The 56,387-nt window shown below is 59.9% G+C and carries 54 protein-coding genes, 2 pseudogenes and 1 riboswitch (2 of these 57 only partly in view); of the genes and pseudogenes, 26 read left to right on the top strand and 30 right to left on the bottom strand.

Annotated elements, in window-relative coordinates; translation table 11 throughout:
* On the top strand, positions 1–119 hold the end of the coding sequence (locus NKH54_RS24130; RefSeq protein WP_353029121.1) for a ubiquitination-like system serine protease family protein. Its footprint begins 217 nt before the window's first position; only the last 119 of its 336 coding nucleotides appear in the window; the start codon falls outside the window, past its left edge; its stop codon occupies positions 117–119.
* On the top strand, positions 116–1,012 hold the full coding sequence (locus tag NKH54_RS24135) for an SDH family Clp fold serine proteinase (protein ID WP_353029122.1): 897 nt from the start codon (positions 116–118) through the stop codon (positions 1,010–1,012). Before NKH54_RS24130 ends, NKH54_RS24135 begins: the two co-directional genes overlap by 4 nt.
* A gap of 204 nt (positions 1,013–1,216) precedes the next feature.
* Here NKH54_RS24135 and NKH54_RS24140 read toward each other — a convergent pair whose 3' ends face one another.
* Both NKH54_RS24140 and NKH54_RS24145 read right to left on the bottom strand, forming a co-directional pair.
* Positions 1,217–3,034 carry a PDDEXK-like family protein gene (locus NKH54_RS24140; RefSeq protein WP_353029123.1) on the bottom strand — a complete coding sequence of 606 codons (1,818 nt, stop codon included), beginning with the start codon at positions 3,032–3,034 and terminating at the stop codon, positions 1,217–1,219.
* Between the two features lie 14 nt (positions 3,035–3,048).
* Positions 3,049–4,284, bottom strand: a complete 1,236-nt coding sequence (locus NKH54_RS24145) for a hypothetical protein (protein ID WP_353029124.1) — start codon at positions 4,282–4,284, stop codon at positions 3,049–3,051.
* Positions 4,285–4,842: 558 nt separating this feature from the next.
* Here NKH54_RS24145 and NKH54_RS24150 point away from each other — a divergent pair.
* The gene (locus tag NKH54_RS24150; protein ID WP_353029125.1) at positions 4,843–7,587 is read left to right on the top strand and encodes an ATP-binding protein; all 2,745 of its coding nucleotides are present in this window, start codon (positions 4,843–4,845) and stop codon (positions 7,585–7,587) included.
* A 48-nt stretch (positions 7,588–7,635) separates the two neighbouring features.
* Here NKH54_RS24150 and NKH54_RS24155 read toward each other — a convergent pair whose 3' ends face one another.
* Positions 7,636–8,091: a hypothetical protein gene (locus NKH54_RS24155; RefSeq protein ID WP_352687395.1), complete on the bottom strand. Its 456-nt coding sequence runs from the start codon at positions 8,089–8,091 to the stop codon at positions 7,636–7,638.
* A 185-nt stretch (positions 8,092–8,276) separates the two neighbouring features.
* Here NKH54_RS24155 and NKH54_RS24160 point away from each other — a divergent pair, with 185 nt between their 5' ends.
* The 5 genes from NKH54_RS24160 (at position 8,277) to NKH54_RS24180 (ending at position 12,083) form a co-directional block, all read left to right on the top strand.
* A complete protein-coding gene (locus tag NKH54_RS24160) occupies positions 8,277–8,849 on the top strand; it encodes a hypothetical protein (RefSeq protein WP_353029126.1) in 573 nt (190 codons plus the stop codon).
* On the top strand, positions 8,849–9,196 hold the full coding sequence (locus NKH54_RS24165; protein ID WP_353029127.1) for a hypothetical protein: 348 nt from the start codon (positions 8,849–8,851) through the stop codon (positions 9,194–9,196). The genes NKH54_RS24160 and NKH54_RS24165 overlap by 1 nt, the downstream gene beginning before the upstream one ends.
* A 218-nt stretch (positions 9,197–9,414) precedes the next feature.
* On the top strand, positions 9,415–10,332 hold the full coding sequence (locus NKH54_RS24170; protein ID WP_353029129.1) for a hypothetical protein: 918 nt from the start codon (positions 9,415–9,417) through the stop codon (positions 10,330–10,332).
* Positions 10,329–11,180, top strand: coding sequence for a hypothetical protein (locus NKH54_RS24175; protein ID WP_353029130.1), 852 nt, complete (start codon positions 10,329–10,331; stop codon positions 11,178–11,180). The genes NKH54_RS24170 and NKH54_RS24175 overlap by 4 nt, the downstream gene beginning before the upstream one ends.
* A 3-nt stretch (positions 11,181–11,183) precedes the next feature.
* Positions 11,184–12,083, top strand: coding sequence for a restriction endonuclease (locus NKH54_RS24180; protein WP_353029131.1), 900 nt, complete (start codon positions 11,184–11,186; stop codon positions 12,081–12,083).
* Positions 12,084–12,453: 370 nt separating this feature from the next.
* On the opposite strand, the gene NKH54_RS24185 is transcribed toward NKH54_RS24180, so the two are convergent.
* Positions 12,454–13,977, bottom strand: coding sequence for an AAA family ATPase (locus NKH54_RS24185; RefSeq protein WP_353029132.1), 1,524 nt, complete (start codon positions 13,975–13,977; stop codon positions 12,454–12,456).
* 409 nt (positions 13,978–14,386) lie between these two features.
* On the opposite strand from NKH54_RS24185, the gene NKH54_RS24190 reads away from it, so the two are divergent.
* Positions 14,387–14,509: a hypothetical protein gene (locus NKH54_RS24190; RefSeq protein ID WP_352603732.1), complete on the top strand. Its 123-nt coding sequence runs from the start codon at positions 14,387–14,389 to the stop codon at positions 14,507–14,509.
* A 431-nt stretch (positions 14,510–14,940) separates the two neighbouring features.
* Here NKH54_RS24190 and NKH54_RS24195 read toward each other — a convergent pair whose 3' ends face one another.
* The 3 genes from NKH54_RS24195 to ald form a co-directional block, all read right to left on the bottom strand.
* Positions 14,941–16,635 carry a hypothetical protein gene (locus tag NKH54_RS24195; protein WP_353029133.1) on the bottom strand — a complete coding sequence of 565 codons (1,695 nt, stop codon included), beginning with the start codon at positions 16,633–16,635 and terminating at the stop codon, positions 14,941–14,943.
* Positions 16,636–16,692: 57 nt separating this feature from the next.
* A complete protein-coding gene (locus NKH54_RS24200; protein WP_353029134.1) occupies positions 16,693–17,760 on the bottom strand; it encodes a dsDNA nuclease domain-containing protein in 1,068 nt (355 codons plus the stop codon).
* Between the two features lie 337 nt (positions 17,761–18,097).
* Complete coding sequence (ald, locus tag NKH54_RS24205; protein ID WP_353029135.1) at positions 18,098–19,213, bottom strand: alanine dehydrogenase; 1,116 nt, start codon at positions 19,211–19,213, stop codon at positions 18,098–18,100.
* Positions 19,214–19,370: 157 nt separating this feature from the next.
* On the opposite strand from ald, the gene NKH54_RS24210 reads away from it, so the two are divergent.
* Positions 19,371–19,502 (top strand): hypothetical protein, encoded by a 132-nt coding sequence (locus tag NKH54_RS24210; RefSeq protein ID WP_352658665.1) that lies wholly within the window; start codon positions 19,371–19,373, stop codon positions 19,500–19,502.
* 157 nt (positions 19,503–19,659) lie between these two features.
* Here NKH54_RS24210 and NKH54_RS24215 read toward each other — a convergent pair whose 3' ends face one another.
* The 7 genes from NKH54_RS24215 to pmtA form a co-directional block, all read right to left on the bottom strand.
* The gene (locus NKH54_RS24215) at positions 19,660–20,418 is read right to left on the bottom strand and encodes a hydroxymethylpyrimidine/phosphomethylpyrimidine kinase (protein ID WP_353029136.1); all 759 of its coding nucleotides are present in this window, start codon (positions 20,416–20,418) and stop codon (positions 19,660–19,662) included.
* On the bottom strand, positions 20,409–21,014 hold the full coding sequence (locus tag NKH54_RS24220; protein WP_353029137.1) for a thiamine phosphate synthase: 606 nt from the start codon (positions 21,012–21,014) through the stop codon (positions 20,409–20,411). Before NKH54_RS24220 ends, NKH54_RS24215 begins: the two co-directional genes overlap by 10 nt.
* Complete coding sequence (locus NKH54_RS24225; protein ID WP_353029138.1) at positions 21,011–21,784, bottom strand: thiazole synthase; 774 nt, start codon at positions 21,782–21,784, stop codon at positions 21,011–21,013. Before NKH54_RS24225 ends, NKH54_RS24220 begins: the two co-directional genes overlap by 4 nt.
* Positions 21,785–21,787: 3 nt before the next feature.
* Positions 21,788–21,985 carry a sulfur carrier protein ThiS gene (thiS, locus tag NKH54_RS24230; protein WP_031253541.1) on the bottom strand — a complete coding sequence of 66 codons (198 nt, stop codon included), beginning with the start codon at positions 21,983–21,985 and terminating at the stop codon, positions 21,788–21,790.
* Entirely contained in the window at positions 21,954–22,955 is a 1,002-nt protein-coding gene (gene thiO, locus NKH54_RS24235) for a glycine oxidase ThiO (RefSeq protein WP_353029139.1), read from the bottom strand. The genes thiS and thiO overlap by 32 nt, the downstream gene beginning before the upstream one ends.
* Positions 22,952–24,787, bottom strand: coding sequence for a phosphomethylpyrimidine synthase ThiC (gene thiC / locus NKH54_RS24240; protein WP_353029140.1), 1,836 nt, complete (start codon positions 24,785–24,787; stop codon positions 22,952–22,954). The genes thiO and thiC overlap by 4 nt, the downstream gene beginning before the upstream one ends.
* Before the next feature lie 103 nt (positions 24,788–24,890).
* Positions 24,891–25,008, bottom strand: a riboswitch (TPP riboswitch).
* A 181-nt stretch (positions 25,009–25,189) separates the two neighbouring features.
* Entirely contained in the window at positions 25,190–25,786 is a 597-nt protein-coding gene (gene pmtA, locus NKH54_RS24245; RefSeq protein WP_353029184.1) for a phospholipid N-methyltransferase PmtA, read from the bottom strand.
* A gap of 159 nt (positions 25,787–25,945) precedes the next feature.
* Between pmtA and NKH54_RS24250 the strand changes: the two genes are divergently transcribed.
* A complete protein-coding gene (locus NKH54_RS24250) occupies positions 25,946–26,482 on the top strand; it encodes a DUF309 domain-containing protein (protein WP_353029141.1) in 537 nt (178 codons plus the stop codon).
* 209 nt (positions 26,483–26,691) lie between these two features.
* Here NKH54_RS24250 and NKH54_RS24255 read toward each other — a convergent pair.
* Positions 26,692–28,348 (bottom strand): annotated as a pseudogene (locus tag NKH54_RS24255) (MFS transporter).
* Between the two features lie 332 nt (positions 28,349–28,680).
* Here NKH54_RS24255 and NKH54_RS24260 point away from each other — a divergent pair.
* Positions 28,681–28,947, top strand: coding sequence for a hypothetical protein (locus tag NKH54_RS24260; RefSeq protein WP_353029142.1), 267 nt, complete (start codon positions 28,681–28,683; stop codon positions 28,945–28,947).
* A gap of 222 nt (positions 28,948–29,169) precedes the next feature.
* On the opposite strand, the gene NKH54_RS24265 is transcribed toward NKH54_RS24260, so the two are convergent.
* Complete coding sequence (locus tag NKH54_RS24265) at positions 29,170–30,627, bottom strand: NAD-dependent succinate-semialdehyde dehydrogenase (RefSeq protein WP_502907571.1); 1,458 nt, start codon at positions 30,625–30,627, stop codon at positions 29,170–29,172.
* A 197-nt stretch (positions 30,628–30,824) separates the two neighbouring features.
* Between NKH54_RS24265 and NKH54_RS24270 the strand changes: the two genes are divergently transcribed.
* A complete protein-coding gene (locus tag NKH54_RS24270) occupies positions 30,825–31,010 on the top strand; it encodes a hypothetical protein (RefSeq protein ID WP_353029143.1) in 186 nt (61 codons plus the stop codon).
* Here the strand turns inward: NKH54_RS24270 and NKH54_RS24275 are convergent.
* From NKH54_RS24275 to NKH54_RS24295, 5 genes are all read right to left on the bottom strand, one after another.
* Entirely contained in the window at positions 31,001–31,201 is a 201-nt protein-coding gene (locus tag NKH54_RS24275; RefSeq protein ID WP_353029144.1) for a hypothetical protein, read from the bottom strand. The genes NKH54_RS24270 and NKH54_RS24275 overlap by 10 nt on opposite strands.
* Positions 31,202–31,249: 48 nt before the next feature.
* Positions 31,250–32,131, bottom strand: a complete 882-nt coding sequence (gene nadC, locus NKH54_RS24280; protein ID WP_353029145.1) for a carboxylating nicotinate-nucleotide diphosphorylase — start codon at positions 32,129–32,131, stop codon at positions 31,250–31,252.
* Complete coding sequence (locus NKH54_RS24285; protein WP_353029146.1) at positions 32,131–33,672, bottom strand: L-aspartate oxidase; 1,542 nt, start codon at positions 33,670–33,672, stop codon at positions 32,131–32,133. The genes nadC and NKH54_RS24285 overlap by 1 nt, the downstream gene beginning before the upstream one ends.
* Positions 33,669–34,643 (bottom strand): quinolinate synthase NadA, encoded by a 975-nt coding sequence (nadA, locus tag NKH54_RS24290; RefSeq protein ID WP_353029147.1) that lies wholly within the window; start codon positions 34,641–34,643, stop codon positions 33,669–33,671. Before nadA ends, NKH54_RS24285 begins: the two co-directional genes overlap by 4 nt.
* A 65-nt stretch (positions 34,644–34,708) precedes the next feature.
* On the bottom strand, positions 34,709–35,674 hold the full coding sequence (locus NKH54_RS24295) for an NUDIX hydrolase (RefSeq protein WP_353029149.1): 966 nt from the start codon (positions 35,672–35,674) through the stop codon (positions 34,709–34,711).
* Positions 35,675–36,029: 355 nt separating this feature from the next.
* Here NKH54_RS24295 and panB point away from each other — a divergent pair, with 355 nt between their 5' ends.
* Together panB and panC are read left to right on the top strand one after the other, a co-directional pair.
* Positions 36,030–36,836, top strand: coding sequence for a 3-methyl-2-oxobutanoate hydroxymethyltransferase (gene panB, locus NKH54_RS24300; protein ID WP_502907572.1), 807 nt, complete (start codon positions 36,030–36,032; stop codon positions 36,834–36,836).
* A gap of 17 nt (positions 36,837–36,853) precedes the next feature.
* The gene (panC, locus tag NKH54_RS24305) at positions 36,854–37,744 is read left to right on the top strand and encodes a pantoate--beta-alanine ligase (RefSeq protein ID WP_353029151.1); all 891 of its coding nucleotides are present in this window, start codon (positions 36,854–36,856) and stop codon (positions 37,742–37,744) included.
* Positions 37,745–37,880: 136 nt separating this feature from the next.
* Here the strand turns inward: panC and bioZ are convergent.
* The 5 genes and pseudogenes from bioZ to bioB form a co-directional block, all read right to left on the bottom strand.
* Positions 37,881–38,863 (bottom strand): annotated as a pseudogene (gene bioZ, locus NKH54_RS24310) (3-oxopimeloyl-[acyl-carrier-protein] synthase BioZ).
* Positions 38,860–40,125 (bottom strand): adenosylmethionine--8-amino-7-oxononanoate transaminase, encoded by a 1,266-nt coding sequence (locus NKH54_RS24315; RefSeq protein ID WP_353029152.1) that lies wholly within the window; start codon positions 40,123–40,125, stop codon positions 38,860–38,862. Before NKH54_RS24315 ends, bioZ begins: the two are co-directional and overlap by 4 nt.
* On the bottom strand, positions 40,122–40,760 hold the full coding sequence (gene bioD / locus NKH54_RS24320) for a dethiobiotin synthase (RefSeq protein WP_353029153.1): 639 nt from the start codon (positions 40,758–40,760) through the stop codon (positions 40,122–40,124). Before bioD ends, NKH54_RS24315 begins: the two co-directional genes overlap by 4 nt.
* Positions 40,757–41,905 (bottom strand): 8-amino-7-oxononanoate synthase, encoded by a 1,149-nt coding sequence (locus tag NKH54_RS24325; RefSeq protein WP_353029154.1) that lies wholly within the window; start codon positions 41,903–41,905, stop codon positions 40,757–40,759. Before NKH54_RS24325 ends, bioD begins: the two co-directional genes overlap by 4 nt.
* Positions 41,902–42,906, bottom strand: a complete 1,005-nt coding sequence (gene bioB, locus NKH54_RS24330) for a biotin synthase BioB (RefSeq protein ID WP_353029155.1) — start codon at positions 42,904–42,906, stop codon at positions 41,902–41,904. Before bioB ends, NKH54_RS24325 begins: the two co-directional genes overlap by 4 nt.
* Before the next feature lie 162 nt (positions 42,907–43,068).
* Here bioB and NKH54_RS24335 point away from each other — a divergent pair, with 162 nt between their 5' ends.
* Together NKH54_RS24335 and NKH54_RS24340 are read left to right on the top strand one after the other, a co-directional pair.
* The gene (locus NKH54_RS24335; RefSeq protein WP_353029156.1) at positions 43,069–43,500 is read left to right on the top strand and encodes a hypothetical protein; all 432 of its coding nucleotides are present in this window, start codon (positions 43,069–43,071) and stop codon (positions 43,498–43,500) included.
* 13 nt (positions 43,501–43,513) lie between these two features.
* A complete protein-coding gene (locus NKH54_RS24340) occupies positions 43,514–43,969 on the top strand; it encodes a GGDEF domain-containing protein (RefSeq protein ID WP_353029157.1) in 456 nt (151 codons plus the stop codon).
* Here the strand turns inward: NKH54_RS24340 and NKH54_RS24345 are convergent.
* Complete coding sequence (locus NKH54_RS24345) at positions 43,933–44,484, bottom strand: hypothetical protein (protein WP_353029158.1); 552 nt, start codon at positions 44,482–44,484, stop codon at positions 43,933–43,935. The genes NKH54_RS24340 and NKH54_RS24345 overlap by 37 nt on opposite strands.
* 244 nt (positions 44,485–44,728) lie before the next feature.
* On the opposite strand from NKH54_RS24345, the gene NKH54_RS24350 reads away from it, so the two are divergent.
* Positions 44,729–44,941, top strand: a complete 213-nt coding sequence (locus tag NKH54_RS24350) for a cold-shock protein (RefSeq protein WP_027038889.1) — start codon at positions 44,729–44,731, stop codon at positions 44,939–44,941.
* A 252-nt stretch (positions 44,942–45,193) separates the two neighbouring features.
* Here NKH54_RS24350 and NKH54_RS24355 read toward each other — a convergent pair whose 3' ends face one another.
* Together NKH54_RS24355 and NKH54_RS24360 are read right to left on the bottom strand one after the other, a co-directional pair.
* Entirely contained in the window at positions 45,194–45,655 is a 462-nt protein-coding gene (locus NKH54_RS24355; protein ID WP_352809921.1) for a Ros/MucR family transcriptional regulator, read from the bottom strand.
* A 583-nt stretch (positions 45,656–46,238) separates the two neighbouring features.
* Complete coding sequence (locus NKH54_RS24360; protein WP_353029159.1) at positions 46,239–46,520, bottom strand: DUF982 domain-containing protein; 282 nt, start codon at positions 46,518–46,520, stop codon at positions 46,239–46,241.
* A gap of 332 nt (positions 46,521–46,852) precedes the next feature.
* Between NKH54_RS24360 and NKH54_RS24365 the strand changes: the two genes are divergently transcribed.
* A complete protein-coding gene (locus tag NKH54_RS24365; RefSeq protein WP_353029160.1) occupies positions 46,853–48,049 on the top strand; it encodes a DUF932 domain-containing protein in 1,197 nt (398 codons plus the stop codon).
* A gap of 323 nt (positions 48,050–48,372) precedes the next feature.
* Complete coding sequence (locus NKH54_RS24370) at positions 48,373–50,526, top strand: ParB/RepB/Spo0J family partition protein (RefSeq protein WP_353029161.1); 2,154 nt, start codon at positions 48,373–48,375, stop codon at positions 50,524–50,526.
* A gap of 314 nt (positions 50,527–50,840) precedes the next feature.
* Here the strand turns inward: NKH54_RS24370 and NKH54_RS24375 are convergent, their stop codons facing one another.
* On the bottom strand, positions 50,841–52,292 hold the full coding sequence (locus NKH54_RS24375; RefSeq protein ID WP_353029162.1) for an aldehyde dehydrogenase family protein: 1,452 nt from the start codon (positions 52,290–52,292) through the stop codon (positions 50,841–50,843).
* Between the two features lie 174 nt (positions 52,293–52,466).
* Between NKH54_RS24375 and NKH54_RS24380 the strand changes: the two genes are divergently transcribed.
* From NKH54_RS24380 to NKH54_RS24405, 6 genes are all read left to right on the top strand, one after another.
* Positions 52,467–53,387, top strand: coding sequence for a LysR family transcriptional regulator (locus NKH54_RS24380; RefSeq protein WP_352442974.1), 921 nt, complete (start codon positions 52,467–52,469; stop codon positions 53,385–53,387).
* Between the two features lie 78 nt (positions 53,388–53,465).
* Positions 53,466–53,603: a hypothetical protein gene (locus NKH54_RS24385; RefSeq protein ID WP_352442973.1), complete on the top strand. Its 138-nt coding sequence runs from the start codon at positions 53,466–53,468 to the stop codon at positions 53,601–53,603.
* Positions 53,604–53,625: 22 nt separating this feature from the next.
* Positions 53,626–54,057, top strand: a complete 432-nt coding sequence (locus tag NKH54_RS24390) for a LysR substrate-binding domain-containing protein (RefSeq protein ID WP_353029165.1) — start codon at positions 53,626–53,628, stop codon at positions 54,055–54,057.
* Positions 53,964–54,248, top strand: a complete 285-nt coding sequence (locus NKH54_RS24395) for a LysR substrate-binding domain-containing protein (protein ID WP_353029187.1) — start codon at positions 53,964–53,966, stop codon at positions 54,246–54,248. Before NKH54_RS24390 ends, NKH54_RS24395 begins: the two co-directional genes overlap by 94 nt.
* A 129-nt stretch (positions 54,249–54,377) precedes the next feature.
* Positions 54,378–55,379, top strand: a complete 1,002-nt coding sequence (locus NKH54_RS24400) for a dipeptidase (RefSeq protein ID WP_353029166.1) — start codon at positions 54,378–54,380, stop codon at positions 55,377–55,379.
* 82 nt (positions 55,380–55,461) lie between these two features.
* Positions 55,462–56,387 carry the 5' portion of an NAD(P)/FAD-dependent oxidoreductase gene (locus NKH54_RS24405; protein ID WP_353029167.1) on the top strand. It continues 373 nt past the right edge of the window, so 926 of the gene's 1,299 nt are visible here — the first part of the coding sequence; it begins with the start codon at positions 55,462–55,464; its stop codon lies beyond the right edge, outside the window.

Here is a 56,387-nt window from a genome sequence, read left to right on the forward strand (position 1 = left end):
TGAACCAAGTCGTTCGACTAACCATTTCTCCAAGTGTGGATTTCAAGGGAAGTCAACGACGGTGTCATTACTTCATTCGTAACGGCAGGATTGCCTGGGCCAAGGATAGCGACCGATGACCGATAGCAGAGAGGCAGCCGAAGAGCCGCAACCAATTACGCCGCAGCCGCCGCGCGCGATTGAAAAGACACCCATGTACACGGCGATGAATGCGGCGCGCTATCAACGGCAAACGCTCATCCGCGATATCGAAAGGGATCAGCCCAAATTGATCTGCTACGTGGCCGGGAACAAGGCGGCTGTCGACCGCATCGATACGCTTGGCTTCGTCGACATGCTTCACAACATCAATCCAGGCGACCCCATCGATCTCCTGCTGCATACGCCCGGCGGCGACATTGATGCAGCCGAAAAGCTAATCACGCTGGTCAGGAGCGCGGCCGGCGAGGAAGGGCAACTAAGGGTGATCGTGCCGGATTTTGCCAAGAGCGCCGGAACATTGATGGCGCTCGGCGCCAACACGATCGTCATGAGCGACTCGTCGGAACTCGGACCGATCGATCCTCAGGTCTCATCCAAGGACGGCAACGGCTCCGACGTGGTTTATTCCGTTTTGACCTATCTGAACGCCTATGACACGGCAAAAAAGGCGCTTCGCGAAGCACCTAGCGATCTTACGGATCGGATCACCTTCGAAAAATTCGACCCCACGATCGTGCGCAAGTTCCAGTCGGTCAGGGACCGGGCGCGGTCCTTCGCCGAGAATCTGCTCAAACGGCGGGGCAAGAATTTCTCGAAAATCACGACCGAATTGATGGACGTCGCCAAATATCAGTCGCATGCTCAGATGATCGGCTGGGAAGCCGCTACCGAGATCGGTTTGACGATCGAATACATGCCAGCAACCGATGTGGTCTGGCGCAAATATTGGGCACTTTACTGCCATTTGCGTCTGGCCATCGAGAGCGAGCAACGGATTTTCGAATCGAATTATGTGTCGCTGCTGCTTTAGGGTCGCAAAGCCACTGATGCGCTGGCCAGTGAGCCTGCGGCACCACGGTTGTATGGCTCATCGCTTGCGATGTCAGTCTATCCGCTGTTTCAGGATAACGCTCCCTGCAACCGGAATTCTTGAGGCCTTTAGATTCCAGTGGCGGGGCAATCAAAATGCAGTTTCAAGAACCCACCGGCTAGGGGCGGTTCAAGAATGCTAGACTTATTTGAGCCGCGACTGCCAGACCGGCAGGTTTTTGAATTGAGCCCTTTCTGGATGCACCATCTCCTTGAAAGCATCTCCGTTCTCGAACAATTGCTGATGGAGCCAGGCATGACCGCTTTGCGCCGCTTTCCGGCCGCCTGAATTGTCGCAGGCACTACCTAGAAGCTGCCATTCAAAATGATCTAGTCGACCCACTGCAAAACGGGTCTTAGAGGTGGGTGGTTGGTCATTCTTCAGGGCAGTCCTACGGCAATGTCCGAGCCGATGATCCTCCAACGTGTGGGGGTATCCATCGGCAGGCTCGTATTCCATTACGGTCTCGGCGGTGACGCTGAACTCTTGAATGCGAGCAAGTGGAAGGATGCGGGGGTTCGTCGTCACGATCGGGAACCGGGTGATCACGAATGGTTCGACCCGGTCTAGGCCTAGATGGTCCCTGAGGAGTTGCTCTCGCGAGCGCTCCTTGGCGATTGCCCTTTCGTAGTAGCGCTCCAGCGTCCGGTTAGTCCGTATAAAACGTACGGGGTCGAGATCGATCCACGACGAATCGACCAGGTTATTCTTGCACTGGACGTTGAAAATGACGCCATCGCGGGTTGCGATGACATCGAACTCTTTGCGGTCGATCCGTTTGATCGGCTGCACCGTGAAGCCCTGCTGGGTGAGCTCGTCCTTGATGCGTTGCTCGAAAATAAAGCCTGAGCGAATCTGGAAACGGCGCTTGCCGTACAGGCAGACGTTCTTGAAGTTGTAGAGGAAGCGGCTTAGCAGCGTGACGTTGCCCCGGAGCTCGCTGCCGACGGGAACGAAAGCTGCATAGCTGTTCAGGGCCGAAACGAATGTCGTGCCCGAGGCCGTGAGCGACTGGCGATGCAGGATCGAGACACCGTGCCTGTCGGCAAGCGTGTTGAGCTCGGCGGGCGAAAGTGTCACCCAGAAATCGTCTTCAACCAGGTACGAGAGCTCACGGACCAATGCTGCCAGGCCGGCGAACGCCGTCTTGTCCAGGGCGAACTCTGAGAACGCCGCCTCGGTCAGCGCGATGTTGTTGCGCAACTCCGAGGCGCTGAACACGCGATCCGGCCGCAGGGGCTCAAGCTCGTTGGGTTGGGCGGCGGAAGCGATTTCGATGATAGGCACCCTCTCGGCCTCGAGGAACATGCCGTCCAACGTGTCGTAGCTATGCGACGCGGTGAACCCGTGCGGGTGAAGAGAAACCGCGAAGTCGTCGTGGAGTTCGCTGACTGCCCGCTGCTGCAGCAGGCCTGTCACTGTGGTCCCGCTCACCTCGGCCTGCGGTAACATCCGGGTCAGGGCGTCCAGTACGGTTATGGGGGCCGTCCCCTTGCAGGTTGCCGGCATAAGATAAAGCAGGCTCACCAGATGACGCCGCCGGGATTGCAGGTAGCCGATGGCATTTGCGACTGTCGAAAGGCCGATCGCGGCCGGCAGCATCCCGTGCATCGCAAAACTGCGCTGCATCGCCGATAGCTGCGGAAGCAGCGTGGTCTGGCGCTGGGCGAAGTCGGTGCCATGGAGATAACCGAGATGGTGCAGGACGAATTTCCGCCGGCGGGGCGAGATCGTTCCGGCACTGAGGCTGAGGGTCAGCAGCGCCCGTTTGAGCACGTCGTCGTCCAGCTCGCCCGGCAGGTTGATCAGCTCCTCGACGGCGCGGAGGGTCTTGAGCCACGCGTCGACGGCCGCGATCGGCTCGAACGGCGCCAAAGCCTTGAGGATCCCGCCGGCGTGCTGGTCAAGCTGGCTCTCGATCAGGTCGCGGGCTTTCTGTCCGGTCAGCGTGGTTGGGCTCATCGCGGCGTCATCGGCTATTCCGAGCGGCGCTGCAACAGAGCGATTTCGGACAGCGATATTCCGGGCCGCAGGATCACAGCCCGGCTGCCGTCGACGATGGTCCTTCCCCCGCCCAGGCGACCGGCGGTCCGCGGATATTGCTGCTGGAACAGTGTTGTCGCGGCGCCGGCCTCGCGGATCTCGGCCAGCAGTTCCTTGCTCACCGCCTTGACCAGCCGGGCATAGCGATAGACCGTGCCGTCAAGCGCCAGCGGCTCGAGCAGCGGGACGGTCACCCGCTCGCCGACCCAGCCGTCGTCGTGGTCGAAAAAAGTCTCTAGCCCGTCCTCGTCTTCGGCGAAGGCCGCTTGGGCACGCTGGCGCTGTTGGGGGCCTTCAAGGGCGGGTGCATCGAAAGGGCGGTCGCTCTGGGCGATTGCGACGGCCGTCCGCTCCGCCCCGGCGGCGCCCAGAGCCCGCGCGATGTCGAGCCGAATGGCTGGTTCCACCAGAGCAGCCAGGGGCAGCCGCGGCGCGAGCACCACGGGCGCCTCGCGGTCCGGTGCTGGATCCTGCACCAGCACCCGCGTCGGCTTGACCGCGTTCTCTAGTGTCAGTTGGGTGCCTACCACCAACCTTTGGCCTATGAGTCGCTGCTCGGCGCCGCGAGAGCTGCAGACCAGCGACAGCTTCTGCGCTCGCCCGTCGGCCATAGCCGTGCCGAGTGCAGTGCTCGAATGCTGCGTGCCTTTGCACTCGATCAGGTGAAACTTGCCCGCCGCGTCGACGGCGGCATAGTCCGCCATCTTCATCGTTCCGACCTTCGGTGGCATCCCGTCCTGGCGGGCCACGAGCCCGTGTTGGGTCAGCAGGTGGAGAAACGCCCGGCCGTCAACGCAAGCGACATAGTCGAACGCCTTGTAGAGGACGGCCATGCCCAGACCCACGCCGAGATCGTCGCTGGCGATGGCCTTCTGATGAGGGTCGGTGTCGCGCCACTTGTCGCGGAAACGGAAACCGGGCGTGTCGGCGACGGCATGCAGGTAGCGCAGCAGCGGCCAGAGCCGCGCTACGCCGGACTGAGGCGAGAGCACCGGTGTTGTCAACTCACCCAGGCGCTGCAACATTAGCAACAGGTGGACCGAGAACGGTCCCGCCTGGCGGGCGAGGGCTCGCGGGAATGGGTGGCGGAAGGCGGCGGGCTGGAGGCGCCAGCTGGCGCGATCGACCTCGACCTCGATGGCACGAGACAGCGGACTGGAGCCGGGCAAAAACTGACCTCGACGGGGCGGACGAGGCTCCCGGCCCCTTGTCGCCAACACCAACCCGCCCCCTGCGGATGGCGCCGGTAAACCTCTAAAGCGCCGGTCCGGACCCGCCGGCACGGCCTAATTATGACCGTAACGACGCCCTGGCAATTCGCGGAGACGCCAGTCTTTCGGGGACGGATGCTACAACGGGCAAATACCAGCTTACACCTGTTTCAGTATCGTCACATTGTCAATCCTAGGCAGGCCTTCCTCGAGTTATTGTAAGCAGCTCCGCCCGAATCCCCTTGTTGCCTCAGTGGCTCGACGGATGCGCGCCGCATCTCGGTCGTCAGGCATGCAGTGGTCAGCCTCCAAAAGCGGCCGTTGCGCAGATGCCAAGCACGACCTGAATATTTTCGGCGAATCCTACTCTCCCGACCACTCAATTATTCCACATGCCCGAAGAGTTGAGGGTGTCTGGTGAAGGAAATATGAGCCAACAGAACACTTCAAACATGAACTTGCAGGATCGCCCGCCGTCTGCTTGATGCACCTTCCATAGTCAGGGGTCCGCAAGACATGTCAATATCGGCCGATATCGGGAACTTTAGTCTGGATAGTCGCCAGCTTGCGCGTATCGAATATGTTCACCGCGGCTTCCTCTACCAGCATCTCTACGCCGTTGCCTGTCTCTTTCGGGCCGCACAGGCTGGCGTAACCCATGTTGTGGTCGAAAACGATGAGGACGTCGAACTCGTCTTTTCCGCCAAGCGCATCTATGCGCAGATCAAGACGCGATCTTCAGGCTTGGTGTTGAGTGACATCGACGGGGCCCTTTCGCGGTTCAAAGCTATCCGGATGGAGCATGTCGAAGGCCGCAGAAGCGGCGACGCCGAATTCGCTATCATATCGAACAGCGCGCCAGGGCCGGAGCTGGCAAAAATGATTGAGGGCAATGATTGGCCTTCAGATGTTGCATTCATTTGGCCTGGAAAGTCGGCTGCGCTCGACCAAGCACTCCCAGCGCCCTGGCCCAACCTTTCAGACGCCTTCGTCGCTTGCAGCGATACGGCCAGCACACTGCCGTTTTTGATCCTGGCGCCCGAAACCCTCGTCTGGAAGCTTGCGGGACGGATCATGGCGGCCTCGGCGGGTGTCGCGCCCAATGCCAACCACACTTTCGTCGTGCAAGATTTGCCGAGGCTGTTCGAGCAACTGGTAATACAGCTGCAGGATTTCCCTGCTCCACCGCTCAATTACCGACCGCAGGACAAGGAGCCTGCGCTGATAAGCGCTGAGCGGGTGCGCCTTATCACTGGCTTTTCAGGGGCCGGAAAGACGTCCTGGGTCTCCCAGACAGCGCTGCATACCAGTGACCATCTCGCCTATTATGACGTGGCCGACATCTCCGGTCCGGCTTTGGCGAGCGCAGTGGCGCGCGAGCTTGCGGCACGTCTTTTCGGCAAAAGCAGCGGCAAGCTTGGCGAGATCCTGTTGCCGGGCGCCGGTGGTATAGAAATTCTCTTTGCGCTTGGGCGCCAACTGGCAGAAGAAAATCGTACGGCGACAATTGTACTGGACAATGCCCATCGAGTGCCTGCGGCTGACCTGTCGTCGTTGATCGGGGCATCGAAGCATCTTCATTTTGTCCTACTGGCACAGCCGAACGCTGCGGTAGCCCGCATTGAAGCGACGTTAGACGTGAAGGCCGAGCCGCTATTTGGGTGGACAAACGAAACCGCGGCCGCCGAGGGATCGTCACTGGGCTGCAAAGGCGACTATTCGGCTTACGCTCGGCTTCTGAAGCTCACCGGTGGACTGCCACTTTACACGCAGAATGCGCTGAAGATCGCGGCCGGAAATTACGAGAAAGATGTTGCCCGGCTTTGCGCCGCTGTGGAAGAACGCACGCATATTGTCGAGACCGCCCAGGAACTGATCCTGGCCGAAATCTTCGATACCTATACCGAGCAAGAGCGACAGGCCGTAGCCGCGCTCAGCCTCAGCGACGTTCCCCTAAATCAGATTGAAGCAAGTTCGGTGCTGAAAACCGCTTTCGCGATCGAGAGCCCCGCCGCTGCCGCGGCATTCAGGCGACTTCGTCTGACTGGTGCTATCCAGGTATTTGGCGTCGATCGGTTCAAGGTTCATGACGCTATGAGGCCTTTAGGTCGAGCCCATCTCGACAGCTGCGGCGCTGAAACCGTCAAAAGCGCGCAGAGTGCTTTGCGCGACGTTTTGATGGCGACGTTGCCCATAGACCACGACCGTCAGCGTGTGTTCCTCCTGCTGCGCATGTTTGTAGCCCTCGGCAACATCAAGCCGCTTGTTGAGATGGCTGGTGACGAGCTCTTTCATGAAATGGGCTACATCGACGAGATTTCCCAGTATCTGACCGAGGTCGCTGCCTCTGAAGATATGTCCGCCGAGGACAGGTTCTGGGCCTTGGACGGGTTGGTCTTTGCCGGCTTCAAGCAAGGCGATGACCAGGACATGAGGCGCAAGCTCAAACAGATGGACGAACTGGTTCGGCGAAATCGTCTCGGACTGACGGAGCGCCTTGCGGTCGGCATGAAGCGCATGCTTTTTGCCGCCCGGGCTGGGGATGTCGCGACTGTCAAGGCGACGATGAAGGAATTGTCCGGCCTGCTGCCGAAGACGCCAGAACACCTGCGCGTGGCGCGTTATAATTACGCCCACGCATTGTTCGAATTGGGAATGACGAACGAGTGTGTTGCAACCACACTCGACCTGATTACTGAATACTACGATTTGCTGGGCCTCACGCTTGGCGATGTGATGGGCAAGAATCCGGATAAGATCTTTCCGCTTCTCAAAGGCGATCAATCCCATACCGATGACCTTAAGCATCTGGCCGACTGTCTCGATCTGCAGGGCAAGGCCATCAGGTCAACGGGAACTCATTCCGGCCTTTCGCTGGTTCACGCGCTGAAATTCTACTCAATGGCCAATGCCCTGGATTCGTTCGTCAGGGTCGCGCAAGAGCTCGTCGAGGAGTTTATCTCGCGAAACGACTATATTGGCGCAAGAGATATGATGGAGCGAAACCTGCTACCTTCGATCCTGGAATTGAAGATGGCTGGCCGGGTCATTCCAGTTCGCAGTCAGTATGCCGTGGTTCTTGCCTATTGCGGCGCCTTCGACGACGCAGACGCAGAGATGGCCCGTCTTTTGCCCTATGAAAGCGGGATGGATGGCCGCGGCCAGCAAGTGTTGCGACGCCAGCGCGAGCTCATTGCCGAATTGAAAATAAATCCGCCGCCGCCGCAGTGGCGGATGCCAGCGAAGCTTGACCAGCGATAGTCTGACTTTGTGTGTCGGCCAGCGGCTTCTAATTAAGCGCCACTGCCTTCAAGAGGCTATATAGCGGCGCAGCAAGTAGTCCACCTCGGACCGGCTTTTGCAATGATAGGTATCGCGGATCATCTTTCTCAAGGTCTCGCCAGCTGGCCCGTGGGGTTCTTCCGCCTGGGCAAGATCAACGGCATCAAGGTCGGCTTGAGAAAAGCCTTCCATTGGCATCGGGTGTATCGTCCAGATCTCGGCAAGGCTGGCGGTAGCACCATTGGAGAATTCAATGCGCCTCAGCAATTGAGGCAGGCGCCCTTCCAATCCGTAAATCCGGCCTGCGCCGAGCTTTGTGCTGACACGGACATTCAGGATCGGTTTGCGCTTGAAGAAGGTGACGTCCGTCGGTTGTCCAGACACGGATAATGCTGTGAGTTGGTGAACAAGCATCCCCTCACGGGAACCGAAATGCTGTTCCAGCCGCTTCATCGCTTCTTGCGGGGTTAAGTCGACGCTCACAAACCTCCCTTTCGTGTTACGCCACTGCGGGCCTCGCAGTTAGCGCATTCCCAATCACGCTACCAGCCGAAGCAGGGATCGGTCAGCTAAGTCGAGATGATAGCGAGCCGATAGTCCAGAAAATCCTTGACAATACGGCCCAGCGAACTAAATCTCACGCCAGACACGTGAGGAAGGTGACGACTATGAAAATGGATATGGCAATCATTGGGAGCGGCCCCGTGCTATCTGGCTCCATCAATGGCAAAGCTGCTTTTGCGGCCTTTGTGAAGACCATTGATCGCGAGCCGGCTGCGCCGACGCCGCTATTCCTCGACTTTACAAATATCGATGTGGCTACCGCCAGCTATCTTCGAGAATCGGTGTTCGCTCTGAAAGCGTACATGCGAACCCTTTCATCCAAGTATTATCCCGTTGTTGCGAATATTAATGACGATATTTTGGACGAATTGCTGATTATCGCTAATACTAAAGGTGATGCGATTATGAGCTGCCGCCTGGACCGCGACGAACGCGTCTCGGGAGCGGAGTTGATTGGCAGCCTTGATCCGAAGCAACAGATGACATTCGACTTGGTGAACGAATATAATGGAGTCGATGCCAACCATCTCATGGAAAAATTTGGAGAAGCTGAGCAAACCAAGAGCACGACGGCGTGGAACAATCGGCTTGCCAGTCTTGCGGCTCGCGGCGTGATTCGTGAGTTCGCGCAGGGTCGTTCGAAATACTATCGGCCGTTATTTGAGGAGGTGATTTGATGGGAGTGGAGTTTCTAAACAGAACAAAAAAGACGATACGTAAGCACGTCGATACGAAGCGGGCAGAGCTTGCTACGCCGGGCTTGTTCACGGTCAATCCCGTAAACCAGCCCCGCCGCACGATTGCTTCGATCAGCGCCGGGGTAAATGTTGCCAACGGCGAAGTGCTTATTGTTGAGACAAAGGGCGGACGGGTGAGTTTGCGCCGAGGCAATAGCGTCGTCGGCTCGTTCGATAATCCGGCTGGCGATGTAATTTCTGCAATTGAGAAATCGGGGGGCGCGGCGAACGGTATCGTTGGCCGGGTACATAAGCTCTCGAAGAAAGCAGAAGTATCTCTGTGCTGAACCTCCATCGTCCAGATACGCGAAGCTCTGAAGTGATTGGCCGATCGCTAACGGATGATCCCTACAGAAATACCATGGCCTTGGGTTGCCCTGGATGCCCTCATTTCTCCGAATGCGGGGGCCTTTCGGTCCGTGCTTCGCTTATCGATTGTTTGCAACTCTGCTGCGGGGACTCGGATCACTGCACACGCGTCTGTCGGCATAAGGCGCAGCTCTTTGTGCAGCAGATGCGAGAGGTTGGCGGCTTTGGACTTGAGGACATTCCACGCACAGCCGTTTGTTCTGCTCAATTGAGCGCGGATATCGTGCCGCTCATCTACCATGGAAGCAGTCGAGTGACGGCGCTCGCTGGCAAAGTGTTCGCCTTGCGCTTGCCCGATCTCATCGATTTCAAACATGGGAAGCTTCACTTCGAATCTCGCGAAGCCTTGTGTCGGACATACAACATAGACTCCACCGCTGACCTTGTTCTAACCGGCGTCAATCACGATCATCGGATTGAGCCCTGGTGGACCCTTGGCGAGCAACGCATCGCCATCATAAGGGCGATGAAGGAACTTGGAATCGCGCTTGTAACGACCCCGAACTTCAGTCTTCTGCTCGACAATCCACGAACAGATGATCTTCACGCGATAAAGCGTATCGCCATCACATTCGAAGAATTCCAGCGTGAAGGGATGGCCTGCGCACTCCATCCCAACGGCCGGACCTATCGGGACTTTGAGCGCTGGTCGAAGTTCATTGCCGAGCGTTCCGAGATCGAGACGCTCGCCTACGAATTTATCACCGGCTCAGGTCAGAAGCTTAGAACGCAGTTTCACTTGGATAGGCTCGCTGATCTAGCAAAGGCCTCCGGCCGGGAACTGGACATCGTGGTTCGCGGCGATCCTCAGGTTATTCCGTTCCTGCGGCAATTCTACCGCCGCGTCATCTACATTGAGACCAATGCTTTCATGAAGACCTTGAAGCGCCAGCGCGCCGAACGATTGGACAACAGTGCGCTTCGGTGGCCCTCGGCGCGAACCGTTGTAGGTGAGACTGTCGACAAGCTTCTGAGCCACAATGTTGAAGAGCAGATCGCCTTTTTGCGAGCCACCTACTACGGCTGCGATGCGCCTTTTGCAAAAGCTGCGTGAGGTGGAAAATCGAGACTCTGACCTTCGCTCTTGTAGATGACATTTGCCTCGGAGTGCAGAGCGGCACGATCACGGAGGCTGACCTGCCGACGACCAATGCCGATGGCATGGGGCCGCTTTTGGAGTTGCAGCATACGCAGCCAAACATTTTAAACCGAGAGGGCGGATCCCTTTGGCTAACGGCGGATAACTACCGCGAACTTATGCGCAACATGCGAGAAAAGGATGCTTGGTTCGAGCCAAGATCAGGATACCAGGGATTTATTTCGGTCGACAAACTTTGGCGAGATGAACTCGCATGGACCGACTTCGTGCTACGCGCCAAACGGGCAGCGATATCGGCCGGTTTTTCTGACGACTATGGCGGTAAGCTGACGGCGGCGATTGGCGAGTTTTATGCAAACGTCATCGACCATAGCGGGCTTATCGATTCCGGCTATGTTGTCTATAGCGCCTCTCCCGGCCGCTTCGAATTTGTTGTGGCGGATGCTGGAATAGGGGTACTGAACAGCCTTCGCAGCAACCCGACATATGCCCATCTGGTTGACGCGGGCGCGGCGCTCGAATTGGCCTTGGACGAAGGAGTATCGCGTTACTACACCGAACAGGGGCATGGTTTTGGGTTTCGGCCATTGTTTGTCGGCCTGGCCAACATTAGCCGATACATGCGGTTTCGGTCGGACGATCACAGTCGGTCACTGACAAGGAACGCCGACGGATCGATAGATGCCCAAACCAGCCAAACCGCCACCACGACCGGATTTTTCTGTTGCGTAGTTTGCGACATCGAAATCCAGACACCTGCCAGTCATCCGGACCAGGCGTCGAAAAATGCTGAGAGGAAGTAGCCTATGTCACTCAGCATGAAAGAGGCGACCGCTATCAGCGCAATTGCTGATCTCCTTTATGACTTCTTGCCCGGGAGCGGAAATTCTCGCACGGCCTTTCCACTGGCCGCGAACGAGGCCGGCGTTGGAGACTTCTGGCAGCAAGGGAGCAAGCTACCATCCCTTGTCCAGCTTCTCAGCGCAACGCTGGAACAGCGGCGGAACCGATTTTGCCCTCTCATCAATGCGATCGTACTCCAGTCAATGACATGGCGGAGAGGACGAGGCGAACCGCTAAAGCGAGAAGAGATCGAGCAACTTAATAGTCTGCTGCGCGGTGTTTCGTTCAGCATACCCGAACTCACCGAGGCATCTTTTCTCGACATGTTGCCCCGGCGCGATCCACCACCAGTCGAAAAAACCTCCGGCAAGCCAACAACGACGCTGATAACTTCGCTCTCTCAGCAACTGATCGAGGTTAGCAAACTTGCACCGCAGCCACGTGGCTACGCCTTCGAGAAATTTCTGCATGAGCTGTTTGCTGTCTATGACCTTGCCCCGCGCGGCTCCTTCCGAAATACCGGAGAACAGATCGATGGCAGTTTCGCGCTCGAAGGCGAGACCTATCTGCTCGAAGCCAAATGGCAGAATGAATATTCCGGTGTAGCCGATTTAGATCGGTTTTCCGGCAAGGTAGGTAGGAAGGCAAAATGGGCACGTGGCTTGTTCATCAGCAATACCGGTTTCACTCCCGATGGACTCACAGCTTTCGGCAAAGCGCCGACTTCGATTATCTGCATGGATGGGTTCGATCTTCATGAAACCCTGTCCCGTCAGTTGTCCTTCGCTGACGTTATCTCCAGAAAGGTACGCCGTGCCGTTGAAACTGGCGGCCCATTCGTACGCGTCCGCGACCTGTACTGATTATTGGTCATGCGCAAGGATCTCCCTTCTAACCGTGTTATTCATTCAGCGGCGGGTTGAATGCGGCCATCCAGCTTTGGGTCTGAAGATGATTGGTCTCAGTGTAGATCCTATTGTTCGACGCTTGGGAGGCTCCTCCGACATGGTGGTGAATCTTCGGACAAATCCATCCATAAGCATCTTCCCATGAGTATGTTCGAAGGAGACCGGGGTTAGACCATTGATGGGAACGAATCCACCGATCGGCGGAGGATTGTCGGGCATACCTGACGCAGCCCATTCTGGCTTCCCGCGCTTTCGAGGGCTGTCATAGAGCGATGAGCGAATCTGGTCACGAGCGACGCGTGCCGCATTCACTAGGTCGTCGCGCTTAAACGCAGTTACGTCTGCGATCGCGGCATCGATCAGCTCCGGCGCGAGGTCGTTGAAGACGTCTTTGAGATGTGTGGCTTTGGTAAATGAATGCTCGACGTCGTTGAGGGGCGTAAAAACTTCGGTAACGCGAGTCACGCCGTTGCGCTGACGCTCGACGGCGGCAGTAGAAAGTTCGAATTGCATCTCCGGGATCGGTCCGAAAGTCGCGATCCCGATGGAGGATGATCCGCGCGTCGGGCCGCATATCTGTGATCATGTTCGCAAGAAGCCTCGCTGCTGGAAGGTTTCCGCATCCGTTGTACGAGAGCGCGACGAGGTTTTCCGGCGCACCGTTCGCCTTGGCTAGCACAGTTACCGGTTGCGGCAGTTTGTCCTCGGTGAAGAGGATCACGGGTCGTGCAGGATCGAAGGCATCTGCACCGGCCGACAGGGCGCCGAGCGTCATGAGGATCGGGATTGCTGGACGCTGAGCATCGTCAACCGGAACCTTCGCGCCTTCGCTCATCCACACGACCGCGGCGTCGGGGTCGTACATGAGGCGTTGGATCAGCTGGGGCGAGTGGCTAGCGAACAGGATGCGGGTCTGAGTCTCTGCCGCGACCCCTCTAAGCGCCTCGTAAAGTCGCGACTGACTGTCGGCATGGAGATGCGCATCGGGCTCATCCAGCAGGAGCAGGGGTGGAGCGTAGAAGCAGGCGTATGCAATTATCTGGATAACCTGCAGTATGCCGGTCGATGCCATGTCGATCGTGACCCTCGTGTCCAGGGTTTCGACATCGACGTGTACGTAGCGGTCGTGTTGCTGGTTGTGATCCACGATGACGCGTGTACCCTGGTAGCAACGATCGAGAAGCGTGGAAAATGTCTTCCAGCCGCTGTCCGGCAGCAGGCCAATGTCTCGCCCTTGTCGCCAGGCGGTCCTCGCCATTTCATCCAGATCGCGAGTGAAGAGATGATCGAGCACGGTGCGGAGGTAGAGGTTAGCATCACCATGCATAACGGCGGCGTCCATCGCCCCTTTGGTTCGCCATTCCTCGCGCATCGGGATACCCGAGAGGCCCGGCGTGAGTATTGAGAAGGGGCGGTCTCCATTCGCTAGCACGGCAGCGAGGTCATCGTCCCCTGTCCGAGTGATGGCGATGTTCGCATTTTTTCCCCGACGGACCTCGATCGTCATCTCCTTGTCCGTGTTTGTGTCGAGATCCACACCGCGGTAGCTAATAGAGTAGCCAAGGTTCTGCGTCGCTCGGTCTCCACGTCGAAGGTCCAGCAACTGCTCGGTTGGACGGAAGAGCACCGCATCGTTTGAGACCGTACCCGCGAAATCTGGATTGCCGTTGCCGCGGATGCCGCGAAACGCGGCCTGCAAAATTGAGACGCCAAGCTGCGCCGCCTGCAATGCACTGCTTTTGCCGCTGGTATTCCCGCCGACGAGAGCGGTTACTGGCTTTAGCTCGATTGTGACTGAATCGATCCGCTTGAACTGGCTGACGACGATTTGGTCAAGTCGAATCCGCATGCTTACTGCCCCCAAGCAAATAGACTAGACGTTTTCGCGCGAATAAATGCAACGCTGATTCTAGGGTGCGTGGGCGATCCTAGACCCGCACTGGTCGTGCAAGCGGCAGCTTTTTGCCGGTGCCAGCCTGAACCTGCTAGGCGGCTTTCGGCCCCAATTCGTCATTTCGGAACATGCAAGCCGACTAAGTGGCGATTGGAAATCAATAATCACGCGGCCGCAGTGTTCATGGTTTTTGCCTCGAAAGTCGCATAAAAGGCATTGTGGAGTGCGGGACCTCAAGAGACCAGAGCGGATAGCCTTGTTTCCTGAGACTATGCCAGAATTGTCTACTTCCCGTTGCCGCCGTGGCAAGGTGTCGTTGGAGCGATCAAGCCAGGCGACGGCCGCTGCCTAACGTTCGCCTACCGTGCACCAGAACCTCGAATGGAGCGCCGACAATTTTGAGGGGCTGTACTGGATCGATGTGCAGGAAAGCTGCATTGCGGTCGGTTCGGCCCTGGTCCAGGAGGTCTCCGACGACGACACCTGAAACTACTTTAAGATTGGTCGAAACACCTTGGCCAAGTTGACGAGCTACCTACATCGAGATCGGCTTGATGCACCCCGAGGGCCATGACCGCCCATTCCCGGAACTGGCGAACAAGATCGCCCGGAGGCATCAGTTCGCCAATATGACGGGGCCTCAATTCATCTTACGGCGTGGAACGACCGAGGTCCACGAAATCGATTCCGATCAGCCTTCGGATCACATTCCGTTCTAGAATCAGGCCGGTGGGCGGCCCATCGGCTTTCGGTTGGTAGAGGCCAATCCCCAGACCGATCTTTCCACAGCAGCGCTCGCGCATGATTGAAGCACGGCAACGCGAAAGAACAAGGGCGCAGACAGTCTGGCTTCGGTTGGTACTATCGACGCGGGCGTATCAGGGCGCCTACGTTTCGTCGCTACATTAACGACGATAGTTAGGTCGTCATCTGATCCATCAATGGCTGCATCGAACTGAGAACACCCTCGTATTCGTCCTCGCTGAGGACCGAGAGCTTTCTGGTAAACTCAATCACTGATCCTTCCTTGATATCGTGCCCGTGCAGAGAAACGGTACCTAGTATGGTCTGGGCATCGTCCGGTCGGGATTCGACGATCAGGTCGATCATTGCGGCGACGTTCTTCGGATCCTGATCTTGCTGGTTCGGACTGTCGATCACGATGGGCGCGAACAAGGCCGTCGAATGCTGGTGGATCGTCCTTAGTATCGCGAGGAAATAAGCGAGGATGGCGCGAGGCAGATCGCTCCCCGTCTCGGCCACCCTCGCTGGTATCTTGGTGTAGTCGTCCGCTGTGTAATTCGTGACGTCAAGGCGGTCGAGATAGGGGATTATGTGCCTTGCATAGAAGGCGACGATGTCTTCCCGCCGTTTCTTGTCCTTCAACTCCTTTAGGCGTTCCTCGATCTTGCCGATTTCGCCGAAAAGGGTCGCGATCTTAACGTCCAACTCCTCCAGTTGGCTGTCGAACATGTTGGCGGCGATGCGACGACCACGACTTTCGATGACCTCAAGCAGGCTGACTTCGCCGCGCTTGGTGTCGAGCGTAGTCTGGATCTCCTGCAAAGTCTGATCAGCATCACGTACATCAGCTTCTGCCTTGCCGGCCTGGGCAGCAAGTACACGGATTCTTTGCTGGGCTTCCGTGAGGAATTCGAAGCAGGACTCGCGGTCCTGAACGATGCTGAACCTGTTGGCGAAATCGTTGCGGTGGACGGTGCCGCAGGTCGGGCAGAAAACTTCGACCTCGTCCAGCTCGCCGGCAAACTTGGCGTCTTTCTCGAGTTCGCCGATGGCGGAACGTACGACTGCGGTCTGTTGGTCCAGGATCATGCGTTGGTCGAGAATGTCGGCCAGTTTACCGGCGCGTTCCTGCCGGACCTGCTTGACCTGTTGGAGGCGTTGTAGCAATTGCTCGATGGCCTGCTCATGGCCCTCGGTCGAAAGCTCTAATCCATCGAACGACGCCTGCAGGTCGAAACGGGCGATCGCCTTGCGGACGACACCGCGATCTGCCTCGAACGTCTTCTGCTCGAACTCGAGGCCGCGTCGCTCCGCACTGAGTTCATAATACTCATTAGGCAGGATGCCTGTGTGGTATTCTAAAAGATCCTTTCGGAAATCGACGTACTGAGTGAGATAGGCGAATGAGTCCAGCGGCTTTCGCCACCCGGCATCCTGATCAATGTAGAAGGGCAGGAAGGCGTAGGCTGGAGGCGGGGATTCCGAAGTCTGTTCGCGGTTGGTAAAAACCAGTTTGAAGTCGATTAGCTTGGCGATGAAGGGGGCCAGTTCCTTGGTGACTTGGCTGGTCGACAGAAGCATTTTGCCGCTCGAGTCGAAGACCCCGAAATTTTCCTGATTGCGGAGGATACGATAGCGGATGCCATCGACCGTGAAGATGACGAGCGCCTTTACGTTGGCCCTGGCCCATTGGGGATGGATTTTCGGCGGGGTCGCGCCGAAAGCCCAATACAGGCTCTTGATGACCGACGACTTTCCAACGTCATTCTCCCCCTGAATCACCGTCAGAAACGGGTGAAACTGTACCGTCAGAGCTTTCCGTTCCTTCAGGGACAGCAACTCCAAACTTTCGAAGCGCAGTTTTTTCATCGTTCTTTTTTCGCAGGTTTCTTATCAGAAGTCGGTAGCGTCGGTCGTCGTTGGAGGTCATGGGCTGAACTCGTAAAGTATGGCCGCCTTGACGAAATGATCGCTGGCGTCCGCCTTCCATGCGCGGACGACGGGTTTGGCGAGAGCGAACACCGCGTCAACGAAAGCAACCAGGTCTTCCATCCCTGCGTCGGCGCCGTCGATCGTGTCGTCGATCAGCTTTCGCAGTCGCTCGTTCATGGCAACCGTCGCCGCGTTTGGCCTGGCGCGCATGGCTACCTCGTAAGCGCTCCACTCCCGCTGAATCTTTGTCTTTTCGATGAAGGGAAGGTTGAGCTGGTTGGATACGGATCCCCAATCCGGGCGGCGCTCGTGTTGGTCGCAGATATGAGTGAGCCACTGCGTCACCTCCGCACGCGTCACGAACTTTGAGGCCTTTAGCTCGTCAAAACTTGAGAAGTCGGCGAGTTTTTTCGAACGCCGCCTGCAATAGTCGTTCAACATCAGGGCGAACGGCTTAGGCGGGATGTGCGATCCAACCCCATTCGCGAGGAACGATGCGATCCGACCGAGTATGGCATTTTCGTAGCCGGCCAGATTGAGCTCCGAGAATGCGAAGAAAAACAAGCTCGTATGCTCGGGATCCTTGAAGCCCCCCGCCTCCTCGGAAAGCTTTGCGACAAATTTCTTGAGCTTTTCCTTTTCGGCCAACGAGAAGCCGTTCTCCCCGTGCACCAGGATGACTTCCGGGAGCGGTTGGTTGCTGACGAAAACGAGGCGTTCGACAACGGCGCCGAAGCGGAGGAAATTGTCGTACATCTTGCCGGCAAACGACGCCTGCTTGACCCCCTTGACCATAGTCCTGTTCGCGATGCGTTCGAATGACCAGTTGCCTGTCTGCTTGGTTTTGACCTGATAAAAGATCACCTTCGTCGGGTCGTCGGCGTCGTCAAGCGAGACGACATCGTCGTGGAATTCGAAGCCAACGGCATAGTTCAGCCCAGCATCATGTAGATCGAGAAGCTTCGAGATGCCCCAAGCCGTCTGGTAGTCGAAACGTTCGTAAGCCGTTCGCCCGCCGTCCTCGCGTTCGTCCACGGTCAATAGTTTCTCTTTGACGCCCATGCTGCCTCCCGCGGCCCGCCGTATTCTCCCGGGCCGGCATGTCTAAAAGAGAACCGCGCCCCCTCGTAGGCATAAATCTAACCCAAATTAATGAGCCAAATGAATAGACGACGTCCAGGTTGATAGAAGACTTCATGACTTTCCATCAGCCTGCGGTTCCAAAATGATCGATTATGGGTTGCGGTATAGCTCAAGCAACGAATGCACCGAGCACCCGGAGGCGCCAAAGCGCTTGCTCACGGGAGGAGGACGGCAAGAGCCTTTGGCCAATCGTCGCCTAGAAAAGACCGCCGGAACGAACCCGGCGGGCAAGACAGGAGGAAATTCGTTGTCCGCGTCAGGCGGCCAGCACAGCCTTCGGCTCAACCAGATCGTAGCCGAGCGCTTCGGCGACAGCGCGATTGGTGATCTTGCCCTTGTGGACATTGAGGCCATTGCGCAGGTGATGGTCGTCAACCAGCGCCTTCAGGCCCTTATCTGCAAGCTGCAGGCCATAGTGTAGCGTCGCGTTGTTGAGCGCATGAGCCGAGGTGACCGGCACGGCGCCCGGCATGTTGGCGACGCAATAGTGGATGACGCCGTCGACTTCGTAGGTCGGATCGGCATGGGTCGTGGCGTGCGAGGTCTCAAAACAACCGCCCTGGTCGATGGCGACGTCGACCAGCACCGAGCCCTTCTTCATACCGGACAGCATTTCGCGGGCGACGAGCTTCGGCGCGGCGGCACCGGGGATCAACACGGCGCCGACCACTATGTCGGCCGAGAAGCATTCTTCCTCGAGCGCCTCGACGGTCGAGTAGCGGGTGTGCACACGGCCGGCGAACAGATCGTCGAGCTGACGCAGGCGCGGGATCGAGCGGTCGATAATTGTGACGTCGGCGCCAAGGCCGGCGGCCATACGGGCGGCATGCAGGCCGACGACGCCGCCGCCGAGCACAGTGACCTTGCCGGGCAGCACGCCGGGCACGCCGCCCAGCAGCACGCCACGGCCGCCATTGGCCTTCTGCAGCGCCATGGCGCCGGCCTGGATCGACAGGCGACCCGCGACTTCCGACATCGGCGCCAGAAGCGGCAGGCCGCCACGGTCATCGGTCACTGTTTCGTAGGCGATTGCCGTCACGCCCGAAGCGAGCAGGCCCTTGGTCTGTTCCGGATCCGGAGCCAGGTGAAGATAGGTGTAGAGGATCTGGCCGTCACGCAGCTGGACCCATTCATTGGGCTGCGGCTCCTTCACTTTGACGATCATGTCCGACTTGGCGAATACGTCGGCGGCGGTCTTGGCGATGGTTGCGCCAGCAGCGCGGTAGGCGTTGTCATCGGCGCCGATCCCGGCACCGGCACCGGCCTCGACCAGCACTTCGTGGCCATGGGCGACATATTCGCGAACCGAGCCGGGCGTTAGGCCGACACGGTATTCGTGGTTCTTGATTTCCTTGGGGCAGCCGATGCGCATTTTTCTTCTCCTGATCCGGCCCTTTTGGGCTGGCTCCCTGTATTGCTGGAGTGAACCACGAATCGGTGCGCAGGTGTTTGCGAATGCGCTTGCGCGAGAGGGCGCGATTCGATAATCGTTGCGCGAAATGGCTAAGTAGTCGCAGGACTCACGAAAAATGCCGCTCGATAGGATCGATATCGCCATTCTCGAGGCTTTTCAGAAGGAGGCGCCGGATCCAGTCTGTCTCGGACGCCGTCCCAATGACGGCTTGGCAAAACGAATGGGCGATCGCGCCGCGCTGCTGTAAAACCACCGCCTGCCGCCAATATCCTGCTGCCAAATGGTCGCGAGCTATGCGCGGGGACACCTGCCGGTCTTCTCCCCGCCGGCAGGGCGCTATCTGCATACCGCTGGATGGACTTGATCGCCGCGCCGTCGCATTAGAGTGACTGAGGCAGCGTCACTCATTCGGCTGCCTTCTGAAGCTTCTCGAAAACAAACAGCTTGCCTTCGCGCACACTGTCTTCAAGCGGCTTCGCATTCGCCAAATGCGCCGCGATCGCGCTGGCCAGCATGCAGCCGGTCCCGCGCATCGATGCGACAAGGCGTGGCGAGTCGAAGCGGATTGTTGCTTGATCGCGGCGCAACAGAATATCGGTTGATCGAGGCCCCGATGCGTGGCCGCCCTTGATCAGCAGGGCCTGCGCTTCGGTGGCCAGCAAGTGCCGGCCTTGCCACACTGCGCCTCCCTCATCCACTGCTAGTTCCGAGCCCACAAGGAGCGCCAGCTCGATGAAATTGGGTGTGACGAGACGGCAAAGCGGCATCAGACTGCGCTTCATGACGGCGATGGCGCTTGCTTCTAGCAGCGCCCGGCCTGACGTCGAGGCCAGCACCGGGTCGAGTACTGCCGGCACCTGCGGATTTTCGCGTAGCACAGCCGCGACGGCAACGACGATCTCGGCCGTTGCGAGCATGCCGATCTTGATGGCCGCCACCTTGTTGGCCTGCAGCGCGGCGCGCATCTGATCGGCCACTAGATCGGGCTGCGAAGGATGGATTGCTTTTACGGCTTCGTGCGTCTGCACCGTCAGCGCAGTGACAGCCAGGCAGGTTCGCATGCCGATGGAAGAGATCGTCTCGATATCGCGTGCTATTCCAGCCCCACCGCTGGAGTCTGATCCGCCGACCACGAGCACATGCGGTTCTCGCCTCAGCGCCATGGCTTTGTCTTTTCGATCCATTCTCGCGTGCGCGCTTCGGGATCGGCATTCAACGTGATGTCGGTGACCACTGCCGCGCTGTCCGCACCAGCCTCGAAAACACCGTCGAGCCGGTCGGGGTTGAGGCCGCCAATGGCGACCAATGGGATCGGCGCCACCCGATGCTTCCACTCGCTGATCCGCTCGAGCCCTTGCGGCGCCCATTTCATCTGCTTCAGGACGGTGGGATAGATGGGGCCGAGCGCGATATAGTCGGGCTCGGCAGCGATAGCCGTTTCCAGTTCGAGATGATCGTGCGTGCTGAGCCCGAGCTTCAATCCGGCGTACTTAATCGCCAGCAGGTCGGCCGCGGCCAAATCCTCTTGGCCGAGATGGACGAAGTCGCAGCCTTCCTCGATTGCCTCGCGCCAATAGTCGTTGACGATCAGTTGGCAACCAAGGACCGCGCAGACGCCGTTCGCGCGGCGGATTTCCATCCGCAGCGTGGTCTCGTCCCTATCCTTGATGCGCAACTGAACCAGCTTGACGCCGAGCGGGACCAGCCGCTCGACCCAGTCAGCGCTGTCGACGATCAGGTAGAAGGGATCGAGCTTCATGAAAAAACTGCCCTGCCGATGGTCGGTGTCGATGGCACGGCGACGTCGCGCGGTTCAAGCATACCCGAGCTGAAAGCTTCACGACCGGCCTCGACCGCCTTGCCGAACGCACGCGCCATGCCGACCGGATCGGCCGCCTTGGCGACCGCGGTGTTCAGGAGTATGGCGTCAAAGCCGAGCTCCATGACGGTTGCCGCGTGCGATGGCCGTCCGAGCCCCGCATCCACGATCAGCGGAACGCCTGGGAAATGTCCGCGCATCGAGCGCAGCGCAGTGATGTTGATCGGTCCGAGAGCGGAACCGATCGGCGCGCACCACGGCATCAAGACCTTGCAGCCCGCCGTAAGCAGCCGCTCGGCAACGACAAGGTCGTCGGTAGTATAGGGGAATACAGCAAAACCGTCCTCGCACAGGATGCGGGCGGCTTCGACCAGACCGAACACATCCGGCTGCAGCGTGTCGTGGTTGCCGATCACTTCGAGCTTGACCCAGTTCGTACCGAAGACTTCGCGCGCCATTTTTGCGGTCGTGACCGCTTCCTTGACGGAGTGGCAGCCAGCAGTGTTGGGCAGGATTCTGACGCCCAGCGAGCGGATCAACGACCAGAATTCTTCGCCAGCCCTGCCGCCTGCCATTTCACGGCGCAACGAGACGGTCACCACCGCCGTGCCCGATGCCCTGACTGCATAGGCAAGGATGGCCGGCGAAGGATATTGAGCCGTGCCAAGAAGCAGGCGGGAGGGAAGCTCGGCTCCATAAAGCTCGATCATGGCCTAGCCGCCCTGCATGGGCGAGAGGATTTCGATCCGGTCGCCGTCGTTCAATTGGAATTCCGCCCGGTTGGCTTTGTGCACGAGGTCGTTGTTGACGGCGGTCGCCAGCCAATCGCCCTCATAGTCAAGCGCGGCAAGCAGCGCCTCCAGCGTTGTGGCGGCAACCTCATGCGCTTCGCCGTTGACCATCAGTTTCATGAGCAAGCTCCTTGGTTCTGTCTTGACTGAAAACCAGGTCGGCAGCCTGGCGCGCCATGGCGGGAGCCAGGAGAAAACCGTGACGATAGAGCCCGTTGATCGCGATGATTTCACCCTTGGTTTCGACGCGCGGCAAATTGTCGGGAAAGGCTGGGCGGACGCCGACACCGGTTTCAACGATCTCAGCCTCGCCAAAGGCCGGGTGGAGGGCATAGGCGGTACCCAGCAGCTCCATCATGGAGCGCGCCGTGACCGGTCCGCCGGACTGGCTTTCAATCATCGTCGCACCAATCATGAAACAGTGGTCGGTGCGCGGCACTGCATAGAGTGGAAAGCGCGGATGCAGCAGCCTGACGGGGCGCGACAGCGAGATATCAGGGATACGCAGGGTGAGCATTTCGCCGCGAACGCCACGCAACCTGCTATCGGCGGCTGCCATTCCCGTGCAATCGATCTGACGATCGAAACCAAAAACATGCTGGGCGTCGGCGCCGAAGTGGAATTCAACACCCATGGCCGCGAGCTTGTCATGAAGTGCTGCCATCGCCTGGCGCGGATCAAGATGGCCCTCAGCGGGGAAGAGCAATCCGCGGCGGTAGCGGCCGGCTAAGTCGGGCTCCAGCAAGGCAATTTCATCTTCCTCGACACGCCGATAGCCCGTCGTGCGGCTGGCGAACCGGTCGAGCTCGCCCGCATCGCGCGGCGCGGCCAAGACCAGCGTTCCCCGTCGTGCTACCAAGCCTGGCGTTGCGGCGTCCCACCAGTCGGCGGCGTCGCGTCCGAGATCCAGCACCGGCTGCTCGGCGCTTTCACGCTCGCACCACGGCGCCAACATGCCACCGGCGAACCACGACGCATTGCCGCCAAGGGCAGGCCTTGTCTCGGCAACGGTAACCACCGCGCCGCGTGCGGCGAACTCGAAGGCGACGGTGAGGCCGGCAACGCCGGCCCCTTTGACCAAGACCTTCATGATGGCTCACGTGGCTGAGGTATGAGCGGCGCGCCGGTCTCGTCCGCCGGCAGGTAGAGATCGCCGCCCTCGCCATATTTCGCCGCCATCGCCGCCATGCCCTCTTTCTGCGCCTCGGCACGGATGTCGTGAGAGATACGCATCGAGCAGAATTTCGGCCCGCACATCGAGCAGAAATGCGCCACCTTGTGCGCTTCCTTGGGCAAAGTCTGGTCGTGGAAGGACCGCGCCGTTTCCGGATCGAGCGACAGGTTGAACTGGTCCTCCCAGCGGAACTCGAAGCGCGCGCGGGAAAGCGCATCATCCCTGACTTTCGCTGCCGGATGGCCCTTCGCCAGGTCGGCGGCGTGGGCTGCGATCTTGTAGGTGATCACGCCGATCTTGACGTCGCTGCGATCGGGAAGGCCGAGATGCTCCTTGGGCGTGACGTAACAGAGCATGGCGGTCCCGAACCAGCCTATCATGGCGGCCCCAATGCCTGAGGTGATGTGGTCGTAGCCCGGCGCGATGTCGGTTGTCAGCGGTCCAAGCGTATAGAAGGGCGCCTCGCCGCAGACGGCGAGCTGCTTGTCCATGTTCGCCTTGATCTTGTGCATCGGCACGTGGCCAGGGCCCTCGATCATCACCTGGCAATCCTTCGCCCAGGCGATCTGCGTCAGCTCGCCGAGCGTCTCCAACTCGGCGAACTGCGCCGCGTCGTTGGCATCGGCGATCGAGCCTGGACGAAGGCCGTCGCCGAGCGAGAAGGAGACGTCGTAGGCTCTGGCGATGTCGCAGATCTCGGCGAAGTGCTCGTAGAGGAAGCTTTCCCGGTGATGGTGCAGGCACCACTTGGCCATGATCGACCCGCCGCGCGAGACGATGCCGGTGACCCGGTCGACGGTCAGCGGGATGTAATGCAGCCGCACGCCGGCGTGGATGGTGAAATAGTCGACGCCCTGCTCGGCCTGTTCGATCAGCGTGTCGCGGTACACCTCCCAGGTCAGATCCTCGGCAATGCCGCCAACCTTCTCGAGCGCCTGGTAGAGTGGCACCGTGCCGATCGGCACCGGTGCGTTGCGCACGATCCAGTCCCGGATGTTGTGAATGTTGCGGCCGGTCGACAGGTCCATCACCGTATCGGCGCCCCAGCGAATCGCCCAGACCATCTTTTCGACCTCTTCGGCCATCGACGATGTGACGGCGGAGTTGCCGATGTTGGCGTTGATCTTGACCAGAAAATTGCGACCGATGATCATCGGCTCGCTCTCGGGATGGTTGATGTTGGCGGGAATGATCGCCCGTCCGCGCGCCACCTCGTCGCGGACGAATTCGGGTGTGACGAAATCGGGCAGCATCGCGCCGAAAGCCTCGCCGTCGAGCTCAAGCTTGCCGTGCAGGATCTCGCGACCAAGGTTCTCGCGGATGGCGACGAACTCCATTTCAGGCGTGATGATGCCGGCGCGCGCATAGGCAAGCTGGGTCACTGCCTTGCCGGCCTTGGCCCTGAGTGGCCGGTTGCGGACGGGAAATTCCGGTGTCAGGCGCTCGCCCGCCGCGAATCCGTTGTCTTCCGGCCGAACATGACGGCCGTCATAGGCTTCGACATCGCCGCGTGCCGTAATCCATTCATGGCGAAGGCGGGCCAGGCCTTTTTCGATGCTGGTTTCGACAGTCGGGTCGGTATAGGGGCCCGACGGATCGTAGACGGTGATGGGCGGCTCGCCGGCCGTCGGGTGGACGGAGATTTCGCGCATCGGCACCTTGATGTGCGGATGGAGGACGCCAGACTTGTGGATTTTCCGTGAGGCAGGCAGCGGCCCTGTCGACACGGCGGGGGTGAGGGCATTCATCTTTAGGCTCCTTTGCTCATGCATTGGAGACCCAGTTCTGTGCCGGAAGGATGAAAAGACGCTTCTGTGGACCTGCCGAAACAGGACCTCGGGCGTGAACTCCCGCAGAGCGCTTGCACCGTCCCTACGCCAGTATGAACTGGATCAGGTTCAACGGGTCACTGCGCCCCCGAAAGCCAGCAGTATCTCAGCCCCTTGCCGGGACTCCCCTGGTGAATGCCTCAGGTTGAACGGGCCGGCGCGGCTTTGTCAAGCGCATTTGGCCCGCCCAATGTCAAATCAAACCAGGACCGCTTCGTCTTCTTGGCAATCTGGCATCTGCCCCTGCTCTGTTCCACATCCTATTTGGGTGCAAGGCCACCACTCAGCGGAACCCTCAAGAAGGAAACCGTCCAGATTTGGCTAGACTGCTCGACGATAAGTCCAGAGCTGTGCCGGCGGTATGTTGCGGACGACGAAGTCATAGTGGGAAACCACGTAACGGTCTGGCATCTTGATCACCGGCGACAGAGGTCCGTATGTGATCTGAATCACGGGCCGGCCGGCAGGAATACGGGCAAGTAGATCCTCAACCAGCGCGACACGCTGTTGCATTGGAAAGCTCAACAGCGGAACTGCACTTATAACACAATCGAACTGTTCACCGTTGCGCTCACCCAGAGCTTCGTCCAGCGCAAATGCGTCGCCCAATCTGAAGTCCACATTCGGGAAGCGTTGCACCAAGCCGTCGTAGAAAATCCTGGAATATTCGACTGAAACCAGCTGGCGCGGCTTGATTCCCCTAGCCAGGATCGCCTTTGTGATGACACCGGTTCCCGCGCCAAGCTCCAGAATCGGTAATCCTGACCGTGGGTTCACCACGCTTGCCATCCGGCGTGCAGCATAAACCGAAGTGGGAATAAGGGCTCCCACGCCCTTCTTGTCCTTTTGCCAGCCTTTGAAGAATTGGACTTCTTCCTCAAACCTTTTGCCGAGCCGCTCCCTCAGTCGCAAGATCATATCTTCTCCCTGCGTCAGCCGCTTACCCAACGTCATGAATTTGGCAAAGCGCGTTTTGGCCAATCTCGCCACCCTTTACAAGCCCGTTAAGACTGCTTGCCTGTCACGACGCGGTCAGCATGAATTGCCCCTCAACGCACTTTCATGTTTGCTGGGCCTATGTTTCGCCCTCGCCTGCTACCCGAAAAAAAGTTCCCGAGCTATGCGTATCTGCCCGGCAAATATCCGCATCCGGTGCGTGATGCCTTGGGCCACAGTTACCGATCAGATCCGGTGACCGTCGCCGTTGGCGAAGCGCTCGGCTCAGATGTGTTTCGATGGGGAATCGACCTTTTCAATCACGGCTACTACTGGGAAGCCCATGAAGCCTGGGAGCCTCTCTGGCAGGCTTCGAAACGAAGTGCTCAGCACCGCCTGTTCTTCAAGGGGCTGATCCTGTTGGCGGCGGCCGGCGTGAAGATCCGTGAGGGAAAGCGGGTCGCTGCGGCGCGCCATGCGACAAGAGCTGCAGGGCTTTTTCGTCAGGTGGGGAGTCCGGGCGGCCTGTTTGAGAAAGCGCTGGGAATGACACCTGCCGCGCTCGCTGAACATGCCCAAGCGATCGTAACTTACCCGGTTGTTCTGCGGGAGCCAAAGCCTGCCCGGCCTGAGCCCGTTTTCGATTTTGTTCTCGCACCAAAATCCAGGAGCGTCTGATCGGCAATTCAGTGGTCCAAGCTAACTTTGTCAGCAGGAAACGGAGCCTTTGAAAACCGCTCACCACCCGCATGCGTCACAAACAATAAGAGCGCAGTAATGTTCTATAGGCAACTCGCGGCCGCTTCGATGTCGATGGTCTTGAAGGTCGGGAGCTGACCGATCGCGCTCGTAGCCAATCGATTGATGGCAGAGATGCCGGCCAGGCTTCAATGACGGGGATGGCGAAAAGCTGAGTGCTCGGGCTTGCGGGCCGAGCTTGTCGGCCGCTCGATGGAAAGTGTCATTTGAGGTGGGGTCTCGCCCGCGTGCAGCTGAAAGACACGCTCGTCCAGTTCCTTGTCTACTTCCGTCAGACGATGATTGAGGCGAAGGTAGTCCGTCCAGGTCGGCGTGCGAAACGTTTCTGTCCAATGCATAGGCTTCTGCAAGTTCCGCTGGAGCGTCCAGTTCCGAGCACCGACGCGGCTGTGTACATGGCGCCGCTGCCGCATGAGGTCGAGGAAGGCCTCCAGATTTCTCTCGGCTATCAGATATTCGATCTTGACCACGATCGGGCCGCTCCTCGGCTTCAAATTGAGAGAGACAGCTGGGGCATCGAATTCCTCCAAGGGATCAGGCTCGGAGTCGCGGCGCTCTCGAAGCGGAAAGAGAACGCCGGCTGCAGCGACGATCAACAGGGCTCCAGCGGAACCCTCTAGCGCCCAGGTCAACGAATGGTTTTCGGCCACCGTGCCCCACACCCAGCTGCCGAGCGCGATGCCGCCGTCTATCAAAGCATAGTAGATCGAGATGGTGCGCCCCACGACCCAGCGCGGGCTCGCTAGCTGCACGCTCACACCAACCCCGGACCAGGCGGTCACCCAGCCCGCGCCGCCCAAGGCGAGTGCAATTGCCGCCACGGCAATCGAAGATGTCAGTGCCAGGGAGAGAGAACACGCCGCACAGGCCACGCAGGAGAGCCTCATCAGCCGCTCCTGCGACAAGCTCCGTCTGAACAGGCTGTTGGAGAGGCCGGCGAAGACGGCTCCGGTCCCGAAGCCGGCCATGAGCGCGCCATAGGCAAGCGGGCCTCCTCCCAGCTGGTCGCGGACAACCACCGGCAGCAGCGCCAGTATGGCGATGCTCGCCAGGCCAAAGAGGGTTCCGCGCGCGATCGCTGCCTTGATCTCCGATGACATCGCCGTGAACCGCAGCCCGTCATAAATTGCCGTCCTCATCGACTCGCGGGGAAGAGGGGAAGAACGAACCTTCCACTTGCAGCGCCAAATAGTAGCCAAGGGTACGAAATAGGTGAGCGTGGTTACGGCGAATGCCGCCATAAGGCCAAATGAGGCAACCACAATGCCGCCGAGCGCCGGACCCACAGTCCGGACGGTGTTGAAGCCAACAGAAAGCAGGGTGACGGCAGCGGGAACATCGCGTCGATCCACGATATCGCCAACCGACGCTTGCCAGGCCGGATCATTGAGAGCACCGCCGCTTGCGATCAAGAAGCTGAAGCCGAGGATCATCCACGGACTGACAAAGCCCAGCGCCACGGACGCGGTCAGCATCGCGGACGCAATCACCATAAGGCACCGACCGGCGAACATGACCCGGCGCCGGCTGAAATTGTCGGCGAGAGCCCCGGCAAAAACGGACAGGACGAAAGCGGGCAGGTTCGACGAAGCCTGCACCAGCGCAACCATCAGATCGGAAGTCGAGATCGTTGCCATCAGCCAGCTGATGGCAACAGTCTGCATCAACCAGCCGAGGCCTTGAAACCTGCGTCGCGAGCCAGATCGAACGAAAGGTGGGCTGCAGAAGTGGCCCAAAGGTCGTTGGTGCAGCCAAATCTTCGTTTGATCCAGCCACCCTACTCATTTTGCGAACCTTTGCTTTCCGTTATTGTCGCTTCCCATGTAATCTAGGCTGAACCGTGGCGGCTAGAAGAATAGATGGAACCCATTTGCCCGACAAATGTGGCCACAGTTCCTCCTGACCAGTGGTTAGGCGGCCGAGACGCAGACGTGGGCCGGCTCACTTGCCTTCGACCACATCTTGGTGAGCCGGGATTCACATGTCATTTGAGGCACCATGCTTGATCGACGCGCTGCCGAGCGATTTTTTCGCGAAAAGCGACCCTTTTCTTTTGTTGAAAACTCACTCATCAGCGGCGTTCGATGCTGAGTGTGGCTTTCGAAAAGTGAGGACGCTTGCAGATCTTTGACAGGATCGATTCCCTGATAGACGCAGACGATTGCCAGGCCGCGATCGAAGAGGCGCGCGCCTTGCTACTTCGATTTGAACAAAGGTCGGATGCGCTCACGCATGCGATCGACGACTTTCTGCTCGACCTGGTAACGCTGGCTTTCATTGTTGAATGTTACGGACGCGGCTTTGAACTTTTGGCGCGAACGCTGGCCCGTAGAAGACTGGCAAAGGTCAGGCTTTTGTCGGAAGGGGTCGATTCCGCCAGATAGAAATGACGCCCAAAGCTTGTTGCTAACCGGCTATCGCGCCGCGTTCCGCCACAGCGACGAAGACAATTGACGACGTTCGACCACCAAAAAATAGGCGGAAAACCGGGGCCCTTTATGAGGCAGACTGGGTGCGGATTGTTCCGCCAATCTGAAAACTGCGGGTCCATTTCGTGGCGTCCGGCCGACCGCTGGCCTTCATCGCGGCAGTCGCCGCCCGCCGCCTCAGATGCCGCCCATGCAGAGGTACTTCATTTCAAGATAGTCTTCGAGGCCGTGGCGGGAACCTTCCCGCCCGATGCCGGACTGTTTTATCCCACCAAAAGGCGCGGCTTCTGAGGACATGCGTCCCGTGTTGATCCCAACCATGCCGTATTCCAGCGCCTCGGCCACACGCCAGACACGCTTCAGGTTCGAAGCATAGAAGTAGGCGGCGAGGCCGTAGATCGTATCGTTGGCCTCACGCACGGCCTGATCGGCATCCTCGAAGCGGATGATCGGCGCCAAGGGTCCAAAGGTCTCTTCTTGCGCCACGATCATTTCCCTTGAGACGTTGCTGAGGATCGTCGGCTGGAAAAAGTTGCCATCGCTGCCGATGCGGCCGCCGCCACATCGGATCGCGCCGCCCTTGGCGAGGACATCTGCAATGTGAAGTTCGATCTTGGCCAGTGCATGCCCGTCGATCAGCGGACCGATGGCGACACCTGGATCGAAGCCGTCGCCGACCTGAAGCTCACGGACACGCTCCACGAATTTGGCGACGAATTCGTCATGGACGCCCGACTGGACGTAAAGCCGGTTGGCGGAAACGCAGGTCTGGCCGGCATTGCGAAACTTGGCCTGGATCGCGCCCTCGACGGCAGCATCGACGTCGGCATCATCAAAGACGATGAAAGGCGCATTGCCACCCAACTCTAGACCGACTTTCTTTATCTGGTCCGAGCACTGGCGCATAAGCAATCGGCCGACCTCGGTCGAACCGGTGAAACTGATCTTGCGGACCTTGGCGTTCGAGCAGAGTTCGCGGCCGACCGTATCGCCTTCGGAGGCGTAGATGAGGTTGACGACGCCTTCGGGAAAGCCGGCAAGATGGGCCAGAGCAAACATCGCACCCGCCACGAGGGGCGTCTGTTCAGCAGGTTTGAGCACGATGGTGCAGCCGGCGGCGAGAGCCGGCGAAATCTTGCGCGCAACCATTGAAGCCGGAAAGTTCCAGGGCGTAATCGTTCCAACGACGCCGATCGGCTGTTTGATAACCAGCATGCGACGGTCTGCGGAGGGCGCCGAGATCGTCTCGCCGTAAATGCGATTGGCCTCTTCGGCGTACCATTGCAGATACGCGGCCGCATGCGCCACCTCAGACTTCGCTTCGGCGAGCGGCTTGCCCATCTCCGCAGTGAGGATCGCTGCAAGATCGTCGGTATTGTCGACAATCAGTTGGTGCCAACGCCAGAGAATGTCGCTGCGTTCGCGAGCTGTCAGTGCCGCCCATTCACACTGCGCGACGTAAGCTTTGTCAATCGCCGCGCGCGTCTCCTCGACACCCATGTCGGGCAGTTCCGCCAGCACTTCGCCGGTCGAAGGGTTTAGTACCTCGAAGGTCCGCTCACTTACTAGCATGCCAAGAGCCGGCACCCGGTCAATGGCTCCGAACAGCTCGCGCGTTTTCAGGTGGCGAAGCATTGGCTCGTACAAGGGCAACGCGAATCCTCCTCGATGCAATTGGCGTGTCACACGACCTTTTTGGATTATCCGCTGGCCAAGGGTTTCGCATAGGGCCTCAGTGAGGGGCCACTAGACCCACTCGAATCCACTCAACCGAAACTGATGTCAGTTGTGCGAAACAGTCCGACCATTTTCTAAACAAGGAGATCGAATCCATGACGTTGCTCGCGCACTGGAGGGCAAATCGTGATCCTGCCGCGCTGTCAGATATTCCAACTGATTTTTGCAGTCCAACCGCCCGTGAACGCGCTGGAGCACTGCGCGTCTTTTTTGCGGAAATAGAAGTGCCGAGGTCAGATTTGAAGCTGCCGCAGCGCTCAGTTCAGCAGGGCTATCCCTGATCTATGGCCTTGCTTTGACGGTGGGAGCGCTCTTTGCGGACCAAGTCGTACGACTCGATATACGCCATCTCCAGAAGGTATCCTAGGAACTGCAGCCTGTGAGACCCCGCGATCTGATTCAGCTCGCTGAGCATTGCGCTGATGAAGGCAAGCGCCTTGGCCCGGTCGGATCTCAATCCCTTGTCGATCATCGTACGTCCCCACTTCCGCAGATTGCTCCTATATGGAGCGCGCTCTATTCAGTTCAGATGCTTCTGGACGCATGCTTCGACCGGCACATCCATGCCGATGTCGAGGATTGGCGCGCTATGCGTAAGCCAGCCAACAGAAATGAGGTCGACCCCCGTTGCCGCGATGGCTGGTGCCGTTGCCGGCGTTATGCGCCCCGAGGCCTCGGTGGTCGCGCGCCCGTCGACCATTGCGACCGCCTGGGTGAGTTGCTTGACGGACATATTGTCCAGCAGGACGGCGTCGACCCCGGCGGTCAGCGCGATCTCGAGCTGGTCGAGCGTGTCGACCTCGACCTCGATCTTGACCATATGCCCGACGGCAGCGCGCGCCCGGTCAATGGCCGTGCGGATGTCGCCGGCAATGGCAATGTGATTGTCCTTGATGAGCACCGCGTCATCGAGCCCGAAGCGGTGGTTGGCGCCGCCGCCGGCGCGCACGGCGTATTTTTCCAGCGCGCGCAGGCCGGGCGTTGTCTTTCGCGTGCAGACGATCCGTGCTTTCTGACCGCGCACCGCCTCGACGATCTCGGCCGTTGCCGTCGCAATGCCGCTGAGATGGCAGAGAAAATTGAGCGCTGTACGCTCGGCCGCAAGCATTCCACGCGCCGGTCCACTCACCCTTGCAATGGTCTCACCCGCCGCGATCCTGCTGCCGTCCAGACGTCCAAAACGAATGTCGATCGAGGGATCAACAAGCATGAACGCGTAGGCTACCAGATCAAGACCGGCAACAACGCCAGACTGCCTGGCTCTGAACGCAAAGGTGGCCTTGCAGTCAAAGGGTATGACCGCATCGCTGGTAAGGTCACCGGCTTTGCCCAGATCCTCAAGTAGAGCGCTACGCACGATCGGCTCGATCACGATCCCGGGAAGGGGTGGAGGTGACGTCATCAGGCACTCCGTTCCGCAGACCGGAGACTAAGTTCGGCCGCAACCGTCATTGCTGAGGCGAGGGTCAAGCGCGAAGACCGGGCCTGCGCGCTGCGTGCGGGGAAGTCCGACCTGTAGTGCGAGCCGCGGCTTTCCTCGCGTCGAAGCGCTGCAATGGCGATCATCAGCGCGATCAAGGCGGGATCGGAAGCGGCAGTGTTGCGAACCGCGATCGGCAGCAGCGTTTCCACGGTGTCGGATAGTGCTTGCCCGTCCCGGATAACACCGAGCCCATTGGAGACCGCGTGGCGAACGGAGGAGGGGTCGGGCCGCGGGGGTGCCGTTGCGACAAGCCTTGGCCACTGCCAGCCCGCAGGAGCGGCAGCTACGCTTTGCGCGACCCACAACGAGGTCGTCACGGCCTCGGTCAGCGAGTTGCTGGCAAGCCGGTTCGCCCCGTGCAGACCGGTGCAGGCAACCTCACCGCAAGCCCACAAGCCCGACACCGTGCTGCGGCCCGCGGCATCCACGGCCACGCCGCCCATGTGATAATGTGCCGCCGGGCGCACCGGGATGGGCTCGACTGCCGGATCGATTCCGGCGTCCCGGCAATGCCGGGTCACAGCTGGGAAGCGCTTGGCGAATCTGGGGCCGAGGGACTGCCGGGCGTCAAGGTAAACACGGTGTCCGGCGCCAAGCTGCTGCCATACGGCCCGTGCGACGACGTCGCGCGATGCCAGCTCGCCGCCAGGCGTATCGCATAGAAAGCGGTGTCCGCACTCGTCGATCAGCACTGCGCCTTCGCCGCGGACCGCTTCGCTCACCAACGGCATGGGCCGATGCGAAACGTCGAGTGCTGTCGGGTGGAACTGGATGAATTCCAGATCGGCGAGTTCTGCACCGGCGCATGCGGCGAGCGCCAGGCCGTGCCCGAATGAGCCGGCCGGATTGGTCGTGTCTCTGAACAGGGCGCCGATACCGCCGCTCGCAAGAACCACGCGGCGCGTCGGAAATATAATCGCCTGTCCACCTTTTGCCGCCACAACGCCGCTGACCGCACCATTTTCCACAATGATCCGGCGGGCTTCCATGCCTTCCAGAATTGTGATCGAAGGCGTTCGCCTCACAGCGATGATGAGCGCGCGTACAAGCTCGCGGCCCGTAGAGTCACCCCCGGCATGGACGATCCGGCGACGGGAATGCGCTGCCTCGAGCCCGAGCCGCAGTGTCCCGTCCCACGAGCAGTCGAAGGCGACGCCCAAGTCCATCAAATTCTCGATGGCTCGGTCCGCCGCATTCAAAACGCGTCTGACCACACTATCGTCGCAGAGGCCATCACCTGCAGCAAGCGTGTCTGCAAGATGGAGGTCTGGACTGTCGTCAGCGCCGAGGCTTGCCGCCAGCCCGCCTTGCGCGAGTGTGCTGGAGGTTTCGGTCCCGAGCCGCGTCGGGGACAGAAGGTAAACGGGATGCGGCGCCAGATGAAGCGCGGTCATCAGCCCGGCAACGCCAGCGCCGATGATCACGGGCGCTCCCCTGATGTCGCCGACCTCTGGCGTCATACGGCAAGCATCCGCTCGACCGCACGCCGAGCACCATCAACCACTCGAGCATCGATGGTCACGATGTGGCGGGTTTCTTGCAGCGCCGTGCGAATGTTGGCGAGCGTGATACGCTTCATATGCGGACAGAGATTGCAGGGGCGCACGAACTCGACGTCGGGGTGCTCGATGGCGACGTTGTCGCTCATTGAGCATTCGGTCATCAACACGACGCGCGCAGGCTTGTGCCGTCCGACGAAATCCGACATCGCCGCCGTCGAGCCGGCGAAATCGGCAACCGCGACAACTTCCGGCGGGCATTCGGGATGGTTAAGCACGGTAACGCCAGGGTAGGCATCCCGCAGCTCGCGAATGTCGGCTGGCGTGAAGCGCTCATGCACTTCGCAATGGCCCGTCCAGGCGATGATCTCGACCGAAGTCTGTGCCGCGATATTTCTGGCCAGGTATTCGTCGGGCAGCATGATCACCCGCTGCACGCCAAGCGACTCCACCACAGCCAAAGCGTTGCCGGAGGTGCAGCAGATGTCCGACTCGGCCTTCACGGCAGCGGACGTGTTGACGTAGGTCACGACCGGCACACCAGGGTAGCGTTGCCGCATCAGCCGCACGTCGTCCGCCGTGATCGAGTCCGCCAGCGAGCAGCCTGCGCCGAGATCTGGAATGAGCACCGTCTTGCCCGGATTGAGGAGCTTCGCCGTCTCAGCCATGAAATGCACGCCGGCGAGCACGATGATGTCGGCATCGACGGTCATTGCCTTGCGGGCCAGCGCCAGGCTGTCGCCGACGATATCGGCCACGCAGTGGAAAATCTCGGGTGTTTGATAGTTGTGGGCCAGGATGACAGCGTTGCGCTCGCGCTTTAGCGCCAGAATGGCCTCGACGTCATCGCTGAAAGCTGTCCATTCCACTGGGGGGATGATGCGCTGGACGCGCTGATACAGGGACGCGGCCGAAGGTATCGTCCCGCTCACCGGCGCCTCCCGTTTATAATCTATTTGACTATAAGGGGTATATATCTAGGTGGACTATAAGCGTGTCAACCCCGGGCCAGAGGCAATTTTGTCCCCGCAACGGCAGTTTCATCCAGCACGACATGGCGGAACTGATAGAGCTTGGCCGGCCGGCCACCCGTATCCAGGGACGTCTCGCCAGTCTCCTCGACCAGTTCTTGCTGCTCGATGAGCCGGCGAAAGTTGGGCTTGTTGATCAGCCGGCCTGCCAGGGCTTCCACGGTCCGTTGCAGCTGCAGCAGCGTAAACACAGGAGGCATCAGCTCGAAGACAACTGGCCGGTATTTGATCTTCGAGCGCAAGCGCGCAAGGCCCGTCGCCAGGATGCGGCGATGGTCGCCAACCATCGTTGTCCCGGCTGTTGAGTCTGATGCGATCGACCGTTCGTCGCGGGTGGCCTCTGCCACCAGACCCGCCTCGTAAAGCAGCTCATAGCGCTGGAGCGCCAACTCTTCATTCCAGGGTCGGTCCTCGAACGCGAAAGCAATGGCAGCCCGCCGCCGTCGTTCACGGACAATCGCAGCCTCCTCAACTGCAGCCGCCCAGGCAAGCAGACGCGGCTTCAGAACATCCGCAATCAGTTTCGGTGTTCCGAGGCGGTGGTCCTCCCACGGAAAATAGTCGTACCAGCTCCGCCAGGCGCAGGTGGATGCGCCGGTGGCATGTTCCTTCCGGGTCAAAGCGAGATAGCTGATGGAAATGACGCGCTGCTGACGCCCGTCGGCGCGGTCGCCATCAGCGAACGTATAGAGCTGCTCAATATAGCCGAGGGGATGACCAGTCTGCTGCTCGACCCACGCCCTTAGGCCTGACTGCAGCGATCGATGCTCCAGCGCGAACGGCCCCGAGGGTAGGCAATCCGCCTCCCCGATGGTGAGGACCGCTGGTTCACCGTCATTGACGGACACGACAACAGCAATCAGCTCCGCTTCGACTTGCTTGGCCTTTGCGGCGGCCCTACCGTTGCGTGTTGCTTTTGGGCGATCGTCCATGGTTGCCTGGGTTGGGCAGAGTTCCGTGAGAAGCTTCTCAATCGATTTAACCAGCGTGTAGCAGCCCCTTTAGCCTGTCAACACCACACTCTCCGTAAAGGCCTAGACCTTCGGTCTACACGAAGAGTGTCGCAAACGCGAAGCCGCACGGCAGTGACGCAAGGGAAGTGGACTGGGCGCGAGATTAAGAGCCCGCTTTCGCACTCGTGCTCATTCGAAGCGGCGTCGCAGCTTGCGCAATAAATAGTCAGCAAATTATTGTGCACTGCAATTTCTTCTTCGCATCTGCACAAATTTGTGGCAGATGGCTCGGGTTGACGTTAGGTGAGGGAAGTCGGTGAGCGCAACGCGAGCAATCAGGGCCTTGACCCCACCGGACATTGCGACACGCAAGGGTGGGACGCCGCTGGTCTGTCTTACTGCCTATACAACGCCCATTGCACAACTGGTCGATGCTCACTGCGATGTCGTGCTTGTCGGTGACAGCGTCGGCATGGTGCTTCACGGCCTGCCTTCGACGCTCGGCGTCACGCTCGAAATGATGATCCTGCACGGCCAGGCTGTGCGGCGGGGCCTCGAACGGGCGCTGATGGTCGTCGACATGCCGTTCGGCTCCTATGAGGAAAGTCCTGAACAGGCTTTTCGCAATGCTGCCCGCCTGATCGCTCAGACAGGCTGCGCGGCGGTCAAGCTCGAAGGCGGCGAAAGCATGGCCGCGACGATACGCTTCCTTGCTGCGCGTGGCGTGCCGGTGATGGCTCATGTCGGGCTGACGCCGCAGGCGGTGAATGCACTCGGCGGCTACCGCGTCCAGGGGCGGGGCGACGATGCCGATCGCATCCAGCGTGATGCGGTCGCGGTGGCCGAAGCAGGCGCCTTCGCGGTCGTGCTGGAGAAGACACCTGAAGCCCTGGCGCGGCGGATCACGCAGGAGATCGCGATCCCGACCATCGGCATTGGCGCCTCGACGGCCTGCGACGGCCAGATCCTCGTCGTTGACGATATGCTGGGCCTGTTCGGCGCCTTTCGTCCAAAATTCGTCAAGCGATACGCCGAACTGGGCGAGGCGGCTTCCGCGGCAATCTCGGCCTACTCGCATGACGTTCGTGAGCGCCGCTTTCCAGCGGCAGAACACGTGTTCGGCGACGAGCCAAAGACCTGAAAAAGAGGAGATCCAACGTGGCCATCCCCATTCTTCGGACAGTTGCTGAACTGCGCAGCATAGTCGCCGTGTGGCGCCGGGATGGTTTGAAGGTGGCGGTCGTACCGACCATGGGCGCTCTCCACGAGGGTCACCTCAGCCTTGTGCGTGCCGCCCTCGCAAAAGCCGATAGGGTGATCGTCACGCTCTTTGTCAACCCCAAGCAGTTCAACAGCCCGGCGGATCTGATCGCCTATCCGCGCACCGAGTATGACGATGCCGTCAAACTGGCGCCGCTCGGCGCCCACATCCTCTACGCCCCGGACGCCGCGGATGTGTATCCGCAAGGCTTTGCCACGACGGTCTCGGTGAGCGCGGTGAGCGAGGGGCTTTGCGGCGCGTTCCGGCCTGGCCATTTCGACGGGGTGGCGACCGTCGTCACCAAGCTTTTTCTCCAGACCGGTGCCGATATCGCCTTCTTTGGCGAAAAGGATTTCCAGCAATTGCATGTGGTGCGGCGGCTTGTTCGCGATCTCGACATCCCGATCGACATCATCGCGAGCCCGACGGTCCGCGAAGACGATGGCCTGGCGATGTCCTCGCGCAACGCGCGGCTGTCCGCCGTTGAACGGCGCGCGGCACCCCGCCTTGCCGAAATCTTGTTCGAAACTGCCCGGCGGCTGAACTGCGAAGATTGCATCGATCGTGTGCTCGATGAGGCACGGCAGGCCATCCTTGCTGCAGGCTTTTCGCAGGTCGAGTATCTTGAGCTGCGGTCAGGCGAGGACCTGGCTGTCATCGCCATCCCCAACCGACCGGCGCGACTGCTCGTCGCCGCCTGGCTTGGCCAGACGCGGCTGATCGACAATGTCGAGGTGTGGTCGCCAGGCTCGGTACGAGGTCTCGTGCAGGCCGCCGCCGCAGCGTGATGTTCTTCGCTCCTCTCCCAGCAAGCAAGGAGCGCCTCCAGGGTTCTCGCCACGCCGGGCGCTGTCGCATCGGGACATGCCATGCAGCCCGCCGGCAAAAATCCACGCAGCCAGTGGGCGCCTGACCTGCTGCCCCCTAGACGCCGATCACGAGTGCGCCGCCGGTAAGCCCGGCGCCGGCCGCGGCGAGCAGAAGCCTTTCCCCAAGCTCAAACGGGACGACCTGATGGGAGAGGGACAGCGACAGCGCAATTGTCGCGGCAGAGGAATTGCCGAACTCTGCAATGCTTCTCACCACCTTCTCAGGGCCAATATCGAGCTTGTCGGCGACCGCATCGAGAATGCGGGCGTTGGCTTGGTGTGGAACAAACCGATCCACGGCCTGAGCTGAAACGTTGGCTACTTCCAGCGCCTCGGCCGAACAGCCGCCATCATTTCGACCGCCTTGGCGAACACGGCGCGCCCGTCGGCGATCGTCATGCGGGTTTCGGCTATGTCGAAGTCTCCGGCAAACGGCCGGCTGCTGCCCCCCGCCGGGATCTGGATCAGGCCATAACCCGATCCGTCGGAATCCAGCGATGCGCCGAGCACACCGTGATTTGGGTCGGACGACGGGACCAGCAAGAGCGCGCCTGCGGCATCGGCGAACAGCACCGCGCTGGCGCGTTCGGCCGGGTTGATGCGGCGGCTCAGAATGTTGGCGGCGATGACCAGCGCCGGCTTGCCGTGGGTGCGCACGAACGCGTCGGCGAAGGTAAGCGCATAAACAAAACCGGCGCAGGCGCCGGCAAGATCGACGGCGCCGGCATGAGCGAGGCCGAGACGGTGCGCGATTAGCGGCGCACTTGGCGGCAGCAGATGATCGGGCGTCGATGTTGCCAATAGCAGAAGGCCGATCGCGGTGCGGTCGATGCCAGCAATGTCCAGCGCCATATCTCCCGCTTTCCCGGCCAGGCTCGACAACGTGTCGGAAGGCTCCGCCCAGCGGCGTGACCGGATGCCAGTCCGCCTCTCGATCCAGCCGGCTTCCAGGCCAAGCGAGGCCTCGATCTCGGCATTCGGCACGGTCCGCGCCGGCGCGTGGTGGCCGAGACCGATGATCTTCGCGCCTCTGATCATCCGGCTTGCCCAACAAGGTCGGCGGCCTCGTCGATCGCATCATGCAGGCGACCAAGCTCGCTGGCGCTTACGCAATAGGGAGGCAGAAGATAAATCACATTGCCGAGCGGGCGTACCAGGAGATCGCGCTCGAGGAAAAAAGCGCGCAGCTTCGGGCCGATTTCAGCCAGGTAGCCGGAGTTGGCGACCGCCAGTTCGAAGGCGGCAATCGTGCCGGTCACCCGGACATCGGCGAAGCGGGCATCTCCGGCAAGGCGGCGAGCCCCTTCGGCTTGCAGTCGCGTCAGTGTTGTGACGCGCTCGATGACCGGCTCATCGCGCCAGATAGCGATGTTGGCAAGTGCGGCCGCGCAGGCGATCGGATTGGCTGTATAGGAGCTCGAATGAAAGAAGGTGCGACTGCGGTCCGGCGAATAATACGCCCGAAATATGGCGTCGGTGGCGAGCGTGGCGGCAAGCGGGATCGCGCCGCCGGTCAGCCCTTTCGACGTGCACAATATGTCGGGCGCAATACCTGCCTGCTCGCACGCAAACACCGTGCCGGTCCGGCCCCAGCCGGTCATCACCTCATCGGCGATGAACAGCGTCCCGGAGGCCTCGGCGATACGTTTCAATTCGGCCAGGATTTTTGGCGAATACATCCGCATGCCGCCTGCGCCCAGGACCAGCGGTTCCACGATCAGCGCCGCCGCCTTGCGATCACGGCTGAACGCCTCGAAGGCGTCGAGCGTTTCCTGCTCGCGACCCGCGGCAGGGAAAGGGATGGTGTCGACGTCGAAGAGCAGGGGTTCGTAGGCGGCGTTGAAGACGCCGCGGGCCCCGACGCTCATCGTGCCGATCGTGTCGCCGTGATAACTCGATTCCATCACAACGATACGCGAGCGCGGCGCGCCGATGTTGCGGAAATAGCCAAGCGCCATTTTGAGCGCCACTTCGACACTGGTCGAGCCGCTGTCGGAATAGAAGACCCAGTCCAGACCCTTCGGCGCCAGGCCGATGAGCGCGCTCGCCAGTTCCTCTGCCGGCGCGTGAGTGAGACCGGCGAATATGATCTGGTCGAGCGTTTCGGCAGTTGAGCGGATTGCCTCGACGATCGCCGGATGGCGATGGCCGTGGGTCACCACCCACCATGAGGATATCGCGTCGAGAATGCGCCTTCCGTCATCCCTCTGCAGGTAGGCGCCTTCCGTCCGAACAACCTTCGGCGGGGCCGGTTCGACGGCGTGCTGGGTAAAGGGATGCCAGACGGCTGAGCGGCTCATGCGCTGGCCTGCTGAAAAGACACCATGTCGAAATGCGCTGCCATGGCCGAAAGAAGGGTGTCGGGCGCCAGCGGATCGAGGAAAGGCAAGCGGCCAAGGACACGCACCTTGCCGATCGCAGCGATCGTGCATTCGGTGTCCGGCATGGGGTCACCAATGAACGCTATGCCCAAAAGCGGAATGTCGCGGTGGCGCAGCGCCTCGATCGACAGAAGCGTGTGGTTGATCGTGCCCAGAGCCGTGCGCGCACAAAGCACGACCGGCGCGCGCCAGCGGGCGAACACATCGATGAACAGGATTTTGCGGTTGAGCGGCACCATGAGACCGCCGGCTGCCTCGACGATCAGCGGGCGCGCCGTTATGGGCAGAACGAGGCGATCCGGATCGATCAAAACGCCATCGAGTTCGGCGGCACGATGCGGCGAGAGCGGTCGGACCAGCCGCCAGGCTTCCGGGACGATCCGCTCTGGGGGAAGCTCCGCGAGTCTTACTACTGTCTGGGTATCGGTTTCGCCATCGAGCCCCGACTGCACCGGTTTCCAGTAGGCGCCATTGAGCAGCCTGGCCAGACCGGCCGCGAGAACCGTCTTGCCGATGCCGGTGTCCGTGCCGGTGATGACGAAGGTTTGGCTCATGCCGCCATTCGCTCCCATTCCTCTGCCAGTGCCTTGACCATCGCAGCGACGTCGGCCTGCTCGACATTGAGCGTCAGTGAAATCCTGAGCCGAGCCGTGCCCTCGGGCACCGTTGGCGGGCGGATGCCGCGCACATCGAAACCGCGCGCCTGCAGCGCGCTTGCGAGCGCCATGGCGCGGGCGTTGTCGCCGACGATGACCGGCAGGATCTGCGAGCCGCTCGGCGCCACCCCGCAGCAGGCTTTGAGTTCCCGGCCGGCGAAGGCGACGAGTGCTGCAAGCCGCTCGCGGCGCTCGGGTTCGTCATGCAGGACGGCGAGCGCCTCGGTAGCGGCCACCGCTATCAGCGGCGAAGGGGCGGTGGCATAGATGAAAGGCCGGGAACGATTGATGAGGTAGTCGCACAAGACGGTGGATCCGGTGACCAGCGCACCGGAGGCGCCAAGCGCCTTGCCGCAAGTGTGCAACACGACGACATTGTCGCGGCCTTCGAGGTCGTGCGCTAGGCCGCGTCCATCGGGTCCATACACGCCGGTGGCATGCGCCTCGTCGATCAGCAGGAAAGCGTCGTGTCGGTCGCCAAGTGCTGCCAGATCGGCCAGGGGCGCGCGGTCGCCATCCATGGAATAGAGGCTCTCGACCACGATCCAGGGGCGACCCGTGCCGCCCGAACGCCGCCAGGTCAAAATGGCGTCTTCGAAGCCGCCGATGTCATTATGTGGGACCTCCGCCACTGCCGCCCGGCCAGCCCGCGCGCCCTCATGGGCGCTGGCATGGATGAGTGCGTCAAGCACGACGAGATCGCCCTTTTGCGGAAGTGTGGTCAGGACGGCGAAATTGGCGACATAGCCCCCGCTGAAGAAAAGCGCACGTTCGGCGCCGAAGAAACGTGCCGCTTCGGCTTCGAGGGTCTCGTGCTCCGGCGTATTGCCGCGCAACAGGCGAGACCCCGTGGCGCCGACCGGCGTGCCGGCTGCGAGTGCTGCTGCGACGGCTTTGGCCAGGCGCGGCGAGGCTGCGAGTCCCAGATAGTCATTGGAGGCGAAATCGAGACCGGCACGCGGCGACAACGTGCGCAAACGGTTCTTGCGCGCGAGCCCGCTCAGCGTCGTCTCATAGCGGTCGAGCAAGCCCCCTGCGCTCACAAGCCGGAAAGCTCCATTGGTTCAATACCGAGCTTGCGAAAGAGCGCAGTGTCCTTATCCTCACTCGGGTTGTCCGCCGTCAGCAGCGTATCGCCGACAAAGACGGAATTGGCGCCGGCAAAGAAGCACAGTGCCTGCATTTCCTCGCTCATTGCCGTGCGGCCGGCCGACAGGCGAACATGGGATTGCGGCATCAGGATACGGGCAAGCGCAATGGTGCGCACGAATTCGATCGGCTCTATTGGCCGCTCATGACCAAGCGGTGTGCCTTCAATCGGGATCAGCATGTTGATCGGGACGCTGTCGGGCGGCTCGGGGAGATTGGCGAGCGTCACCAGCATGTCCACGCGGTCGACCGGTTCCTCGCCCATGCCGACAATGCCGCCGCAGCAGACTTTGATGCCGCTATCGCGAACATTGTCCAATGTTTCGAGCCGGTCGGCGAACGAGCGCGTCGTGATGACTTCGCCGTAATAGCGCTCGGACGTATCGATGTTGTGATTGTAGTAGTCGAGCCCCGCTGTCTTGAGCTGCTGCGCCTGCTCAACATCGAGCATCCCTAATGTCATGCAGGTTTCCATGCCAAGCGCCTTGACGCCTTCGACCATGGCGACCACGACCTCCATATCGCGCGCCTTGGGGCTGCGCCACGCCGCGCCCATGCAATAGCGCGTCGCACCCGCATCGCGCGCCTTGCGGGCTTCCTCGATGACGCGTTCGACCGCCATCAGCTTGGAGGCCTTCAGTCCGGAATTGTGGTGCGCGGACTGGCTGCAATAACCACAATCCTCGGGGCAGCCGCCGGTCTTGATGCTCAGCAGCCGGCTGAGCTGAACGCGGTTGGGATCAAAGTTCGCACGATGGACGCAATGTGCGCGAAACAGCAGTTCGTTGAAGGGAGACTCGTAGAGGGCCCGGGCTTCGGCTTGGCTCCACAGGCGGCGGCTTCTGGCAGCTCCCCTATCTGCGGTCGAACCTTCCGTGGGCGAAACAAGCGTCATGATTTCCCCTATCCGTGAGCAGGCCCGCGCTGTTTACAGCAGGCGGCGGGTTTTTCCAGCCGAAATCTGAAATTCACTGCGGGTCAAAATGTCATTTCGCTCGCAGCCGGCACATGGGCCCAAGAACGGAAGTGGCAAAGTGTCGGCAGGACGCGGGCGCATTTGCTCGACCTGGCCTTGAGGGACCGCGCGGGTTCGGCTTCTCGCCGGTGTGTCCAGAACAATCCTAATCAAGCTGGTAACATGTCATTCAGCCGGATTGTCTATAGCAACAATATGACGCCGCGCAGCAAACGTATTCTGGGCAAATCTACAGTCGTGACGATAATAGCAGTCGTCGCGACTTTCGGGCTGTCGTTCACGGCAAGACTTGGCCTGCAGATGCCGATCGACTGGCTGAGTTGGGTGGAATGCACCTTCATCCCGATTCTCATCGGACTGCCCGTTAGCGCCTTTATCTTCACCCAGGGGGAAACGATTCAGGAAACATGTGACAAGTTGGAGAAATCATACACAGCCCTGAGAGAGGCGCACGACAGGCTCACCTTCGTAACCAGCCAACGACCCGATGACAGGCCTTCTCAGTCGCGGTGAATTTATCGCAAGAATGGACAGAAAGCGTGACGAAGGTGAATGCGACACACTGCTCCTGATCGATCCGGATCACTTCTCCTTGATCAACGACCAACACGGCCATTCCAAAGGTGACGAGGCTTTGGTTCGAATTGCAAAGGCGCTAGTTTATCTGACACGCCCGGGAGACTCGATCGGTCGTCTTGGCGGAGAAGAGTTTGGTGTGTTGTTACGCAGCGCGCGTAAAGAACAGGCAGCTACCATCGCGGAAAACATACGCCGTCTTGTCGAGGCGGGTCCGATGGCGAAAGGCCAACAGGACGGCGTGAAAGTGACTGTCAGCATCGGCGGCGCGGAAATCTCTCCCGATGCAGATGCTCAAGACGTCCTTCGCACCGCCGGACGATGCCTTTTTGAAGCGAAACAGCGTGGACGAAATCGTGTTTCGTTCGACTATGAATCGGCCAAATTGCGGGCGGTGACGCCATAACCCAGTTTGGGCCCAGCCTGACGCGGGCAGAGTGTTGCCTGATGGGGCCTGCTTTCGGCCTCCCCATCTGCACGACCAGCCCCAGCCACATCACAAGCCGCACAGCCTTGCGGGCCGTTTTTCCTGTAGACAGCATTGTTGGAGCCGGCTCCCAAGTGACACAAAAAAGCCCGCTCCATTGTCTGGAGCAGGCCTTTATGTGCGGTACTCAGAACCTTGCCGCTGCGCGAAAGATAGAAGCGAATGGTAAACACCGACTGAAGGTCGATGCCGTTTTGATGGCCTTTGAGCTTCCGGCCCTGCCAGCCGACAAATGCTGGCGAGTTGACAGCCTGCTCAATGCAGGCCGAACTCGCGCAATCCCTCCCCTCGCGATAGCGCATAAACCGGCTTTCGCTGCGCTCGCGCGGCCGCGGCAAGTCAACGGTGATGAAGCCGCGCCGCGCCGCCCTTATCGCAGCACCCTGTCGGCGAGATAGATCGCCTAACTCGAGTTCATGGGGAACGATGACCACGGATCGGCAGCCACTCGCTGCTTTCAATCCAGCTCCGCCACGCGGGATGTTCGGTTACCCGGCAAACGGCTGCCCAGCAATTGCGCAGGTCGCGATGTTGTCTTTAACTGGCCGGTCGTGACGCCATCCGAGAATGCCGGGTCTTGCAATTTTTTCTTTGCCGTCTAATTCCAATGCCTTGATCTGAACCGGCCTGGCACAACTGCCAGGCCACACAGCAATTGTTACGAAGGAATACGTACATATGGCGACCGGCACCGTGAAGTGGTTCAACAGCACCAAGGGATTTGGATTCATCCAGCCCGACAATGGTGGTCAGGATGTTTTCGTCCACATTTCCGCTGTCGAACGAGCGGGCCTCTCGACCCTCGCTGATGGGCAGAAGATCAACTACGAGATTGAACAGGACCGGCGGACTGGCAAGTCCTCCGCGGGCAATCTCAGCAAAGCTGGTTGATTTTTCTGCTGCGTCCCGGCAAGAGTCGGAAGGACGCGGCTAGGTCCCGGATGTTTTGGCGACCGCTCGACAAGAGCGAGCAAGAACGTGGGTAAACTGCAAGGCCTGGGCAGCAGATTGCTGCAAGGGCGTTGCGAAATCCTATGAAATTGAGTCGTTCGAAGGGAAGGCGGGGCTGGTCCCGCCTTTTGATATTCCACGCAGATTAGGCCAGTGGGTGCTGCCCATCAGAACAAAGCCCAAAGATTGACGTCAGGCTGCGGCCTTCTTGCCGGTCTTCTTAGGCGCCGGCGCTTCCGCCTCTTTCGGTTTGCGGCCGAGACCCATCGTCTTGGCCAACGCCGAGCGCGACGCAGCATAATTCGGCGCGACCATGGGGTAATCCGCCGGCAGACCCCATTTGGCGCGATAGTCATCCGGCGTCAGCCCGTAGCGGGTCGAAAGATGGCGCTTCAGCGACTTGAATTTCTTCCCGTCGTCAAGGCAGATGAGGTAGTCCGGCGTCACCGACTTCCTGATCGGCACAGCAGGCTTGAGAACCTCAGGGATTTCTGCGGGAACGTTGCCGATCGTGCCTTTCAGTGCTGCGTGCACTTGGCCGATCAGCGCAGGAAGATCGCTCACCGGGACCGGATTGTTGGAGACATAGGCTGAGACCACATCAGCGGTGAGCTCGATGAGGGCGTCGATTGTGTTGTCGGCATCTTCTGCCATGAAAACTCTCCGGGGTAGCTTGAAAGATAGTCGGCGAAGTGTTGCTTCATAGTGGTGTTGTCGGTGGAAGCAATAATTCCCCGATAGACTTTGCGTGCTGCGGTAAACAGCTACATCCTGACTTTGCGCGCGTATTGATCCGGTGGTCAGACCCGGTCCTGATCGAGCGGCCGCTGCTCTCCACTCGATGAGGAGGGGATAATCGTAAACAATTTCCACGCCCCCGCCGGGTACCACAGCACAAATTTGGTTTCGAGGCGGTCCCCCTTAAGCAGGGCGCGGCGTGCAGTGTCTAGTACTGCGCTGGTGGGGTCGCCCGACGACGTCGGTCGCGTATTGTGGAAGATTGTCGGTTCTTCGATTGCTTACCGGAAAGGCGGGTCTGCAACGTCGTAGATATCCGATTTGGCCAGTTCATGCACGCGAGATCCTCGATCTCATCGAGAAGCCGACTCTCCTCCTGACGGTTGTCGAGTCAAGCAGATGAAAGGCGGGTGTTCCCCCCGGCGGCAGGACTCGTTGCTTGCTGCCAGCTGCACAAATCCCGGTCACCACTGCGATGGCTGAAGCTCTGCTCCCCCAGTCACTTTGGAAGCCATCGAGGGCTACGATCAATTTGGACCTCAGTCGCTGCGTAGAATTTCGCTTCTAACGCCGCTGCAACGAAAGCCCGTCTCGCTGCCGGTGTCTGGGCTTCTCCACGCAAAACCTGAAGACATGCATCCATAGCCAGTTTTCGCTTCTTCGTCTGATGAGGGAAACTCCGCAGCAGGATCGAGGCTGCGTCGTTCACATCGAATATGACGCGCTCACGGTCATGCCGGCCAACTTGCACCACCACGGGCCGGGCGAACCTGCTCGACATGCAATTACACTCTCAGTTCCGACCATGACACGATTTTCGCGTATCATGACGTTGGGACAATTTATATATTTCTGGCTAGGGCCAGAGCAGAACTGGCAGTTGTCCAATCAAGCAGGCCGCTATGTTCCGGCCTTGTTGCGCAAGAAAGCACAGCGGAATTCTGTCGCGTCCGGAACGTGAAGCGGCGGGTGCCAGCCTTGACGCGGCCGCTGCCGCAATGGCGACGCTGCTAGTGGTGCGCGGGTGCCGAGAGAGGAAGAGGGCGGGCGGGTTGCGGTGGCGGATAAAGGTCCGGGAGAGAGTCTCCCGGCGCCCGCCAAGGAGCAACACCAATGACCCAGATGGAAATTCTTGCGCCCAAGCGCAACCAGCGTGCCGGTTACAAGGTCGACCCCAGCCGCGGCCAGCGAATTGGCCGCGTGTCGTCAGAATGGTTCAACCGGCCGGCGGACGAGCGATACCTGTCGCTCAACGACCTTGGAAATGCGGTGAAGAGCCGGTCGGAGCGCAGCAAGACCCGCATCGTCGAAAGTGAGCTGATCCGCGTCGAGGCCAGCCGCGACGATCCGGAGCGCCTGAGGCTAATGCTGCCCGATGCGCCTGCCCCTGTTGCCCCCACGCATTGGAGTTTTGGCCAACTCGCCTCTTTGGTCGGCGCACCGGCCACCTATCTGCGGCAGCTTCCAGCCCCGCTCGCCGCGATTAATCTCCAGCACGGTCTCCTCAACCACCGCGCCGGGCAGGTGAAGACGCTGGAAATCGAGAACGGACGCCTCGAGCTGCGAGCCGTAACCGGTCCGGACTATGGCAGAATATTTGACTCAGAACTGGTCGACGCCGTGCAGAAGATAGCCGGCAACGGTACCGGTGACACGCGCTGGAAGGTGCCGGGAGTCCTCGATTGGTCAACGGGAATCTACAACCCGAACGTCGACATCTCCCGCGACACCACGACGCTCTACGCGTCAGATCGCGATGTCTTTGTCTTCCTCGTCGACGACCTGAACCCGATCGAGGCCGGGCGGCTGCCGAATGGGGAACCGGATCTTTATTTCCGCGGCTTCTACTGCTGGAATTCCGAGGTCGGAGCCCGCACCCTCGGGATTGCCAGCTTCTATCTACGCGCGGTATGCCAGAATCGAAATCTGTGGGGCGTGGAAGATTTCGAGGAAATCACCATCCGGCATTCCAAATATGCCGCCTCGCGTTTCGCCCTTGAGGCCGAGCCCGCCCTGATCCAGTTTGCCGATTCCTCGCCCATGCCATTCGTCAACGGCATCAAGACGGCGCGGCAACGGATCGTTGCCAGAGACGACGACGACCGCCAGGGCTTCCTGCGCAAGCGGGGCTTCTCCAAGTCCGAGACCACGAAGATCATCGATACTGTGCTCATGGAGGAAGGCAGACCGCCGGAATCGATCTTTGATTTCGTGCAGGGCATCACGCGGGTCGCGCGCGACAAGCCGCATCAGGATGTGCGCCTGGACATGGAGGGCAAAGCCAAGAAGCTTCTCGATTTCGCCGCCTGATCTCGCGGAGGCCGGTAGCGAAAACTCTCGTCGCCGGCCTCGCCTGCGGGCCGTCTCCATCAATCCCAGCGCGGTCCTTCGAAGCAAGAGGACGGCGCTTTTTTCGTGGGAGGACGCGGTGACGCCAACATGCTGAAGGCGCCTCGGGCGCGGCTCGGCCGCCTAGATCCGCGAGCCGAAACCAGCAGCGCTTCATGTCGAGCCTGCAAGTCGGGAGGCGGCGCTGGCGTGAGGCCTGGAGGCAGAGGGGGGAGGGGAGGGTTGCTGACGGGCTTGGAGGTTCGGGGAGAGGCCCCGGGCCGCCCGTCATGGAGAACCTGACCATGGCAAAGAACGCCATTCAGAAGATCGCGATGAACGCCGCGGAGAATATTCCCTATGACAAGCTAATGCTGTCGCAGAAGAATGTTCGGCGCATGAAGGACGGCGTGTCGATCGAGCAGCTGGCCGAAGACATCGGGCGGCGAAAGCTGATCCAGAGCCTGAACGTCCGTCCCGTGCTCGACGGCGAGGGCGAGGAGACCGGCATGTTCGAGGTGCCCGCCGGCGGGCGGCGTTATCTGGCGCTCGGCATCCTCATCAAGCAAAAGCGCCTGGCTAAGAACGAGCCAATCCCCTGCATTGTCAACCGCGGGCAGGAGACCTCGGCCGAGGAGGATTCGCTTGCCGAAAACCTGCGGCGCGCCGACCTGCACCCGCTCGACCAGTTCCGGGCCTTCAAGACGCTCAGCGATCAGGGTCTTGATCCCGACGAGATTGGTGCTCGCTTCTTCGTATCGCCGGCGACGGTGAAGCAGCGCCTGCGGCTGGCATCGGTGTCACCGCAGCTTCTCGATCTCTACGAGAATGACGAGATCCGGCTTGAGCAAATCATGGCCTTCTCGATCTCGGACGATCACGGGCGCCAGGAGCAGGTCTGGGAGCGAATCTCCAGCTCCCACACGCAGGAACCCTATTACATCAGGCGTCTGCTGACGGAGACCACTGTTCGCGCCGACGATCGCCGGGCCGTCTATGTCGGTGCCGAAGCCTATGAGGCTGCCGGCGGGGTCATCCTTCGCGACCTGTTCGAGCAGGATTCCGGCGGTTGGTTCCAAGATGCGGCGCTCCTCGAGCAGCTTGTCTTCGACAGGCTGAAGGTGGATGCCGAGGCGATTCGCGCCGAAGGCTGGAAATGGGTCGAGGCTGCAATCAGCTTTCCCTACGGCCACACCTCCGGCATGCGGCGCATCTACGCCGAGGCGCAGGAACTCAGCGCTGAGGAGATCGAACGCTACGACGCGCTGAAGGCCGAGTATGACAAGCTGGATGCGGACTATGCCCAGGCCGGGGATGCCGACGAGGCAATCGAGGCGAAGCTCGACCAATTGGGCGCCCAACTCGATGCGATCGATGATCGTCCTCAAAGCTACGACTCCGCCCAGAAGGCGAATGCCGGCGTGTTCGTTACGCTTGCCGCGAACGGCAAGCTCCAGGTCGACGCCGGTTTCGTGCGGTCCGAGGACGAGCCGCGGACCGAAACCGGCGATGTCGATGAGGGCGAGGAAGGGGGCTCCGACGGCGAAACCCGATCCAATGGCGACGACGATGGCGATGGTGTTGTCGTCAACGGCAAACCGGTGCACGACGGTTCGGGCGACGACGACGGCGAGGACGATGGCATCAAGCCACTGCCCGATCGGCTCGTCTTCGACCTGACCGCGCAGCGGACGCTGGCGCTACGCAACGCGCTCGCTGGTGACGTCGACATCGCCTTCGTCGCCGCACTCCATGCCTTCGTCCTGCAGGTCTTCTATCGCTTCGCGCCGAACACGTGCCTGGAGATCAGCCTGAAGAGCGGCAGCTTCAGCCAGGTCGACGGTCTTGCCGAGACATCTTGGGCCAAGGAGATCGCCGAGCGGCACGAAGCTTGGGACCGCGATTTACCCGATGACGCGGAAGGCCTGTGGGACTTCCTTCTCGGCCTCGATGAAGCAAGCCGCAAGGCGCTGTTCGCGCACTGCGTCTCGCTGACCCTCAATGCGGTGGTCGAACCCTGGAACAGGCGAGCGAAGGCGCTCGAGCATGCAGACGTGCTTGGCCGCTCGCTGCAGTTCGACATGGTCGACGCCGGCTGGACGCCTACCGTCGAGTTCCTCGGGCGGCTCACCAAGGCGCGGATCCTGCAGGCTGTCCGTGAAGCTCGTGGCGCAGACTCCGCGCAGCTGATCGACCACATGAAGAAGGACATCATGGCCCGTGAAGCCGCCCGTCTTCTCGAAGGATCAAGCTGGCTGCCGGAGCCGCTGCGCGTTGATGTCGATGAAGTGTCTGACGATGCAGGCGACGCGGCCGCCAGCGAGATGTCGGAGGACGCGGCTATCGACGGCGATGCCGCGGAGCTGCCGGCCTTCCTCACCGACGATGCGGATCCGTCCTCCGATGAGCCGGTGACCATCGACGGCGACGGAACGGATCACCTCCAGGCCGCCGAATAACCGGCATCACGCTCGCACCGGGCCCGGCACTCCCGCCGGGCCCAATCCAGTTCCAACTCACTCTCAAGCCCGGGATCGCCATCGCGACCCTGGGCGTTTGTTTCTTGAAGATCCACATGTTCGACTGGAGCAGAAGCCAGTTGGGACTCTCCTCAGGCCACGGCGTCCTGATCAGGACCTGCAAGAGGCGTAAGCACTATACCGGCGGGCCAACCATTTCGTCGCACCTAGCGAGGACGACATCATCAAATGGACGCCAGAAGGCAAGGGCTGATTTGGCTAACCCGCCTCAGAGAAGTTGCTGTGTCGCGATTCTAAAGAGGTAGTGATATTGCCACATTCTTGGTCCGGACATAGCTGTCGATGGCTTCCTGCCCTTTTTCCCTCCCGTGTCCCGACATTTTATTTCCTCCAAAAGGGGTCTCAATACCGCCAGCGAACCACTCGTTGACGAAGACCTGCCCCGCATTCAGGCGAGGCGGCGCCTTGAGAGCGATATCGAGGCGCTGTGTGAAGACGCCCGCCACTAGGCCGAACCGGGTGGCATTAGCGATCTCAAAAGCCTCATCGTCGTTGTGGAACTTGATAATGGACAGAACCGGACCGAAAACCTCCGCTTGAGCGATTTCCATATTCGGATCGACATTTGCAAAAACGGTCGGCTGCATGAACCAACCGCTCTTGTCGTGCAGGCGCTTCCCTCCCGTAACCAGCCTTGCCCCAGCGCTTTTGGCACGGTCGCACATGCCCTCAATCTTCCCGAGCTGAAGTTCAGACACCACCGGGCCCATATCTGCTCCCACCAAACCGTCTCCGACCTCCAAGGCTTCGGCCATTGCCGACACCCTCTCGACCACCATGTCATAGATAGAGTCGTGGACGACCAGACGGGACAAAGCTGAACAGACTTGGCCCGCGTTGTAAAAAGTGCCCGACTTCACGCTCTCGACCACTTGGTCGAGATTGGCGTCTGCGAAAACGATGCCCGCCGATTTGCCTCCGAGCTCCATGACGCACGGCACCGATCGCTCAGAAGCCGCCTTCATGATCGACACGCCCGTCTGTACGGAGCCCGTGAATACGATCTGATCAATATCCGGATGGCTGACCAGCGCCGCACCTGTTGTCTTCCCGTAGCCGCATAGGAGGTTCACGGCACCTTCGGGCACCCCTGCCTGTTCGATGGCCTCAAAGAGGATGATCATAGCCAACGGGGTCAGCTCGGGCGACTTTACGATGACGACGTTCCCGGCAGCCAACGCTGGTGCCAGCGAGCGGGCGCAGATGGAAGGCGCAAAGTTCCACGGAACAATGTGGACTGAGATCCCGTGGGGCTCCCGGATGGTATAATCCAGGTACGCACCTCCCAACGGAATTGCACTGCCTTCGATCTTGTCGGCCATCCCCGCGTAGTATTCGAAATATCTCGCGGCCTCTTCAAACTCGGCTCTTGCAGCATTGAGCGGCTTTCCGCTCTCCAGGCAACCTATGTAGGCGCCGTCTTCAATCCGCGTCCGAATCTCGGATGCAATCCTCATCATCATCTCCGCACGGATCGATGGACGGCACCTCGTCAGCGCTCCGCTTGCCACGCAGGCTCTGGCCGCGACGACTGCTCGCGAAACGTCGTCTTCGCTCGCGACCGCGATCGAAGCGATAACCTGACCAGTTGCCGGGTTCTCCACGGCAATGAAATCGGCCGAATGCAACCACTCGCCGTTGACAAAGTTCATCCAGCTTTTGTCGCGTACTTCGAGGAGATTCATCGTGCCGCCTTCATCGCCAGCCTCATCAAGAGGTCAGGGAATGGGTTGGTGGGTTGAAACCGCTTTAGGATCGCCTTCGCGCACAGCTTCGGGCGGCACGTCGCGCATTAGACGGAGGGACCATGCGATGATAAACGATACCTGTCTAACAGTTATTTGGTATGGGGCGATGCCTTGATAAGATCACCGCGGATCAATCTGCAGCAGCTCCGCGCATTGCTGGCGGTACACGACGAAGGAGGGTTCCGGCGCGCTGCCGAACGCTTGAACACGTCGCAGTCGGCCATCAGCCGTACAATCCAAACACTCGAGGCCGAGTTGGGCGTTCCGGTCTTCGAGCGCAGCGTGCGAGGTGTGAAACCAAGTTCAGTGGGAAACAACCTCCTTCGATACGCCCGGACGATCGTCGACGGCCTGGACGAAATCTCGATCAAGGCGCTATCTGCGATTCGTGGCGAAGTCGGGCAGTTGAAGATCGGCTACAACGAAATCTCGATCCGAACGTTTTTGCCGAAGGTGCTGGCCAAGTTCCACAGGCAGTATCCGAATGTTGATCTGCGCCTGATCAGCCAGGGGACATCGGAAATGATCCCCGAGAACACCGCCGGGACGATCAGCCGCGGCGAGGTCGACATCGGGTTCGTGGTCGGACCTGTTATAGACGATGAGCTGGACGCCATACACCTATTCGAAGACCACATAGCTCTTGTGGTCGCTAAGACCCATAGACTGGCGCGACGGGAGTCGATCTCGGCCTCTGAACTGAAAAACGAACACATTTTGCTGTGGTCGACAGAGCCTTGGCAGATTTACACCCGTCGCGTTAACAACATCTGCCGCCAGGCTGGTTTTCTGCCACGCCCCTCCATCGTCATGCAGGACAACGAGAGTGCGTTTGCATTGGTGGAAGAAAACATCGGTGTTGTTCTTATCGCGCGGACGGTGGCTGCCACTTATGCGGATCGCGTCGCGATCGTCCCTCTTGAAGGGAACCCCGAACCCTTACCGATCTTCGCAGCCTGGCGGAAAGACAATACGGCCCCTGTTCTTCGAAATTTGATTGAGGTCGTCGCCGGCACCGACCCTCGAAATTGATCTTAACGTCGCTTGCCCCGAAGCTTTTCACAAGCAGCGATCGAACTCGGAGTCACCCAATCTGCTGTAAGCAAGCAGGTGTCCATTCTCGAACAGCATGTCGGCCTTAGACTTTTCAATCGATTTCACAGGCGGATCGAGCTGATGGCTGAAGGCCTTCTGGTGGCTCGCGCCACGGCTGAAAGCTTTTCGACGCTGAGCTCGGGATTGGCGTAGCTCACGCCCTGAAACGATTTCCTTGGTCGCCGATGCAGACTTCGTCCAGTGCTGGCTCTTCCCACGCTTACCACGGTTCGAGCGCCAATATCCGGACATCCGTATCTCTATCCACGTTGAGATCGCCTTGTTGAGAGCGTCCGATGATTCCGACTGCGCAATAGTCTGGGGACAAGGAACATGGGCGAATCAACGCTTCGAACCTCTGTTCGCCAATTCTGTATTCCTGTCGCCACTTCGAGTTTTTTTGAGAATCTGGGTCGGAGACCTCGCCTCAGCGACCTGCGCGATCGACTGCTCATCCACGACCGGAGCGCGAAATGGTGGGCGACGATCTTGGCGAGCTAAGGGATCACCGAAATCGATCCCAACCTTGGACGCACCTACAATCAGACCTCGGTATGTCTCGTGGCAGCGGCTAGAGGTGATGGCGTCACCGTTGGCGATGACGTGACAGCACAACATTATCTGGACACGGGTCGATTGATACCGCTTTTCGGCCTCCGGATCCCCTCACCAGAGGCTTACTATCTCGTTCGGCCGCTGAAAGCCCCCGACAGTGATGCTTTTCGACTGTTTCGCGACTGGCTCATCGAGGAGGCTCGTGAGCATCCGAGGTGGTTCTCGAGGTTCAGGGAAGCTTGACGCGGCAGATGCCTGCTAAATCCATAGCCGATCGCATTTTCTCATCACCCTATACCAATTCGCTGTTGGACATGCATCATCTGTTCGCGAATTCTGGGGACACCTCAATATTTCAAAGGCATGATCGCGATGGACGTCACCCAATTCAACGTCGACGAACTGTTCGAGCACAGCATTGTCTGGGATGCCCATTGTGGAATGGACCCCCAGGTTCCGATCGACGTCAATTCGCTGGAGCGCATCCGGAAGGCTGGATTCACATTCGTCAGCACCAACGTCGGATACGACGTTTTGCCTTGGCAAGATACATTCCCGGTCATCGCCGGATATCGCAAGTTCCTGAGCCAGAACGCGGACAAGTACATTCTCGTTTCGAGCGTAGCAGATGTGCTTGCAGCCAAGCGGGAAGGCAAGCTCGCGGTATCAATGGATATCGAGGGTGTCTCGGCACTCGACGGCAAGATCGAACTCGTTGAGACCTACCATCGTCTGGGCGTGCGTCAGATCTCCTTCGTCTACAATAAAGACAATGCCGGAGGTAGCGGTTGCCACGGCTCCGATACGGGGATTACCCAGTTCGGGCGAGAGGTTGTCAGGGAGATGAACCGCGTCGGCATGCTCGTGGACGGGACTCACTGCAGCCCGAGGATGTCGATTGACATGGCGGAGACCTCGTCAAAACCAATTGTCATCAGCCATTCGAACAGCCGCATCTTGCACGACCACCCACGCAACATCTGGAACGAGCAGGCTATCGCCTGTGCGCACACGGGAGGTGTGATTGGCGTCACCGGGATTCGCCTTTTTATGGCGAAGCCAGGTGACGCGACACCCAATCTCGATCTCCTAGTCCGCAACATTGATCATTACTGCGAATTGGTCGGCCCGCACCACGTGGGCATTGGCACCGACTTCGCCGAGATCACGAACGCGCTTGCGACTCGGTTCGAGAACGCCACAGATTATTGGCCACTTGAACACTACCAGGGCGCCGCCAGTCTGGAATTCGTCGACATCGAGGTGTTCCCCCAGCTGACCACCGCGCTCTCGGCAAGGGGCTACAGCAACAAGGATATTAGCGGAATTCTCGGCGGTAACTTCATGCGCGTCGCAGCCGCGAACTGGGAATAGGCAAAGAACCGACAGCCCAAAGCGCCCCGATTTGGGCGGTCTGGCGACGTCCGCACGTGACCCTACTGAGGACCACGCTTTCATGGCGAATACCGCCACTCCCAAGACTTACGACGTCGGCATAATCGGGGCGGGAATTGCTGGGTGTTCAACCGCATTTTATCTGGCCCGCCGAGGCATGCGCGTAGCGGTTTTCGATCGCGGTCCGGTCGCGGGCGAGCAGTCAAGTCGCGCGTGGGGTTTTATTAGAAAGCAAGGTCGTCACCCTGCTGAAATTCCTTTGGCGGCCGAGGCTTCTGTCCTTTGGGATGAGATCACTGAGGAGTTCGGGTTCGAGTCCACCCAGCGCGTGAAGTCAGGGATTCTGATGCCTGCAGAAACGGCCGACGACGAAGAGGTCGTGGAAACGAGTTACGGCGATGCGCAGACGCATGGCCTGACTTCGGAAATACTGGATGCAGGAGCGCTTAAGAGAAAGCTTCCCGAACTTGCTGGAAACTGGCGATGCGCACTTTTCACGCGAGATGACGGACACGGCGATCCCAAGTTGTCGACGCTCACACTAGCCCGCGCGGCGAAGGCGGCTGGCGCCGAGTTCTTCAGCAACGAGGTCGTCATTGGCTTCACGAGATCCAGCGATCGTGTAAGTGGCATCCGCACGCTGCGGAACAACACTTATCAATGTGCGAACGTTGTCGTTGCCAGCGGCATCGGCTCGAGGAGACTCCTCGCGAAACTCGGCTACAACCTTCCGGTACAGAACATCAGGTCATCGGTCGGCCTTACGACGGCGACCACCCCATTCACTCAAATTGCCATGTGGGCGCCGACAACGGCGTACCGACCTAGGCCAGATGGGTCCTTCATTATCGGAAACGGTTATCGGAACGCCGGAACAGACTACGATCTGACCCTCCAGGCATTCACAAACCTTCGGTATTTCCTGCCCGCCTTGAAGCAGAACCAAGGCTTGCTACGGATGGGACTCGGGCGCGACACAATCAGAAG

Source organism: Mesorhizobium sp. M1004 (genome assembly GCF_040318795.1).
Classification (GTDB): Bacteria; Pseudomonadota; Alphaproteobacteria; order Rhizobiales; family Rhizobiaceae; genus Mesorhizobium.

Excerpts from the sequence above, each read along its gene's own strand:
- NKH54_RS24135 (WP_353029122.1), top strand. The coding sequence starts at position 116 with ATGACCGATAGCAGAGAGGCAGCCGAAGAGCCGCAACCAATTACGCCG.
- NKH54_RS24140 (WP_353029123.1), bottom strand. The coding sequence starts at position 3,034 with ATGAGCCCAACCACGCTGACCGGACAGAAAGCCCGCGACCTGATCGAG.
- NKH54_RS24150 (WP_353029125.1), top strand. The coding sequence starts at position 4,843 with ATGTCAATATCGGCCGATATCGGGAACTTTAGTCTGGATAGTCGCCAG.
- NKH54_RS24160 (WP_353029126.1), top strand. The coding sequence starts at position 8,277 with ATGAAAATGGATATGGCAATCATTGGGAGCGGCCCCGTGCTATCTGGC.
- NKH54_RS24165 (WP_353029127.1), top strand. The coding sequence starts at position 8,849 with ATGGGAGTGGAGTTTCTAAACAGAACAAAAAAGACGATACGTAAGCAC.
- NKH54_RS24180 (WP_353029131.1), top strand. The coding sequence starts at position 11,184 with ATGTCACTCAGCATGAAAGAGGCGACCGCTATCAGCGCAATTGCTGAT.
- NKH54_RS24185 (WP_353029132.1), bottom strand. The coding sequence starts at position 13,977 with ATGCGGATTCGACTTGACCAAATCGTCGTCAGCCAGTTCAAGCGGATC.
- NKH54_RS24195 (WP_353029133.1), bottom strand. The coding sequence starts at position 16,635 with ATGAAAAAACTGCGCTTCGAAAGTTTGGAGTTGCTGTCCCTGAAGGAA.
- NKH54_RS24200 (WP_353029134.1), bottom strand. The coding sequence starts at position 17,760 with ATGGGCGTCAAAGAGAAACTATTGACCGTGGACGAACGCGAGGACGGC.
- ald (WP_353029135.1), bottom strand. The coding sequence starts at position 19,213 with ATGCGCATCGGCTGCCCCAAGGAAATCAAGAACCACGAATACCGTGTC.
- NKH54_RS24210 (WP_352658665.1), top strand. The coding sequence starts at position 19,371 with ATGCCGCTCGATAGGATCGATATCGCCATTCTCGAGGCTTTTCAGAAG.
- NKH54_RS24215 (WP_353029136.1), bottom strand. The coding sequence starts at position 20,418 with ATGGCGCTGAGGCGAGAACCGCATGTGCTCGTGGTCGGCGGATCAGAC.
- NKH54_RS24220 (WP_353029137.1), bottom strand. The coding sequence starts at position 21,014 with ATGAAGCTCGATCCCTTCTACCTGATCGTCGACAGCGCTGACTGGGTC.
- NKH54_RS24225 (WP_353029138.1), bottom strand. The coding sequence starts at position 21,784 with ATGATCGAGCTTTATGGAGCCGAGCTTCCCTCCCGCCTGCTTCTTGGC.
- thiS (WP_031253541.1), bottom strand. The coding sequence starts at position 21,985 with ATGAAACTGATGGTCAACGGCGAAGCGCATGAGGTTGCCGCCACAACG.
- thiO (WP_353029139.1), bottom strand. The coding sequence starts at position 22,955 with ATGAAGGTCTTGGTCAAAGGGGCCGGCGTTGCCGGCCTCACCGTCGCC.
- thiC (WP_353029140.1), bottom strand. The coding sequence starts at position 24,787 with ATGAATGCCCTCACCCCCGCCGTGTCGACAGGGCCGCTGCCTGCCTCA.
- pmtA (WP_353029184.1), bottom strand. The coding sequence starts at position 25,786 with ATGATCTTGCGACTGAGGGAGCGGCTCGGCAAAAGGTTTGAGGAAGAA.
- NKH54_RS24250 (WP_353029141.1), top strand. The coding sequence starts at position 25,946 with ATGTTTCGCCCTCGCCTGCTACCCGAAAAAAAGTTCCCGAGCTATGCG.
- NKH54_RS24265 (WP_502907571.1), bottom strand. The coding sequence starts at position 30,627 with ATGCTTCGCCACCTGAAAACGCGCGAGCTGTTCGGAGCCATTGACCGG.
- NKH54_RS24270 (WP_353029143.1), top strand. The coding sequence starts at position 30,825 with ATGACGTTGCTCGCGCACTGGAGGGCAAATCGTGATCCTGCCGCGCTG.
- NKH54_RS24275 (WP_353029144.1), bottom strand. The coding sequence starts at position 31,201 with ATGATCGACAAGGGATTGAGATCCGACCGGGCCAAGGCGCTTGCCTTC.
- nadC (WP_353029145.1), bottom strand. The coding sequence starts at position 32,131 with ATGACGTCACCTCCACCCCTTCCCGGGATCGTGATCGAGCCGATCGTG.
- NKH54_RS24285 (WP_353029146.1), bottom strand. The coding sequence starts at position 33,672 with ATGACGCCAGAGGTCGGCGACATCAGGGGAGCGCCCGTGATCATCGGC.
- NKH54_RS24295 (WP_353029149.1), bottom strand. The coding sequence starts at position 35,674 with ATGGACGATCGCCCAAAAGCAACACGCAACGGTAGGGCCGCCGCAAAG.
- NKH54_RS24315 (WP_353029152.1), bottom strand. The coding sequence starts at position 40,125 with ATGAGCCGCTCAGCCGTCTGGCATCCCTTTACCCAGCACGCCGTCGAA.
- bioD (WP_353029153.1), bottom strand. The coding sequence starts at position 40,760 with ATGAGCCAAACCTTCGTCATCACCGGCACGGACACCGGCATCGGCAAG.
- bioB (WP_353029155.1), bottom strand. The coding sequence starts at position 42,906 with ATGACGCTTGTTTCGCCCACGGAAGGTTCGACCGCAGATAGGGGAGCT.
- NKH54_RS24340 (WP_353029157.1), top strand. The coding sequence starts at position 43,514 with ATGGACAGAAAGCGTGACGAAGGTGAATGCGACACACTGCTCCTGATC.
- NKH54_RS24350 (WP_027038889.1), top strand. The coding sequence starts at position 44,729 with ATGGCGACCGGCACCGTGAAGTGGTTCAACAGCACCAAGGGATTTGGA.
- NKH54_RS24355 (WP_352809921.1), bottom strand. The coding sequence starts at position 45,655 with ATGGCAGAAGATGCCGACAACACAATCGACGCCCTCATCGAGCTCACC.
- NKH54_RS24360 (WP_353029159.1), bottom strand. The coding sequence starts at position 46,520 with ATGTCGAGCAGGTTCGCCCGGCCCGTGGTGGTGCAAGTTGGCCGGCAT.
- NKH54_RS24365 (WP_353029160.1), top strand. The coding sequence starts at position 46,853 with ATGACCCAGATGGAAATTCTTGCGCCCAAGCGCAACCAGCGTGCCGGT.
- NKH54_RS24370 (WP_353029161.1), top strand. The coding sequence starts at position 48,373 with ATGGCAAAGAACGCCATTCAGAAGATCGCGATGAACGCCGCGGAGAAT.
- NKH54_RS24375 (WP_353029162.1), bottom strand. The coding sequence starts at position 52,292 with ATGAATCTCCTCGAAGTACGCGACAAAAGCTGGATGAACTTTGTCAAC.
- NKH54_RS24400 (WP_353029166.1), top strand. The coding sequence starts at position 54,378 with ATGGACGTCACCCAATTCAACGTCGACGAACTGTTCGAGCACAGCATT.